This is a genomic window from Bradyrhizobium sp. 613_E4_N2_2 (assembly GCF_052075995.1).
GTDB lineage: Bacteria > Pseudomonadota > Alphaproteobacteria > Rhizobiales > Xanthobacteraceae > Bradyrhizobium > Bradyrhizobium barranii.
The window spans coordinates 2,720,680-2,775,865 of record NZ_CP197234.1 but is presented as its reverse complement, the minus strand read 5'-3'; the positions used below and the strand labels follow the sequence as shown (position 1 = coordinate 2,775,865).

57 protein-coding genes and 1 pseudogene (2 of these 58 running past the window's edge) are annotated in these 55,186 nt (G+C 62.8%); 33 read left to right on the top strand and 25 right to left on the bottom strand.

What is annotated here, in order from left to right; all coding sequences use genetic code 11:
• The 3 genes from AB7290_RS13125 to AB7290_RS13115 form a co-directional block, all read left to right on the top strand.
• A protein-coding gene (locus tag AB7290_RS13125; RefSeq protein WP_085405756.1) for a response regulator crosses the window boundary here: on the top strand, positions 1-100 show its end. The gene continues 245 nt to the left of window position 1, outside the view; the window shows 100 of its 345 coding nt (coding positions 246-345); its start codon lies beyond the left edge, outside the window; its stop codon occupies positions 98-100.
• Between the two features lie 238 nt (positions 101-338).
• Entirely contained in the window at positions 339-1,868 is a 1,530-nt protein-coding gene (locus AB7290_RS13120; RefSeq protein ID WP_441253471.1) for an FAD-dependent monooxygenase, read from the top strand.
• A 1,001-nt stretch (positions 1,869-2,869) separates the two neighbouring features.
• Positions 2,870-4,858, top strand: a complete 1,989-nt coding sequence (locus AB7290_RS13115; RefSeq protein WP_441253470.1) for an acyltransferase family protein — start codon at positions 2,870-2,872, stop codon at positions 4,856-4,858.
• 159 nt (positions 4,859-5,017) lie between these two features.
• Here the strand turns inward: AB7290_RS13115 and AB7290_RS13110 are convergent, their stop codons facing one another.
• The 3 genes from AB7290_RS13110 to AB7290_RS13100 all read right to left on the bottom strand — a co-directional run bounded on the left by AB7290_RS13110 (position 5,018) and on the right by AB7290_RS13100 (position 7,129).
• A complete protein-coding gene (locus AB7290_RS13110) occupies positions 5,018-5,377 on the bottom strand; it encodes a hypothetical protein (protein ID WP_094184592.1) in 360 nt (119 codons plus the stop codon).
• A gap of 327 nt (positions 5,378-5,704) precedes the next feature.
• Positions 5,705-6,232 (bottom strand): Cache 3/Cache 2 fusion domain-containing protein, encoded by a 528-nt coding sequence (locus AB7290_RS13105; RefSeq protein WP_085405752.1) that lies wholly within the window; start codon positions 6,230-6,232, stop codon positions 5,705-5,707.
• 489 nt (positions 6,233-6,721) lie between these two features.
• Complete coding sequence (locus tag AB7290_RS13100; RefSeq protein WP_085405751.1) at positions 6,722-7,129, bottom strand: hypothetical protein; 408 nt, start codon at positions 7,127-7,129, stop codon at positions 6,722-6,724.
• 389 nt (positions 7,130-7,518) lie between these two features.
• Here AB7290_RS13100 and AB7290_RS13095 point away from each other — a divergent pair, with 389 nt between their 5' ends.
• From AB7290_RS13095 to AB7290_RS13085, 3 genes are all read left to right on the top strand, one after another.
• Complete coding sequence (locus AB7290_RS13095) at positions 7,519-8,205, top strand: SOS response-associated peptidase (RefSeq protein WP_085405750.1); 687 nt, start codon at positions 7,519-7,521, stop codon at positions 8,203-8,205.
• Positions 8,206-8,417: 212 nt separating this feature from the next.
• Positions 8,418-8,618: a hypothetical protein gene (locus tag AB7290_RS13090; RefSeq protein WP_085405749.1), complete on the top strand. Its 201-nt coding sequence runs from the start codon at positions 8,418-8,420 to the stop codon at positions 8,616-8,618.
• Positions 8,615-8,812: a hypothetical protein gene (locus tag AB7290_RS13085; protein ID WP_085405748.1), complete on the top strand. Its 198-nt coding sequence runs from the start codon at positions 8,615-8,617 to the stop codon at positions 8,810-8,812. The genes AB7290_RS13090 and AB7290_RS13085 overlap by 4 nt, the downstream gene beginning before the upstream one ends.
• Before the next feature lie 33 nt (positions 8,813-8,845).
• On the opposite strand, the gene AB7290_RS13080 is transcribed toward AB7290_RS13085, so the two are convergent.
• The 4 genes from AB7290_RS13080 to AB7290_RS13065 all read right to left on the bottom strand — a co-directional run bounded on the left by AB7290_RS13080 (position 8,846) and on the right by AB7290_RS13065 (position 10,829).
• Positions 8,846-9,094 carry a hypothetical protein gene (locus AB7290_RS13080; RefSeq protein WP_014493719.1) on the bottom strand — a complete coding sequence of 83 codons (249 nt, stop codon included), beginning with the start codon at positions 9,092-9,094 and terminating at the stop codon, positions 8,846-8,848.
• Positions 9,095-9,533: 439 nt separating this feature from the next.
• Entirely contained in the window at positions 9,534-9,761 is a 228-nt protein-coding gene (locus AB7290_RS13075; protein WP_085405747.1) for a hypothetical protein, read from the bottom strand.
• A 6-nt stretch (positions 9,762-9,767) separates the two neighbouring features.
• Positions 9,768-10,082 (bottom strand): hypothetical protein, encoded by a 315-nt coding sequence (locus tag AB7290_RS13070; RefSeq protein ID WP_085405746.1) that lies wholly within the window; start codon positions 10,080-10,082, stop codon positions 9,768-9,770.
• A gap of 546 nt (positions 10,083-10,628) precedes the next feature.
• Positions 10,629-10,829 carry a hypothetical protein gene (locus AB7290_RS13065; RefSeq protein ID WP_085405745.1) on the bottom strand — a complete coding sequence of 67 codons (201 nt, stop codon included), beginning with the start codon at positions 10,827-10,829 and terminating at the stop codon, positions 10,629-10,631.
• Between the two features lie 366 nt (positions 10,830-11,195).
• Here AB7290_RS13065 and AB7290_RS13060 point away from each other — a divergent pair, with 366 nt between their 5' ends.
• Both AB7290_RS13060 and AB7290_RS13055 read left to right on the top strand, forming a co-directional pair.
• Positions 11,196-11,711 (top strand): hypothetical protein, encoded by a 516-nt coding sequence (locus AB7290_RS13060; protein ID WP_085405744.1) that lies wholly within the window; start codon positions 11,196-11,198, stop codon positions 11,709-11,711.
• A 402-nt stretch (positions 11,712-12,113) separates the two neighbouring features.
• Positions 12,114-12,299, top strand: a complete 186-nt coding sequence (locus tag AB7290_RS13055; RefSeq protein WP_014493715.1) for a hypothetical protein — start codon at positions 12,114-12,116, stop codon at positions 12,297-12,299.
• 34 nt (positions 12,300-12,333) lie between these two features.
• On the opposite strand, the gene AB7290_RS13050 is transcribed toward AB7290_RS13055, so the two are convergent.
• Positions 12,334-12,507: a DUF3606 domain-containing protein gene (locus tag AB7290_RS13050; RefSeq protein WP_085405743.1), complete on the bottom strand. Its 174-nt coding sequence runs from the start codon at positions 12,505-12,507 to the stop codon at positions 12,334-12,336.
• 693 nt (positions 12,508-13,200) lie between these two features.
• Here AB7290_RS13050 and AB7290_RS13045 point away from each other — a divergent pair.
• Positions 13,201-14,568 carry an NRAMP family divalent metal transporter gene (locus tag AB7290_RS13045; RefSeq protein WP_283808593.1) on the top strand — a complete coding sequence of 456 codons (1,368 nt, stop codon included), beginning with the start codon at positions 13,201-13,203 and terminating at the stop codon, positions 14,566-14,568.
• A gap of 113 nt (positions 14,569-14,681) precedes the next feature.
• Here AB7290_RS13045 and AB7290_RS13040 read toward each other — a convergent pair whose 3' ends face one another.
• The 4 genes from AB7290_RS13040 to rocF form a co-directional block, all read right to left on the bottom strand.
• Positions 14,682-14,966: a hypothetical protein gene (locus AB7290_RS13040; protein ID WP_028153026.1), complete on the bottom strand. Its 285-nt coding sequence runs from the start codon at positions 14,964-14,966 to the stop codon at positions 14,682-14,684.
• 113 nt (positions 14,967-15,079) lie between these two features.
• On the bottom strand, positions 15,080-15,622 hold the full coding sequence (locus AB7290_RS13035) for a c-type cytochrome (protein ID WP_085405742.1): 543 nt from the start codon (positions 15,620-15,622) through the stop codon (positions 15,080-15,082).
• On the bottom strand, positions 15,609-16,880 hold the full coding sequence (soxC, locus tag AB7290_RS13030; RefSeq protein ID WP_085405741.1) for a sulfite dehydrogenase: 1,272 nt from the start codon (positions 16,878-16,880) through the stop codon (positions 15,609-15,611). The genes AB7290_RS13035 and soxC overlap by 14 nt, the downstream gene beginning before the upstream one ends.
• 160 nt (positions 16,881-17,040) lie before the next feature.
• On the bottom strand, positions 17,041-18,018 hold the full coding sequence (gene rocF, locus AB7290_RS13025) for an arginase (RefSeq protein ID WP_085405740.1): 978 nt from the start codon (positions 18,016-18,018) through the stop codon (positions 17,041-17,043).
• A gap of 280 nt (positions 18,019-18,298) precedes the next feature.
• On the opposite strand from rocF, the pseudogene AB7290_RS13020 reads away from it, so the two are divergent.
• Positions 18,299-18,505 (top strand): annotated as a pseudogene (locus AB7290_RS13020) (hypothetical protein); the annotation flags it as partial.
• 19 nt (positions 18,506-18,524) lie between these two features.
• On the opposite strand, the gene AB7290_RS13015 reads toward AB7290_RS13020, so the two are convergent.
• Positions 18,525-21,269: an EAL domain-containing protein gene (locus AB7290_RS13015; protein WP_085405919.1), complete on the bottom strand. Its 2,745-nt coding sequence runs from the start codon at positions 21,267-21,269 to the stop codon at positions 18,525-18,527.
• Between the two features lie 61 nt (positions 21,270-21,330).
• Complete coding sequence (locus AB7290_RS13010; protein WP_085405738.1) at positions 21,331-22,578, bottom strand: FecR family protein; 1,248 nt, start codon at positions 22,576-22,578, stop codon at positions 21,331-21,333.
• Between the two features lie 131 nt (positions 22,579-22,709).
• On the opposite strand from AB7290_RS13010, the gene AB7290_RS13005 reads away from it, so the two are divergent.
• The 3 genes from AB7290_RS13005 to AB7290_RS12995 all read left to right on the top strand — a co-directional run bounded on the left by AB7290_RS13005 (position 22,710) and on the right by AB7290_RS12995 (position 25,740).
• Positions 22,710-24,506, top strand: a complete 1,797-nt coding sequence (locus AB7290_RS13005) for a ShlB/FhaC/HecB family hemolysin secretion/activation protein (protein ID WP_085405737.1) — start codon at positions 22,710-22,712, stop codon at positions 24,504-24,506.
• A 148-nt stretch (positions 24,507-24,654) separates the two neighbouring features.
• Complete coding sequence (locus tag AB7290_RS13000; RefSeq protein WP_063982042.1) at positions 24,655-25,485, top strand: alpha/beta hydrolase; 831 nt, start codon at positions 24,655-24,657, stop codon at positions 25,483-25,485.
• 78 nt (positions 25,486-25,563) lie between these two features.
• Complete coding sequence (locus AB7290_RS12995; RefSeq protein WP_161495944.1) at positions 25,564-25,740, top strand: hypothetical protein; 177 nt, start codon at positions 25,564-25,566, stop codon at positions 25,738-25,740.
• Between the two features lie 50 nt (positions 25,741-25,790).
• Here AB7290_RS12995 and AB7290_RS12990 read toward each other — a convergent pair whose 3' ends face one another.
• Both AB7290_RS12990 and AB7290_RS12985 read right to left on the bottom strand, forming a co-directional pair.
• Complete coding sequence (locus AB7290_RS12990; protein ID WP_014493705.1) at positions 25,791-26,132, bottom strand: phasin; 342 nt, start codon at positions 26,130-26,132, stop codon at positions 25,791-25,793.
• Between the two features lie 143 nt (positions 26,133-26,275).
• Entirely contained in the window at positions 26,276-26,461 is a 186-nt protein-coding gene (locus AB7290_RS12985) for a hypothetical protein (RefSeq protein WP_063982041.1), read from the bottom strand.
• Between the two features lie 679 nt (positions 26,462-27,140).
• Here AB7290_RS12985 and AB7290_RS12980 point away from each other — a divergent pair.
• Entirely contained in the window at positions 27,141-27,497 is a 357-nt protein-coding gene (locus AB7290_RS12980) for a hypothetical protein (RefSeq protein WP_441253469.1), read from the top strand.
• Positions 27,498-27,547: 50 nt separating this feature from the next.
• Here the strand turns inward: AB7290_RS12980 and AB7290_RS12975 are convergent, their stop codons facing one another.
• On the bottom strand, positions 27,548-28,120 hold the full coding sequence (locus tag AB7290_RS12975; RefSeq protein WP_063982039.1) for a hypothetical protein: 573 nt from the start codon (positions 28,118-28,120) through the stop codon (positions 27,548-27,550).
• 39 nt (positions 28,121-28,159) lie between these two features.
• Positions 28,160-28,690: a GcrA family cell cycle regulator gene (locus tag AB7290_RS12970; protein ID WP_441253468.1), complete on the bottom strand. Its 531-nt coding sequence runs from the start codon at positions 28,688-28,690 to the stop codon at positions 28,160-28,162.
• A gap of 166 nt (positions 28,691-28,856) precedes the next feature.
• Here AB7290_RS12970 and AB7290_RS12965 point away from each other — a divergent pair, with 166 nt between their 5' ends.
• Together AB7290_RS12965 and AB7290_RS12960 are read left to right on the top strand one after the other, a co-directional pair.
• The gene (locus AB7290_RS12965) at positions 28,857-29,465 is read left to right on the top strand and encodes a S24 family peptidase (RefSeq protein ID WP_028152904.1); all 609 of its coding nucleotides are present in this window, start codon (positions 28,857-28,859) and stop codon (positions 29,463-29,465) included.
• Positions 29,466-29,565: 100 nt separating this feature from the next.
• Positions 29,566-29,841: a hypothetical protein gene (locus AB7290_RS12960; RefSeq protein ID WP_071911765.1), complete on the top strand. Its 276-nt coding sequence runs from the start codon at positions 29,566-29,568 to the stop codon at positions 29,839-29,841.
• Positions 29,842-29,880: 39 nt separating this feature from the next.
• On the opposite strand, the gene AB7290_RS12955 is transcribed toward AB7290_RS12960, so the two are convergent.
• The gene (locus AB7290_RS12955; RefSeq protein ID WP_071911763.1) at positions 29,881-30,855 is read right to left on the bottom strand and encodes a quinone oxidoreductase family protein; all 975 of its coding nucleotides are present in this window, start codon (positions 30,853-30,855) and stop codon (positions 29,881-29,883) included.
• A gap of 227 nt (positions 30,856-31,082) precedes the next feature.
• Between AB7290_RS12955 and AB7290_RS12950 the strand changes: the two genes are divergently transcribed.
• From AB7290_RS12950 to AB7290_RS12940, 3 genes are all read left to right on the top strand, one after another.
• Positions 31,083-31,280, top strand: a complete 198-nt coding sequence (locus tag AB7290_RS12950) for a hypothetical protein (RefSeq protein ID WP_028152902.1) — start codon at positions 31,083-31,085, stop codon at positions 31,278-31,280.
• 146 nt (positions 31,281-31,426) lie between these two features.
• A complete protein-coding gene (locus AB7290_RS12945) occupies positions 31,427-32,374 on the top strand; it encodes an AAA family ATPase (protein WP_063982035.1) in 948 nt (315 codons plus the stop codon).
• A 5-nt stretch (positions 32,375-32,379) separates the two neighbouring features.
• Positions 32,380-33,759, top strand: coding sequence for a vWA domain-containing protein (locus tag AB7290_RS12940; RefSeq protein WP_441253467.1), 1,380 nt, complete (start codon positions 32,380-32,382; stop codon positions 33,757-33,759).
• Positions 33,760-33,784: 25 nt separating this feature from the next.
• On the opposite strand, the gene AB7290_RS12935 is transcribed toward AB7290_RS12940, so the two are convergent.
• Positions 33,785-33,967 (bottom strand): hypothetical protein, encoded by a 183-nt coding sequence (locus AB7290_RS12935; protein ID WP_028152900.1) that lies wholly within the window; start codon positions 33,965-33,967, stop codon positions 33,785-33,787.
• Positions 33,968-34,332: 365 nt separating this feature from the next.
• Between AB7290_RS12935 and AB7290_RS12930 the strand changes: the two genes are divergently transcribed.
• Positions 34,333-34,554, top strand: coding sequence for a hypothetical protein (locus AB7290_RS12930; protein WP_439037000.1), 222 nt, complete (start codon positions 34,333-34,335; stop codon positions 34,552-34,554).
• Between the two features lie 86 nt (positions 34,555-34,640).
• Here the strand turns inward: AB7290_RS12930 and map are convergent, their stop codons facing one another.
• Entirely contained in the window at positions 34,641-35,393 is a 753-nt protein-coding gene (gene map, locus AB7290_RS12925; protein WP_441253466.1) for a type I methionyl aminopeptidase, read from the bottom strand.
• Between the two features lie 182 nt (positions 35,394-35,575).
• Between map and AB7290_RS12920 the strand changes: the two genes are divergently transcribed.
• The gene (locus AB7290_RS12920) at positions 35,576-36,895 is read left to right on the top strand and encodes a dicarboxylate/amino acid:cation symporter (protein ID WP_085405730.1); all 1,320 of its coding nucleotides are present in this window, start codon (positions 35,576-35,578) and stop codon (positions 36,893-36,895) included.
• A gap of 8 nt (positions 36,896-36,903) precedes the next feature.
• Here AB7290_RS12920 and AB7290_RS12915 read toward each other — a convergent pair whose 3' ends face one another.
• Both AB7290_RS12915 and AB7290_RS12910 read right to left on the bottom strand, forming a co-directional pair.
• Positions 36,904-38,277, bottom strand: coding sequence for a hypothetical protein (locus tag AB7290_RS12915; RefSeq protein WP_439037363.1), 1,374 nt, complete (start codon positions 38,275-38,277; stop codon positions 36,904-36,906).
• A gap of 101 nt (positions 38,278-38,378) precedes the next feature.
• Entirely contained in the window at positions 38,379-39,653 is a 1,275-nt protein-coding gene (locus AB7290_RS12910) for an allantoate amidohydrolase (protein ID WP_439037001.1), read from the bottom strand.
• A gap of 395 nt (positions 39,654-40,048) precedes the next feature.
• Between AB7290_RS12910 and AB7290_RS12905 the strand changes: the two genes are divergently transcribed.
• From AB7290_RS12905 to AB7290_RS12880, 6 genes are read left to right on the top strand one after another with little or no spacing between them, the layout of a single operon-like run.
• Positions 40,049-41,161: a BMP family ABC transporter substrate-binding protein gene (locus tag AB7290_RS12905; protein ID WP_135215146.1), complete on the top strand. Its 1,113-nt coding sequence runs from the start codon at positions 40,049-40,051 to the stop codon at positions 41,159-41,161.
• Positions 41,158-42,270, top strand: a complete 1,113-nt coding sequence (locus tag AB7290_RS12900) for an ABC transporter permease (protein ID WP_441253465.1) — start codon at positions 41,158-41,160, stop codon at positions 42,268-42,270. The genes AB7290_RS12905 and AB7290_RS12900 overlap by 4 nt, the downstream gene beginning before the upstream one ends.
• Before the next feature lies 1 nt (position 42,271).
• Positions 42,272-43,198: an ABC transporter permease gene (locus AB7290_RS12895; RefSeq protein WP_439037003.1), complete on the top strand. Its 927-nt coding sequence runs from the start codon at positions 42,272-42,274 to the stop codon at positions 43,196-43,198.
• Between the two features lie 11 nt (positions 43,199-43,209).
• A complete protein-coding gene (gene biuH, locus AB7290_RS12890) occupies positions 43,210-43,893 on the top strand; it encodes a biuret amidohydrolase (RefSeq protein ID WP_439037004.1) in 684 nt (227 codons plus the stop codon).
• The gene (locus tag AB7290_RS12885; protein WP_439037005.1) at positions 43,890-45,422 is read left to right on the top strand and encodes an ABC transporter ATP-binding protein; all 1,533 of its coding nucleotides are present in this window, start codon (positions 43,890-43,892) and stop codon (positions 45,420-45,422) included. Before biuH ends, AB7290_RS12885 begins: the two co-directional genes overlap by 4 nt.
• Before the next feature lie 13 nt (positions 45,423-45,435).
• The gene (locus AB7290_RS12880) at positions 45,436-45,921 is read left to right on the top strand and encodes a nucleoside deaminase (RefSeq protein WP_439037006.1); all 486 of its coding nucleotides are present in this window, start codon (positions 45,436-45,438) and stop codon (positions 45,919-45,921) included.
• Positions 45,922-46,110: 189 nt separating this feature from the next.
• Here AB7290_RS12880 and AB7290_RS12875 read toward each other — a convergent pair whose 3' ends face one another.
• Positions 46,111-47,220 (bottom strand): hypothetical protein, encoded by a 1,110-nt coding sequence (locus AB7290_RS12875; RefSeq protein ID WP_439037007.1) that lies wholly within the window; start codon positions 47,218-47,220, stop codon positions 46,111-46,113.
• Positions 47,221-47,794: 574 nt separating this feature from the next.
• Between AB7290_RS12875 and AB7290_RS12870 the strand changes: the two genes are divergently transcribed.
• From AB7290_RS12870 to AB7290_RS12855, 4 genes are all read left to right on the top strand, one after another.
• Complete coding sequence (locus AB7290_RS12870; protein ID WP_441253464.1) at positions 47,795-49,366, top strand: ABC transporter ATP-binding protein; 1,572 nt, start codon at positions 47,795-47,797, stop codon at positions 49,364-49,366.
• The gene (locus AB7290_RS12865; RefSeq protein ID WP_441253463.1) at positions 49,350-50,441 is read left to right on the top strand and encodes an ABC transporter permease; all 1,092 of its coding nucleotides are present in this window, start codon (positions 49,350-49,352) and stop codon (positions 50,439-50,441) included. Before AB7290_RS12870 ends, AB7290_RS12865 begins: the two co-directional genes overlap by 17 nt.
• Positions 50,428-51,345 carry an ABC transporter permease gene (locus tag AB7290_RS12860; RefSeq protein ID WP_135215155.1) on the top strand — a complete coding sequence of 306 codons (918 nt, stop codon included), beginning with the start codon at positions 50,428-50,430 and terminating at the stop codon, positions 51,343-51,345. The genes AB7290_RS12865 and AB7290_RS12860 overlap by 14 nt, the downstream gene beginning before the upstream one ends.
• A 78-nt stretch (positions 51,346-51,423) precedes the next feature.
• Positions 51,424-52,500, top strand: coding sequence for a BMP family ABC transporter substrate-binding protein (locus tag AB7290_RS12855; RefSeq protein WP_063986211.1), 1,077 nt, complete (start codon positions 51,424-51,426; stop codon positions 52,498-52,500).
• 109 nt (positions 52,501-52,609) lie between these two features.
• On the opposite strand, the gene AB7290_RS12850 is transcribed toward AB7290_RS12855, so the two are convergent.
• Positions 52,610-53,959 (bottom strand): 8-oxoguanine deaminase, encoded by a 1,350-nt coding sequence (locus AB7290_RS12850; RefSeq protein ID WP_441253462.1) that lies wholly within the window; start codon positions 53,957-53,959, stop codon positions 52,610-52,612.
• 151 nt (positions 53,960-54,110) lie between these two features.
• Between AB7290_RS12850 and AB7290_RS12845 the strand changes: the two genes are divergently transcribed.
• Both AB7290_RS12845 and AB7290_RS12840 read left to right on the top strand, forming a co-directional pair.
• On the top strand, positions 54,111-54,938 hold the full coding sequence (locus tag AB7290_RS12845; protein WP_441253461.1) for an FAD binding domain-containing protein: 828 nt from the start codon (positions 54,111-54,113) through the stop codon (positions 54,936-54,938).
• A protein-coding gene (locus tag AB7290_RS12840; RefSeq protein WP_441253460.1) for a molybdopterin-dependent oxidoreductase crosses the window boundary here: on the top strand, positions 54,935-55,186 show its 5' portion. Its footprint extends 2,475 nt past the window's final position; 252 of the gene's 2,727 nt are visible here — the first part of the coding sequence; its start codon is at positions 54,935-54,937; its stop codon lies off the right edge, out of view. The genes AB7290_RS12845 and AB7290_RS12840 overlap by 4 nt, the downstream gene beginning before the upstream one ends.

Below are 55,186 nucleotides of genomic sequence, written 5' to 3'. Positions count from 1 at the left end.
GGGGCGCGAACCGCGGCGCGGGGGCCTGCCGATGATCAGGAAGCCGTTTTCGTTCGAGGAGCTCGCCGACACCATGCGGCGAACCACCGGCGTTTGCTGAACGCCGGAGCCCAAAAGAAAACCCGCGGCGGGGGTTCCCGCGCGGGTCGAACCAAACTCATGTCGATGATGCCATTCTGCCGGTGTTTTGCCCGACGTGTCAACGCGGCGAACGCGAAAGAAGGAGCCCGTCCTCCCACTTTGATATGTGGTGCGCAAGGGGCTTGCTTCAAGTCCCCCGCCCTGCCGTAGAACCCCCGACCCAATGAGCATCCAAAGCAGCAACGCGAGGGGTCCACATGCCTGTATTGCTTCCGTCGTCCCGGCCGCGCGACCGTTCCGAGCGGGCCGGGGCCGGCCGCGCGAGTCATCATGCCGTGCTGATCGCCGGCGGCGGCCCGACCGGTTTGATGCTGGCCGCCGAGCTGGCGCTCGCGGATGTCGACGTCGCCGTGGTCGAGCGGCGCCCGGATCAGGAGCTCGTCGGTACGCGGGCCGGCGGATTGCACGCGCGGACCATCGAGATCCTCGATCAGCGCGGCGTCGCGGAGCGCTTCCTGCGCGAGGGGCAAGTCACCCAGCTCGCAGGCTTCGCCTGGACCAGGCTCGACATCGGCGATCTCCCCACCCGGCACGCTTATGGCCTCGCGCTGCGGCAGAGCCACATCGAGCGCATCCTGGCCGACTGGGTCGAGGAGCTCGCGGTGCCGATCTATCGAAACTCCGAGGTGACGGGCCTCGTTCAGGACGCGACCGGCATCGACGTTGCGCTCTCCGGCGGCAAGATATTGCGCGCAAGCTATCTCGTCGGCTGCGACGGCGGTCGCAGCCTGGTGCGCAAGAAGACCGGCATCGATTTCGCCGGCTCCGATCCGACGCTCAGCAATCTCATGGCCGAAGTCGAGATGCGCGACGAGCCGGCATGGGGCCTCCGCCACGACGCCATCGGCTTTCATGGCCTCAGCAAGGCGGAGAGCGGTCGCGTGCTGGTCGTCGTGACGGAAGCGAAGCTCGACCGCACCGGCGAACCCGGCCTGCGCGATCTCAGCGATGCGCTCGTCGCCGTGTACGGCACCGACTTCGGGGTCCAAAATCCCGCCTGGATCTCCCGCTTCACCGATGCGGCGCGGCAGGCCGTGTCCTATCGCCGGGAGCGCGTGCTGCTCGCCGGCGATGCCGCGCATATCCATCACTCCGTCGGCGGGCAAGGCCTCAACACCGGCGTGCAGGACGCGGTCAATCTCGGCTGGAAGCTAGCGCAGGTGGTCAGGGGCATTTCGCCCGACGGCCTGCTCGATACCTACCACGCCGAACGTCATCCCGTTGCTGCGCGCGTCTTGCGCAACACCCTGGCGCAAATCGCCATGCTCCGCCGCGGCGAGGCTGGCCTCAAGGCCGCGCGCGACGTGGTGTCCGACCTGCTCGCCATGGACGAGCCGCGCCAACGTTTTGGCGCGATGATGAGCGGACTCGACATCCGCTATGATCTCGGCGAAGGACACGAACTGCTCGGGCGCCGGATGCCCGATCTCGACCTGATCGTCGAGGGCCATCCGCAGAGATTGTTCACGCTGCTGCACGGAGCGCAGGCCCTGCTGATCAATTTCGGCAAGTCCGGCGGGTTCGACATCGCCCCCTGGGCAGATCGCACCAGGGTCGTCAACGCCAGCCACGACGGCGCGTGGAAGTTCCCCGCCATCGGGCAGGTCGCCGCGCCCGAAGCCGTGCTGGTTCGGCCAGACGGGCACGTGGCGTGGGTCGGAGATGAAAGCCAACGAGGACTCGAGGACGCGCTGACCACCTGGTTTGGACCGGCTGCTGCGGTGTAGCGCGCGAACGTCAGAGGCGCCATACAAACAAAGCCCGCGGGATTACGCGGGCTTGATTGGCATCAGGTTTTCGAAACAAGGCTCAATATCCGAACGTTACGCCGCTCGCTGCTCTCCGAAGGCAAAGGTCACACGTTCGAATCGTGTCGGGTGCGCCAGTGTTTCTCTCGATCTACCAACCTCTTAGAGCGTTGGTGGTAGCTCCTCAAAAGCTCCTCAGACCGGCCGGTCACAAGCTGGTCACACGAGAGGAGCTTTTTGAATGGCAAGCCTACGGTTCAGGAGCGGGAAGTGGCAGGTCCAAGTCAGACGCCACGGACACACACAACAAGCCAAGTCGTTTCAATCAAAATCTGATGCACAACGTTGGGCACGGCAGATCGAAGCCGAGTTAGATCGGACTTTGATCCCCAACGACGTACGATCTCTCAATACAATCACTGTTGCGCAGCTTCTCACGCGCTATCGCGACAACGTCACCAATGAGAAGGCACGCCAGCGAGAGGCGCTGAGAGGCTTCAGAGACCCGTCGTTCAGGATGTACCGCAATACGCTGAGACGGACTGGCATGGCTCTGAGGGGCCGCGTCAGCCCCGCTTATGCGGTCGGCTGCGACCATACCGAATTGCGCGATCATATCGCTGGTCAGTTTCGTACGGGAATGCGTTGGGAGAGGTATCGGCAATGGGAAGTCGATCATATCAGGCCGCTTTCGTCGGCGCGAACACTAAGCGAATTGATCGCGCCATGCCACTTCAGCAACCTCCAACCGCTGTGGCGAAGCGAGAACCTAAGAAAGGGCGGGGCCTAGCGCCCCGTCCACTCCCTCGCGCATCTGTCTTTTGCTTTTTTCCCCTAGAGTTAGACGCCAATAGCGGGATTGGCCCTAACTGTTCGTCTAGATCGCTGTTCGGTAGGACGGCTACCTTTATTAGAAACCAAAATTGAGGTTTACACCCTGAAATCCTCTCAGGTAATAGACTGCAATCCAGTAGAAATATTTGGAAACGTTGCAGCTTCTGGTGGCCTCATTGGAAATGATAGGTTCGGAGGGGACGAGCTTTCGCGGGGAAATCGTTCAACTTCGAGCGATTGCTGTCCTGACCGTTCTGCTGTTTCACTTGAAAGTACCGGGCTTTCAGGGCGGCTTCGTCGGAGTCGACGTCTTTTTCGTCATCTCCGGCTACTTGATCACTCGCAATATCCTCATGGACGACGCTGGCGGTCGCTTTTCCTTTAGCGCGTTCTACTTGCGACGAACGAGGCGCATCTATCCAGCCCTGATCTTCACGGTGCTTATGACGTACCTGTCGGGCGCGTTGTGGACGGCGCCTCTACTGTTTCTCGATATTGCGAAGGAGTGCACGCATGCGCTGCTGTCGATCGCAAACATCCAATATTGGAGAGAAGCAAGCCATTACTTCGCAGCGAAGTCGGACGAACTCGCTCTGCTTCACTGTTGGTCGCTTTCGCTTGAAGAGCAGTTCTATCTTATTTGGCCCGCACTCCTGATCGCCGCGACGCGCGTTGGATGCATAAGATCGGCAATCGTCCTGTTGTCGCTTGCATCCTTCTTGGCCACGATATGGGTTGGCCCCATCGACCGCTCTGCCGTTTTCTTCTTGATGCCGTTTCGCATGTTCGAGTTCGGTTGTGGCGCCTTGGTGCTTTTCGCCGGTCAAACGCCACGCCGCCAATCGGTCCGTGAATTGCTTTCGGCGGCTGGCTTCGCTGTGATCTTGTCCAGTGCCCTTTTGTTGCAGCCAGACACGTCAAGGCAAGAATTGCTCGTTATGATCCCATGCCTTGGCGCTGCTGCTGTGATTTGGGCCGGAGATACAACCTTCGTTTCTCGCGCTCTACGCTCTCAGGCGCTAACCGCCATCGGAACAATCTCGTATTCACTCTATCTTTGCCACTGGCCGATCATTTTCTACTCGCGCTTCATCTTTGGTGAGGCGGCTGACACTGCTGGAGGCAATATAGTCATGCTTGTGACGATGCTTTTCGTCGCTACCAGCATGTACTATTTCGTGGAACGTCGCTTCATCGTTGCTGGAGGCGCAGCATCTGGAGCGCCGTTGAAGACATTGATGAAATTCAGCGCGGCTATTCTGGCATTTGCGTTTCTGACTCACGCAACATTCATTCTGAAGGGTTTTGCATGGCGGGTGCCTGAGTCGGTTTTGGCGGATGGAAGGCTCGACAGTTCTCCCACTACTGATCAAGTCGTTTGGCCGCCGGGCCTACCGATTGTTGACTTGGCTGGAGACTCCCATGCTGAAATGTACGTGGCGGCAATGTTGCCGTTAGTCGAGAGCCTTGGTGGAAACCTTCAGTACGTTGGCACTGCCGGATGCCCGATTGTCAAAGGAGCAGCCATCAGATCGCGACGACGCGTGGATTGTCTTCGGGGGCGCGATGAGCAAATCGCTCAACTTGAGACCCAAACGCGCCCGCTGATATTCATCCAGCGGTGGGAAACCTATGACGATGCGGGCATCGATTACAACCAACCAGGCATGTGGCCGAACGATGCAGGATCGTTCGCCAAGCTCGAAGCGGCCCTTTCTGAGACGCTACGCGTGTTAACGCCTGTTCGGCGTGTAATGCTTGTGGGCGCCCAAGTTCCTGCCGGCTGCGAGATCAATCGGCCGCGGTTACTTCAAGGGCCGCTGCCTCATGTGCCACCTCCTCCATGTGCGCCCATGTCAAAGGTGAATGCGGTAGCGGCGGGCGCAGCCATCAATGCAATGCTCGCCCGTGTGCAGTCTAAGTATCCCGGAAGGGTCGACTTGCTCAAACCGGTCGATTATCTCTGCGACCAAACGTGCCCAACGTATCACGCAGGCCATTGGCTTTATTGGGACGCTACGCATTTTACCTTGGCCGGATCGACTTTCATGACCGATAGGGCTGCCTCAACATTTCGCACGTTCATCTTGGGTGGATCGAACGCGATGTCTTCAGGCGCACCAACTGAGAACTGATCTATTTCGCCTTCGCGCTCGACGAGGTCCGTCCTCTCGCATACTTCGTCGTGCGCTGGGTGCACGTTGTCGATCACGTGTGAAGTAACAGGAGTAAGATTCGGGTTCATGCACGAGCTCTCCTGTGTCCGACAAGTACACGCTGGGATGTGTGCCAACTTAAACTTGCGAAAAATGACGGACGGATTCCTCAACATGGGCGTCGAACGTTTGACCGTCGCCGGGATGCGCGATTATCCGCTCGATGCGATGAATAAACTCAAGGGGCTTACCGTCTTCATTCGCGATGGGCTGCAGCGGCTTGCCCCATCCGCGATCGAGAATGGCATTGGCGGCCGAGACACGTGCATGCGCTGGAGCATTCTTGTCGAGCATGATCTTCACGAGAGTATTCACGGCGTGTACCGTGTGCGTCCGCGCCAAGGATTTGATCGCAGTCATCGTTCGCTGCTTCAAAGTTCTGCGAGCCGCCTCCCTCGCCAACGCCACTTCAGAGCGCTTGTTCACCAATTCGGTCATCTGAAAAACCCTTTGCAATCATATCCGGTCCTGGATCGAGAATAAAAAAACCCGCGGCGGATGAATCTCCGGCGCGGGTACGAACGAAATCGTCTCAATGATAGTATTATGCCAGTGTGTTGCCCGACGTGTCAAAGACGCCAAAGCGGCTCCGGGTGCGGGTCGCGCCGGCGCCGTCATTCCAACCGGCAAATCGGCGACGTCGGTTTTTGGGATTTGAGCAGAAATTCTCTGCTCAACCAGAGTATTGCCGGTTTTGATCCAACTCGGACTCGACAGCTACGGCCGCGCGACCAGTGTTGCCAGACGATTTCTTATGGCTCTCAACTACTTCTTGTAGCCGACGTAATAGGCGCCGATTTCGGCGCCCGTACTGTCCTTGATCGGTTCATATCCGGTTATGTAGGGCGTACCCAGTATAGGCACCTCGCCGTAATAGCTCTTCCCCGCCTTGATCGATTCAAGCGCTGGCCCGGCCAGGACGGTGCCAACTGCTCGGCCGCTTCCATCGGGTTTTGGCACACTTGTGGATACTCGGACGTATTCGCCTCCGTCTTTTGCAAACAGCGTGGCCGTCATCCCTTTGCCGTCTTCGCTTCCAACCGCGTCGACGATGTCAAAGTTGTTATTGATCTTAGTCGTGCCGAAATACAGAGCTGGTGCGTCTTTACCCCCAACAGCTTCCCTTCCTTCGAGCTTGGGGGCTCCTAATTTCGCCGTCATGGCTTTTAAGGTTTCCATCGATTTCGTTACTCTCGGATCCGCTTGGGCGTGCCCGGTGCCCGATATTAGTGTAGAGGTTGCAACAAGGCATGCGGCGGCCATGATGCCGACCAGAAAGGTTTTCCGATCCATTGTAAGCTCCTGATGTGAAATACGGCATTTTCCTTCACGCGCACCTCACGCGGTGTGCACGTCATTCGCCTTGGTTTTGACTGCGATTGAACAGACCAGAGATTACAGGTCTAGGAATTTGCCCGCCGACGGCATCAGCGCTGCCGCTGAGATAATTGGCGAATACGGGACTGTCGGCACGTCCTCATGGCAGCTCGCAAGAGAAGTTACATCACTTCTGCCTTGCCGCAAAGCGCGGTCGTGGCCCGCGCGCTGGCACACGGTTCACTCTGCTTCAAGGTCCTGCGTTAGATTTGTAGTCGGGGTACCCGAAACTGACGAGGCCGTCGGCACTCGAGCAATCACAGAAGTGCGCTGTGTTGGGCAGACCGGACATAGGCGACACGGTCGCTGATCGATGCGATTGACCAAGGCGGTCCTGCACGCGGATGGCGCGTTGTCGCATGCACCATCCGCACCCACAATCGATCTCTTGCGAAGAAACGAGCGTTAAGCCTTCAAGTCGGTGATCCGCATAATCGCGACCACATTCCCATCGTTGAACGCCTGTTCTTTTGTTTCCTTGTTGCAGGTCCAGACAAAATTCTTCTTGCCCGTAAAGGTCTTTCCCTCCTGCTCAAGCCGAAGCTCACCTTCGGTGATATGGCAGATCATGGCATTCATCATCGGGGGCCCCATGGTCTTTGACCCCGGCTGCATAATGATATCGCGCATTGAGACGGTCTTAAAACCTGGGATCAATGATGGTGTTTCGCCTTCATATTCACGCACCACGACACCTGGCCAAGGCGTCGTATCCTTGTAGCTTGTGGCTTGAGCGGCGGCTGGCTTGACCATGGCAGCCGAAACTGCAGCCAACGCGATTCCCAGTGCGGACCTTCGATCGATCTTGCTCATCGCTTTCTCCCGACGTTACCGAACGAGCCGCCGCATAAGCAGCGCGCAAAGTTCGTGGTGAACGGTGGTACGAAACCGAAAAAAGAACGGCTTCTAAGAGAGCGTGCTTGCCGACGGCACAAGTGCTGCTCGTTTGCCCGGACGGTGATTTCGGCACGTCCCGCTTCAAGGGGCAGTGGCATTCTACGTCACCTGACGCATCCGGGAAACAGGTGGCGCCACACGAAGACACTGTGGCCCCTGAGCAATGTCCAGAATTGGCCCTTAATGCACAGGCCAACCTGACGTCTGTTTGCCCATTGATGCGAATACAGACATCATTACGACTAGCGACCCCCCTCACTCGAAACTACCTTTGGCCGGGCGAGCGGTAAGGAATAATCGTCTCCATGTGCAATCTGTATTCGATCACCACCAATCAGGCCGCCATCGCCGGGCTCTTCCGCGTGGTCCGTCGCTACGAGGGTAACTTGCCACCAATGCCGGGCGTATTTCCGGATTACCCGGCACCGGTCATTCGCGACGCAGGCGGGGGCGAACGGGAGATTGTGATGATGCGTTGGGGCATGCCGCCACCACCGAGCAAGCCCGGCCCGCCCGTCACCAACATCCGCAACACCTCGTCGCCGCACTGGCGCGCATGGCTCAAGCCGGAGCATCGCTGTCTCGTGCCCGTCAACAGTTTTGCTGAGTATGCGCCTGAGCCGAATCCGGAAACAAAGAAGAAAGACGTCGTGTGGTTTGCGATGGACGAGACGCGGCCGCTGTTCGCGTTCGCCGGTATCTGGACAACGTTCAAGGGCGATCGCGGTACGAAGTCAAAGCCCGTGCCTGGACCTCATCAGGTCTATGGCTTTCTCACGACGGCGCCGAATGCCGTTGTCGAGCCCATTCATCCAAAGGCAATGCCGGCGATCCTGACGACGGCCGAAGAACGAGATGTTTGGCTGCGGGCACCATGGGACGAGGCCAAGGCGCTGCAACGGCTTTTGTCAGATCAAGCGCTTAAAATCGTGGCGCGGGGCGCAGACAAGGAGGATAGACCTTCAATCGCCGACACCACTTCCGTTCAATAGTGAACTTAGGAACTACCTGCACGCGATAGGAATAAACTGCTCAAACCGAGCTGCGATGACGCCCAAGAGATTCTTCGAACCACTTAACAAATGATACTGACTCTCCTCGGCCCGAGGCGTAGAGTTGAAATATCACCGCGCGGCACTTGGCATCGGCCGGTGATGAGAACGCCAGTTGCGCTCCCGCCCCACTCTGACGAGGGAGCAATGTCATGCTGAAGCGGCGTCGGGTTAAACAGGTCAAAACTCTCCACGAGCGGCTCGCAGACGAGGCCGCACGCCTGCGCGAGGAGGCCCAGGTGCTTGCGCCGGGACGCCGCCGTGAGATCCTGCTGCGCCGGGCGCGGCAGGACGAGACGGCCATCCAGATCGAGTCCTGGCTGCATTCGCCGGGCCTGAGGCCGCCGACATGACCCGGCAATACCGCGCCTATCTGGTCGGCGAGAACGGCGTGTTTCGCTCCGCCGAAGCGTTCGAGGCTGATTCCGATGCATCCGCGCTTCGCGTTGCACAGCAGTTCACGCGCCGGGGCAACGTCGAGGTCTGGCAGCTCGACCGGAAGATCGGGCTGTTGTTGGCGCAAGCCACGCCGCCCGTCGCAGCCTGACCGGCAGCCACGCTGCCCAACCGCCGCAAGGCGTCACTCCTCCGCAAGCTTGCGCTCGATATAGGCGTCCACCGTCTCCGCGAAAGAGCGCTGCACCCCGACCGCGGCACCGTGCTGGTCGAGCGCGTCGCGCTGGAGCACGCGCAAGCCGCGCCCCCGGAGGCTGGCTGGCGCGGTGTTCAAATATTGATCGATGGCGCCTTTGGCGAGCGGAATGGCCCTCGGATCGCCCCTTGCGATCAAGAGACGCAAGAGGCTCTGGCAATCGGCCAAACCGGGCATGGCTCAGCCTTCAGCGTTGCTGCGATTTCGGCTTCGGCCGCTTGACCGGCTGGGTGTGCGTGCCGAACAGCGCCAGCAGAAATGCGACTTCTTCCTTCGAACCGACCTGGATCATGACTTGTCTCCTTTTCGCTCTGTTGGTCGGGACGAACGAGCGCGGCGTTCAGGACAATCCGGTTTCAGCAACGTTTCAGGCGTGTTTCGTCGCGACCGAAAACGATCTCCGGAAAACGATCTCCTGGTGCCCGGCGATGCAAAGGGCCTGCCCCGGTGTTTTTGTCGGACCAGCCCTAACTCCTGAAAACGGCCCCGGCGCGGGACGGGGGGCTGGGGGCGCCGGAGCCGCCATTCCAGGCCGGCCATCGGCGGTGGGCCGACCACAAAACTAATTCCAGTTTGGAGCAAGAAGTTCCAAAGGGGACCTGGCAAAGCGAACAGCTCAATACTGAGGACGCTTCAACAGCTCCGGCAATCGCGAGATTGCCGCTGCGATCCGTCGCGCCTCGTCGCGCGATAGATATTGGTGGGCATATTGGTAGCCCCACGAGTGCAGCTCATCGCGATGAAGAACGCAGCAGATCGTGAAGCCGTTCGCGTCCTTGACTCGGAAGCACCCCTCTTCCGCGATCATGACCCACGGCGCCGGAAACCGCCTGAGATTGTCCATCCATGATCACGGGCGTGCGTGGCCCCGTTGCTGCTCAATTCCGTGCGGTACGAGGCGGCGCTTGGCAAGACCCGTCCGCGGCGCTGCCGGCGGCCGGCGCGGGACGAACAGGCTGTGCACGAGAATTGGCTCGCTGTCGCCGAGCCGTGTCCGCTCCTGAACCAGGCCGCTCATCACGACGCGCATCATTATGATCTCTTCCGCCACGAAGGTGCAGTCCTCGTCGCGATTGATCTGCTCGTGCATGATGGCCTCGGCCTCTCGCATGCTGACGCGTAACGCTCTGACGATGTTGCGGATTTCATTGATGCGATTGTCCACGGCCGATCTCCACCTGACGATGGCACGATAAGAACAAATCATGAACAAATAGTCAATGCGAGAGATCTTGAGTTCATGCGGATTGCTGGCAGATCAGGACACTGGGAAATTTACCGATCTGGTTCACATTTGTTATGGCAAGGATTTGTTAACCGGGAAAAAATGGCAACCCGGGGAGCTGGTTAGAGCATTTTCATTTCGGAATTATTGAAACCCGGAAGCATGAGGGGCCGCTGCCAAAACAGCGGCCCTTTGCTTTGACACCCGCGAAGGCGGATCAGGACACTTGAACGGGGGGCGGATAACTCCAGAGCTAACCGCCCTCTCGCGTGCACCGCAAAGGAGATGGAAGTCGCCGCAAAAGGCCGCCAACTGAGGCGGCCTTACTATTTCGTGGCTTCTTGCCTCGCTTTCATTGTTGCGAGACGGCCGATTACGGCTGCCTCAGTCCTACCAATCTTTCTGCCACTGCGGCCAACCGTAGGCCTGAAGCGCGAAGCTCCAATAACTGCCGCTCCTCCTCGGGAGTCCACCTGCGCAGGCCTGTCACTTCGGCGGCTGCAAGCCGGGTGAATTTAGCCACTCGCTCATGTGCGAGCCAGTCTCGCACTGGCGTATCCTCTGCAGTAGATGCTCTCGCTCGATACCTGGGAGAGTAGTCTTAGCCTGCTCGCGCAGGCGACCGGCTTCCGCAGCAAGACGTTCTTCGAGGGATTCGATCTGCTTGAAACGACGCCGCTCAGCCATGGCGCGCTCCTTTCCATGAGAGGAAGGCGGGAGCGCAAGTGGCGTTCTCATCACAGACAAAAGCCACGGTCCGTTCTGTGATGAATGGACAATAGCACTGCGGTGTTGGAGTTCCTTGCCGAATGTTAACTTTCAGTCGGCGCCCGAGTGTTCATTTGGCGGAACGCTTTCCGGAAATCCAAAATAGGACACTAGCGAAATCAGCTTAGGACACTGGGGCTCAAATACAGACAGTACCCAAGGCAAAATAGAAACAAATCATGAACATAAAGTCAATACGGAAGCGCGTCCCTTGCGCTAGTCAGGTTTCCGGTTCAACCTAAGCGGTTCTCCAATCGTTGTTAACGGCGAGTGTGGGGGCAGAAAATGGCTAACGCTGATTCAATCTCAGGCGAAGAGGCTCGTAGACTTCTTGCAGAGTTTTTACGTCAGGTAGAGAACGTGCTCCAGGACGTAGTCGAATACCCTCATTCCATAATTCCGGGCCGGCACCATGAGAGTATGCGCGCCGCTTGGGGCGACGTTAAGGGCAATTTCGATCGCGCAATCAACGCGCTGAGCGATCCCAACACAATACCGACCCTAGAAGACGAGCTCAAGAACCGGGGTCTAACCGGACCACAATTGATTTTCAAACTGAACGTCTTCCGCCATGCGCGTGAAAATCTATTGGATCATGGCACCGCGAGGTATGGGCAGGAGCAGCGAAAGAAACCGCGGTGGTTTGCTCGCTTTTTTCGTTTCTTCAGTGGCGTGCTGAAAGCAGGAGATGTCATTCTTGATAGCCTTGCGGCGGTACCCGGCGTGGCCTTGGCCGTGGAGCCAATCAAGGAGTTTAAAGAGGCGGTCGACTCCGGGGCCGACCTCGGTGAAGCCGGGTAACGGCGATGCTCTTGCGCTCTCGAACGCGTGTTGAACAGCACGATGTCAAGAAGCTGGAGACGAATGAGCCTAGCGCCTCTGCAACTGCGTCGACGGAGTTTGGCCGCTCGCCAACGGAGGCGGCCGATCTGGATTAGATCGGAGGACTAACTTCCGGAATTCGCCCTTCCCGGACCGCATGGAACATCCGCTTCTGCGCCGCTCTTGGGGGCTAAGCGGACATCGCGGATTTATGAGCACACGCTCGAGCCGCGTTCATTTTTTTGCGTCACCGCATCGTTTACCTGACGCTTCGAACTTTATCCAAATGCAGCGAAGCGGATTCGGCGGAATGAAATCTCCCCGCGTCATGCTGGGACATGTCCCTTGCGAGGGCGCATGGGCAAGCTGGAGATTCCGTCGATGTATTACGTCGCCGCCGCATTGCTGGTGCTGTCGGGACTGTTCTACTCCGCGAGCCATCACGAGCTCGGCCAGTTCGGTGCGAACGTGTGCAGCTATGGCAGCACGTTCTGCGACAACCCGGTGGTCGTCTTCACCGGCGGCGCGCTGGCCGCCGCCTGGGGCATGTTCGTCAGCATCAAGTAGCGGCACGCGCGTCGGCGCGCATGCATTGGGCGCGTTACCTCGCCAATTCCTTGCGGACGGCGGCGGCGGAATTGCCGACCTTGTCGACGGCCTTTTGCAACTCCTCCTTCGATATGCCGAGCGCGTGCGTCCAGTACTTGACCTCGAAGGCCTCGTGCATGTTGATCTTGCTGCGGTCCGGTTGCCCGCGCTTCGTCAGATTGTCCATCGCGTGTCCTCCCTCATGGAAGAGCAAAACGCCACCATGGACCGGCCGTTCCAAACGGCAGGACGAGACCATACGTCGGAGCTCACGCGTCGAGGCTCACACGTTCAGCCACAGCATGGAAGCGAGCACCGCTGAAAACAGAAACAGCCCGACAATTGCAATTCTGAAAACCAGATCGGCGGCCAAATGTGCCCCCTCTTGTCGTTGCAAATTCTTTGCTCGTACGGCGCGCGGCCCGGCCTTGGGCAAGGCAGGACCGCACCGTGACTTTGCTGCCGGGGCGGGTTGGAACGGCCCGTCAAGCGGCACCGCAACGCGCTCATCCAGCTTTGGTTCCAGGTTTTCGGAAGGCGCGAATCACAGCAACGATAACCCCACCGGTCGGCGGACGCCACTGGCATGAGAATCAAACCGTGCCGCGCGACAGCGGACAGCCGAGCAGGTGCTGCCTGATCGCCGACGGCTTCCGTGTCCAGGGATCGGCCGACTGTCGGCGACATCTTCTCGCGCGAGAGGCTGGCGACCGTTTTGAACGGAGGGAAAAGGAAGAGCCCGCAACCGGTGACGGTGCGGGCTCGACGATCTCTGTGATGGTATCACTCTACAAGTGTTTTGCCCGACGTGTCAAAGGATGACGGGGCGTTGGCGTCAGCGGACGGCGCGGGCGCTGGCCGACGCAGGAACTTTGCGGCCATGACGCGCTTGAAGCACACTTCGCAATTCCGGAAGCCGGAAGGTCAGCCCCTGTCAAACCGATCGAAGCAGCACGCCGCCAAGCACGACAGCGCCAAAGGATCGGCGAAGTCCGGACCGGGGCTGCTGCAACGGCTGGGGCCCGGGCTCATCACCGGCGCAGCCGACGACGATCCGTCGGGCATCGCCACCTATTCGCAGGCGGGTGCGCAATTCGGCTACGGGCTGCTCTGGACGGTGTTTCTGACCCTGCCGTTCATGATCGCGATTCAGCTCGTCAGCGCTCGCATCGGCCGGGTCACCGGCAAAGGGCTCGCCGCCAACGTCCTGCAGCTCGCGCCGCGCTGGATCGTGCTGGGGCTCGTCTCGCTGCTCGTCATCGCCAACACCTTCAACATCGCCGCCGACATCGCCGCGATGGCGGAGGCGCTCTCGCTGGTCATCGGCGGGCTCAATCACGAGCACGCGCTGATCTTCGCGGCGGGCTCGACCCTGCTCCAGGTGTTCGTGCCCTATCGCCGCTATTCGCCGGTGCTGAAATTCCTGACGCTGACGCTGTTCGCCTATGTCGCCACCGCCTTCACCGTGGAGATCCCGTGGAGCACCGCGTTGCTCGCCGCGGTATGGCCGAAGGCGACGATCAGCGCCGACTATTTCCTGATGGTCGTCGCCGTGCTCGGCACCACCATCAGCCCCTATCTCTTCTTCTGGCAGGCCTCGCAAGAGGTCGAGGAGATGAACCAGGGCAAGCGCGACAAGCCGCTGCGCGACCTTCCAACCGGGGGCGCCCCTGAAATCGCGCGCATCAAGGCCGACACCATCGTCGGCATGCTGCTCTCCAACAGCATCGCCTTCTTCATCATCCTGACCACGGCGGCCGTGCTGAACGGCAATGGCATCACCAGGATCAACTCGGCGACGGAAGCGGCCGAAGCGCTGCGTCCGCTCGCCGGCGATTTCACCTTCGCGCTGTTCGCGCTCGGCATCATCGGCACCGGCCTTCTGGCGATCCCGGTACTCGCGGGCTCGGCGGCTTACGCCGTTGCTGAGACTTTCGGCTGGCACGCCACGCTGGAGGCGAAGCCGGAAAAGGCGGTCGGCTTCTACGCCATCATCGCGGCCGCAACCATCATCGGCTTCGGTCTCGGCTTCACCGGCATCGACTCGATTCACATGCTGGTATGGAGCGCGGTGCTCAACGGCATCGTTGCCGTGCCGGTCATGGCCATGATGATGCTGATCGTCTCGAGCCGTGCGATCATGGGCCGCTTCAAGGCCCGCTCACGGCTGGTCGCGCTGGGCTGGCTCGGCACCGCGATCATGGCGCTGGCCGTCCTCGCTCTGCTCGGCTCGTCCGCGATCGGCTGACCAGACCGGCGACAGCGACGCCGAGACCTGCGACGCCAAGATCTGCGGCGCCAAGATCTGCGACGCGACGACGACGAAGGCGGCGAGCACGGCCGGCACGCTGATGAACCGTATTACGGCGTCACGGGGTTGACGGTCGGAGATGTCTTCGGCCCCGGCCGCTCCGGCTCGACCGGCGACTTCGGTGCGGTGGGAAGCACCTTGGCGCCGGCGGCATGTGCGGCCTCGCCCGTCGTCGCATACATCGCAACATGAGCCGGCTGAGTCTTGGCGCGGTTCCACGGCCCGTGATCGACGATCACCATCGCAGCAATCGTCAAGCCGGCCACGATCAGCGCGATCACGCCGGGATGGCGAAGCGCCGAGGACATGGAGTTTGCGAAGCGATGTGTTGTCATCGAAGGACCCGTGCTGTTTCCTCTCGCGGGTTAACTCAAACGCATCCTGCGAGTTCCGCCCTTCGCTTAAGCAAGTTCTGAGCCACTGCGCGGAACCGATCGTCCCGATGCGATCACTTTTTCACGTCCGGGCGCGCGTCGCCGACGAAGCTGTCGCGGTTCGGCATTTTGACAGCCGAAAGCGATTTGGCATCGAGTGTCGCATCGGCTCCCACCAGCCCGTTCAGGTTCAGGATATAGGCGGACACCGCATAGACGTCATCGTCGCTCAGCGACTGCGGCGCGTTCTGCGGCATGGCGCGGCGGATATAATCGAACAGCGTCGGCGCATAAGGCCAATAGCTGCCGACGGTGCGGATCGGCTTGGCCGTTGCGATCGTGCCCTGCCCACCGGCGAGCCGGTCACCCAGGCCACCCTCGCCTTTATCGCCATGGCACGAAGCACATTGCTGGGCGAACACCTCGCGCCCATGGCTGACCGAACCGCCTCCCTTCGGCAGATTGCGGCCGTCACGTCCGACATCGATATTCCAGCCCGCGATCTCCGCAGCCGTCGCAGGGCGACCGATGCCGTAAGGGCTTTGCGCCTGCGCTTCGCTCGCGAAGGCACCCAGCGCGATTGCGACGGCAACGCCGCAGGTCTCACGCCAGCGCATTGGTCACCTCGCCGTCGGCCGCGATGCGCCAGGGCCAGATCGCGTTGTTGTGGTAGAAATAGTTCTCGCCGCGCACCGCGAGCAGCTCCGCCAGCGTCGGCTGCACATAGCCGGTCTCGTCGACGGCACGGCTCTGGATCACGGCTGGCTTGCCGTCCCATTGCCAAGGCAGGCGGAAGCGCGTGAGGGCGCGCGTCAACACCGGCTCCTGCAATCGCGCGTCCTGCCAGCTCCTGCCGTCATCGACCGAAACCTCGACGCGCTTGATCTTGCCATGTCCGCTCCAGGCGATGCCGGTGATCTCGTGGAAGCCGGGCGCGCTCAGGCGATGACCGCCCGAGGGGCGCGTAATGATCGACTTCGCTTCCATGTAGAAGGAAAACTCGCGCGCCGTGCCGTCGGGCAAGAGATCGGTGTATTTCGAGGTCTCTTCGCGCGAATAAATGGGCTCCGCGGTCACGTGCAGGCGGCGCAGCCACTTCACGCTCATATTGCCTTCGAAGCCCGGCAGAAACAGCCGCAAGGGATAGCCCTGCTGCGGACGCAACCGCTCGCCGTTCTGGCTGTAGACCAGAAGGGCGTCCTCGAGGCATTTCTCGATCGGAATGCTGCGCGTCAGCGCGGCGGCGTCAGCGCCTTCGGCGACGACCCATTTGGCGTCCGGTTTCAATCCGGCCTCCTGGAGCACCAGCTTCAGGCTCACGCCGGTCCATTCGGCGCAACTCACCAGACCCACGAGGTCCGATGCCGTCTTGCCATAGGGCTTGGTGTAACCGGGATTGCCGGAGCATTCGAGGAAGTGGATGCGCGACTCCGACGGGAAGCGCCTGAGATCGTCCATCGTGAAGATCAGAGGCCGCTCGACGAGGCCGTGCATCATCAACCGATGCTGCGCCGGGTCGATGGTCGGAACACCGCCATGATGCCGCTCGTAGAACAGTCCATTCGGCGTGATGATGCCGTCGAGCTCCTGCAATGGCGTCCGGCTGGAGGCCGATATGTACTGCTTGAGAGTCTTCGAGATGTTCTTGACGACGCCCTTCTCGAACGGTGACGGCGCGCCATAGGGCTGGGCTCCCATCGGCTCGCCCGGCGCCTTCATCCATTCGGGAATGTTGGGCGGAAGGTTGTCCGTCTCCGCCGCGGCCGACGCACCAGCGCCCAGAACGGCGCCGCCCGCCACCGCGGTGCCGCCTTGCAGGAAGCGACGGCGTGTTGTTCTCGCGGATTTTCCCGCGGCGTCGATCGTGCTGCTCATTGCGGATCCTCGGCTGAAGCGCGACCCGCATCAAACCCTCCGCAAAGGGCGTTTGCAATCCGCACCTATTTCAAAAACAGGCGATTTCGACCAGGACTGGTCTAGATCAGCCAGCCGCAACAGTCATTCCGTTCTTCGCGATGCAAGACAGCTCTCAGTTTCACTCGCCCGGAGCGATCGCGTTACTCGGCGTCGGGCGGTCGGTGATCTGCTGTCCGAACAGGCTGCCGATCAGCTCGACCGCAGTGCGCGCGGTGCGACCGCGCTCGTCCAGGAACGGATTGAGCTCGACGATGTCGACCGATCCGACCAGGCCGGAATCATGAAGCAGCTCCATGATCAGATGCGCCTCGCGATAGGTCGCTCCGCCCGGCACCGTGGTGCCGACCCCCGGCGCCACACACGGATCGAGGAAATCGACATCGAAGCTGACATGGAGCACGCCATCGCACGCCTTGACGCGCTCGATGACGCGCCGGATCAGCACGGCGACGCCGAACTCGTCGATCTGGCGCATGTCGACAACCCTGATCCGGCGTGTGCGCATCAATTCCTTTTCGAGCTTATCGATCGAACGCGCGCCGAACAGGTCCAGCCTGTCGGGATCAATCGAGGCGCGCGGATCATCGCCGAGCAATCCGTCGAGGCCGGGCTCGCCACACAAGAACGCCGCCGACATGCCGTGCATGTTTGCGGTGATCGTCGTCTCGGGCGTGTTGTAATCGGCATGGGCGTCGAGCCAGAGCACGAACAGCTCGCGTCCGCGCTCCTGCCAGTGGCGCGCCATGGCATTCACCGAGCCCATCGACAATGTGTGATCGCCGCCGAGGAAGATCGGCAACGCGCCGGTCTGTGCGATCTCATGGCCTCTGCGGCTCAGCAGGCGCGTCCAGCGCTGGATTTCGCGATAGTGATTGGCCTTTTCGGGCGGCCTGTCAGCGAGGTCCCTGACCTCCGCCACCGAGAGATCGCCGTAGTCGACAACTTCGAAATCAAGGCTTTCGAGCAGTGGCGCAAGGCCGGCGGTGCGCAGCGCTGCGGGGCCCATCAAGGTGCCGCGCTGCGAAGCGCCCATGTCGATGGGCGCGCCGAGCAAGGCGATGCGCCGGCCTTGATCCGTCATGATCCGATCGGTCACGGCAATCTCCTGAGATCAGCAAGCCTCCGCCAGCCTAACAGAGATTCGCATCCGTCGTTTCCCGGGATTACGGGACGAAAGAGCTCGCGCGCCCGGAACAAATTCCCGAACGCCGCATTTTGTTTACAGGGCCGGCATCCGCCGTTCAAAACGGCGCCTGTCGCGGATAGCCAAAGGTCTCTCGACCCGCTGTTCAAAACGAGCGCACGCGCGGATAGCCAAAGGTGCCGGCCTCCAGCTCTTCGCCAATTCGGGAGGTCGCGATCTTGAGCACGGACATGTCGACGCAGCGACCGACGTGTCCCGCACCATCGGCGAGGTGGCAGGCGGCCTGCACGCCGCGGTGGATCGCCTCACTGCCGCAATCGACGAAGCACGAAAACCCGGCCGGCCGCTCGCGACGGTCGCGGCAATCACGCGCGAAGCGCCCTTGGCCAGTCTGTTCGTCGCCTTCCTCTTTGGCGTGGCAATTGCACGCCGGCGCTAGCGATCGGAGTTGAAGCGGTTCAGGCCGCGCTGACGGCTTCGAGTTCAGCCGGCAGGAATTGCCTCTCGAACGCCTCGGCAGGCATCGGCCGGCCGAAGAAATATCCCTGCCCTTCCTCGCATCCCATGCTGACCAGAAAGTCGGCCGTGGCACGGTTCTCGATGCCCTCCGCCACGACAGTGAGCCCGAGCTGCTTGCTGAGACCGATGGTCGAGCCGACGATCGCGGCGTCGTCGGAATCGGCGAGCAGGTCAAGCACGAACGACCGGTCGATCTTGAGCCCGTCGAGCGGAAACTTCTTCAGATAGCTCAGGCTTGCATAGCCCGTGCCGAAGTCGTCGAACAGAACGCGGACGCCAAGCTGCTGGATCCGCTCGAACATGTCGAGCACGCGGCTTTCGTCATGCAGCAGGATATCCTCGGTGACTTCGAGCTCGAGCAGCGACGGCGTGAGCCCCGTCTCCGCGAGCAACCCCGCAACGGAATGCGCGAGGTCGCCGGACTCGAGCTGCGATGGCGAGAGGTTGATCGCGACGCGCACGCTGTTTCGGGACAATTCCCAGGCTCGCGCCTGCCGGCAGGCGGTCTCCATCACCCAGTTCGCGATCCGCTCGGACAGGGACGAGGTGTTGACCACCGGCATGAATTCCCCGGGCGAGACATAGCCGCGCACGGGATGCCGCCAACGGATGAGCGCTTCGGCCCCGAGCAGGCTGCCGTCGACCAGCCGAACCTGTGGCTGATAGAACAGTTCGAACTCGCCGCGATCCGCGGCAAGCGCCAGTTCGCTCTCCAATGTCAGCCGGTTCTCCAGCTCCTGCCTGATCGCACTCTCGAAGATCACGTGGCTGCCGCGCCGCGTCATCTTTGCCTTGCTCAGCGCCAGATGACCATTGCCGAGAAGATCGTCGGCGTTGTGCCCGCCTTCCGGATAGACGGCGACGCCGATGCTGATCCTGACGCGATGTTGGCGCGCGCCCGTTGCGAGCGGCGTTTCGAACGCGCGCGCGATCCGCTCGGCAAACTCCACAATCGGCTCGCCAGCCTCCGTACAATCACGCGCGATGGCGAACTCGTCGCCGCTGAGCCGGGCGACGACCGCCTTGCCATCGACTTTGGTCCGGAGGCGCTCCGCGACGGCCCGCAGCACGAGGTCGCCGGCCGAATGTCCAAGCATGTCGTTGATCTGCTGGAAGCCATCGAGGCCGAGCACGAGCAGCGCGACGTCGGACGATCGCCGCTCCGCCGCGGCGATCAGATTGGCGAGGCTTGCATGCAGCAAGTTGCGGTTGGCAAGACCGGTCAACGCGTCATGTTCGGCGAGATACCTGACGCGTTCGGCTTCGCGCTTGCGGACCGAGATGTCGCGCAGGATCGCTCCGTACTGGAAGCCGTCCGTGCCCTGCCAGCCCGAAAAGCTCGCTTCGACCGCGAACGTCTCGCCGTTCCTCCGCCGCCCCTGGAACTCGACGACGACGGCACCGCCGGGCACCAACAGCGCCTGGCGCGCAGCATCGCGCATGGCAAATGCCTTTGCGCCACCGCCGGCGGGCTCCGCACAGAGCGTTTCGAACGGCCGCCCGATCATTTCGGTCGGCATGTAACCGAAGATCGCGCTGGCGCCCGGATTCCACACCGTGATCCGGTGATCCTCGTCGGTGCAGATCAGACCGTCGCCGAGCGACATCGCGATACGATGAAAGCGGCTCTCGGCGATACGTCCCAGGAGACTACGGAAATCGATCTCGTCGAGTGCAATCGCGGTCAGATAGGCAATGATCGCAATGTGAAACAGCGACGTGTCGATGATGAGCGGCCAGCTTGCCTGCACGAGCGCAGCGGCAAGTTCCACGCCGGCTCCTGCGGCGACGAGGATGGTGACGCGTACGCCCGGCGCGGAACGGCGCCACGAATACATCATCGCCAGGCAGATCAGGCCCAAGCCAATGATCATGCCGGCATCGGACGTCCAGCGCAGCATCCGGTTCTGGAGGATCGATTCTGCCGCGAGCGCCTGGAGGACGGGCCCAGAGACGCTCTTACCGTTTGGAACGCTGAACCGGTCGCCCAGTTCGAGCGCGGTAGCACCGACGATGATCTTCTTGTCTCTCAGCTTGTCCAAGGTCGCGGCATCGCCGCGCAGCACGTCAAAATAGGAGACACTTGGGATGGAGGCCGCACGAATGCCGAAATCGATCAGGAAGGGTGGCCGCCGATTGGCATCCTGCCCGGCCAGCACGACGGCCATCGACGGCATCACTGCATCGCCAAGCTTCTCTCCGACCGGATAGCGGCGCACGAGCCCGTCGGACTCGATCGCAACATTGACGACGGCCGGCCACGACTGGTTGCTGAACGGCTTCAGTGGACGATTGATGTGAACCGTGCCACCATTCGGCGTCGGCTGCTTGAAGGAGGGCAGGATCGTCGAACCGCCGACCTCCCGAAGCGCGGTGACGAGGGCTTCGTCAGAGGCCGGATCCGATGGTGTGCTGAAATCGACGTCGAAGGCGACGTCCTGTGCCCCCGCCGCCTCGAGCCTGTGCAACAGCTCCGCGTGGAGCCGGCGCGGCCAGGGCCATATTCCGATCTGGTCGATCGAGGGTGCGTCGATGGCCACCACGACGACATTGCCGCTGGCCGTACGCGATTGCCAGGCGAAGCGCAGATCGGTGAGCGCGTTGCGAAGCGCGCCGTGCCACCCCGTGGACAGCACGACCGCAAGCGCGATCATGACGAGAATATGCGGCCGATGACGTTTCACTTTGCTCCCCTGCACCGGCGGTCCCTGCCGCCTGGCGCTCCCCTATACCGACGACACGCTCCTAGCGATGGCCTTTGCCCCAATACCAACCGTAGTGGTGGCCATGATTGCCGTTACCGTTGCTACCGTTATTCCCGTTTCCGCTGTTCCCGTTGCCGTTGTTGCCATTATTGCCGGTGCCGCCGCTTCCGTTGCTGGTCGTACCAGTCCCGTTGCTTCCGCTCCCAGAGCTTCCGCCGGATACATCGCTGGTCGAACCAGCGGTGGTCGCAACGGTCGTCGTCGTATTTGACGACGTCGACGTTGCACTGGCCGTGGGTGCACTACTGCTCACCGTAATCGCCGTGACGTTGGAGCTGTTGGCGGCCGTGGTCGTCGTGCTCGCCTTCGTATCGCTCCACACCGTCTCGGTCCCGGTGCTGGCGTTCGCATTGCGCACGTGCCCCGTTGTCACGGCGCCGTGGGCGAGCCCGTTCGTGACCTTGTGGACGTTCAGCTTGACCTCGCCGAGCGAACTGGAGATGCGCACGACGCCGCCTTTGGGCGTCTGACTGCCGGCCGCTTGATGCGATTGCGCCGGCGCGCCGGCCGCCTTGGTCCCCTTGTCGATCGGACCGAGCGCATGGATCGCGTGGCCGCTCGCCGCATTGCGCGGTGCCGACAGGCCCGATTTCGGCACCGGGACTCGCTCGATCGTCGAGGCGCGCGGCTTGCCGTGCTCGATCGGATTGAAGGTGCCGGCACCACTCAGGCTGAGGCCGGGCTTGCCGTGCTCAAAGGAGGTGGCGGCCTGTCCCGGCATGACCTGTGCGATCTGTCCGGACTTGAAGTCGGAGACTTCAACCTGGCCGCGGAGCACGCCGACCTTGGTGCTGCCAGCATTCACGGTGACGCTGAATTGCGTTCCCTTGACCACGGCGGCGAGATACGGCGTCTCGACCTCGAAATGCTTGACGTTGCGCTTCTCGACCTCGAGCAGGATCGAACCCGCTTGCTGGATGATGGTGGTCGAGAGCCCTTCCTTCTTCTCGGCCGGCAAACCGACCACCGAGTTCGGGGAGATCAAAATCGATTCCTCGCCGCGGACGAGCAGCACGCGTCCGTTGCGTCCGGTGCGAATGGTATCACCGGCCCTCAGCGTCCCTTCCTGGGTCAATGACACAGGCTGCGCGCCGTTGGCGGCAAGCCAGACCTCACCGGAGGACTTGCTGACTGACCAGATGCCATCGTCCGCGGCAGATGCGAACGAGGCCGTACCCAGGATCAGCGCGGCCACGAAGGCGCACCGCATTCCAACTCTGCCCAGCATCACGATCCTCAGTCCCGCATTACAGCCAGTCCTGAGGCGTATCCGAAATCACTCAAGAGAGAATTAGCGGGAACCGGCAAGTCCAATGGCTGCATTAACTAATCATTGACCATAAAAAACTAAGAAAAATCATGCAGCTAACGAACTCTTACCGGCTCTTGTGCACTGCTCCGTTAAACTACGGGGAGCGGCTCGTTGCGCGCATTGAGAAGCGGCATCTCCTTATGGCACTGGCGCTGGCGGCACCGATTTTCACGGGAATTTCGCAGGCGTTCGCTCAACAGGCGAACCAGCCCGGCTTCGATCCGCGGCAGCCCGAGAAATACTTTGAAAACCAAACCGAGCAGGAATCGCTGAGCCGTCCTCCGGTCCCGCTGCCGGCGGTCGGCCGGCCCAACACAGGCGGGGATACGAAACCGCAATTCGTGTTGCGCGGGATCGATGTCAGCGGCGCCCAAGCCATTCCCCGCGATCGCATCGCCGCAGCCTATCAGCCCTATCTCGGAAAGAAGGTCTCGCAAGCCGACCTCGCCGCGATCGCCGGCGCGATCAGCGATCTCTACCGCGCAGACAGCTTTCATCTGAGCCGGGCGATCGTGCCGCCGCAGGACATCGCCGACGGTCGCGTCCGGATCCAGGTGATTGAAGGCGCCATCGTGCAGGCCGAGCTGAAAGGCGACGGCGCCGAGCAGTTTGGCGTGAGGCCGATGCTGGGCCCGGTTCTCGCCGAGCAGCCGTCGCGCCTGGCAACGCTCGAACGTCAGCTCTTCCTCATCAATAGCGGGCCGGGCATCCGGATCACCGACACCGCGCTCGAGGAGATAGGCGGTGCCACCGGCCGCTTTCGCCTCATCGTCCATTTGAAAACCTGGCACGTCTTCTCGTCGTTCGGCGTGGATAATCTGGGCTCATCGTCGGTCGGCCCGTGGCAGACCTACGCGACCGGCGCTTTCAACTCCTACCTCACGCCCGGCGATACCCTGGCGGTCAACCTGTCGACCATTGCCAACGACCCGCGTCAGCTTGGCTTTGCGCGATTATCCTATGACGCGCCCGTCGGCGTCGACGGCGTGCGCCTCGGCGCTTCCGTCCTGTACAGCGCGGTCCGGCCGGGTGACGCCCGCCGCCTCGACAGCGACATCACCACGACAGAGGCGTTCGAGCTACGGGCAAGCACCGTGCCCTTCATGTCGCAATCATCGGCGTTGACGCTGACCTTGGCCGGCACCTTCAGCAACGTGTCCGAGCACGATCTTTACGGCCCCTGGTACAACGACCACATCAGGACCGCGAGCCTGACCGCCGATTACCGGCTCCAGGATCGCTTCGGCGGCACCAATTTCGCGACGCTCACCTACCGCCAGGGTCTCGACATCTTCGGTGCCTCGCATTTCGACGACGATCTGTTGTCGCGCGATGGCGCCGCGTCGAACTTCTCGGTGCTGAACCTCTGGTTCACGCGCTACCAGACCCTCAACGACGCCTGGTCGCTCAAGCTGTCGGCCGCCAGCCAGACGGCATCGCGGCCGCTGTTCATTTCGCAGCAATTCTATCTCGGCGGAGCCGCTTTCGGCCGGGGCTATGGCGCAGCCGAGATCAGCGGCGACAACGGTCTTGCCGGCTCGCTCGAGCTGCGCTTCGACCAGAAGCTCAATTTCCGCTACTGGACCGGCTATCAGCTCTACGCCTTTGGCGACGCCGGCGCAGTCTGGAACGACGGTTACCGCCTGAGTGACGGCCTGTCGCTGACATCGGCCGGAGCCGGCGTGCGGTTCTTTCTGCCGGATGATCTTCAAGCCGATCTCGGCGTAGCCGTCCCCTTGAGCTACCGGGCGCCAGACAACGAGCGCCGCAGCCCACGCTTCCTGTTCACCCTCTCGAGCGCATTCCGGCTCTGCCCCGAACGCGGCAGGGGCGGCTGCCTCTAGCTCTCGCGCTTTGAGCACACCCGGCATGCGGCCCTTTTGCGGCCTTGCTCACAGACTTGCCTAAATTTAATCCCGTAACCTGCTCACGATCGCTCGATCCGGGGGCTTGCAATGACCATTTTCAGTCGAAAGTGATTGGGACGGAACCATGAAGAGGGTGTTTGCAATCCTGGCCTTTCTCTGCGTGCTCGGCGTCGGCCAGTATTTCGTGGTCAGCCGGTTCGCGATCCGACATGAGATTTTGACCCTGTTCGATGCCTCGCGCCAACGGCCGATCTCGGTCGAGATCGCGGTGCGGCGCGACTACGAGACCAAGGCCAATCTCGGGCTCTGGAAGCTCCCGCTCGCCATCATCAGCAACGGCAACACCGTCAAGGCGACCGAGTATTCCTTCCTCGCCAACGTGCTCGCGGCGCGCGGTTATCTCGTTGCCAGCATCCAGCAGGACCTGCCGAGCGATCCGCCGTTGATGACCCATGTCGGTCAGCAATATGTCGGGCGGCGCGAGGTCTATATCCGCTGCGAGGCCAACATCCTTTTCGCCCTGGCCGAACTGAAGCGACGGCAGGAAAACACCGACTACGACCACATCACCCTCGTCGGCCATTCCAACGGTGGCGACGTCTCGATGTATGTCGCCCATCAGCACCCGGAGATCGTGTCGAAGGTGATCACGCTCGACAATCTGCGGGTGCCCTTCGTGCTCAGCGACAACCTGAAGATCCTGTCGTTCCGCTCCAAGGATCCGCATTTCCAGACCGACCCGGGCGTGCTGCCGACGCCTGAAGAGGCCAAAGCGCGCGGCATCGACATCGTCCATACCGGTGCTCAGCACACCGAGATGAGCGATCGCGGTCCCGATGCGGTCAAGGAGAAGATCCAGGCGACACTCGACCGCTTCTTGCGTGACAGTGCCAGCAGCTCGCTCGCGCCGGCTGACACCAGAAGCCCGATGATCATGAACCCCGGCGACTACTAGCCGGGCCCCCTTTGCGGCAGATCAAGGCAGCTCCAGACTGGCGACGATAGGAAGGGCCTCACCATCCCGGAGAGGCACGTGTCGCACTCCATCGAAAGCCTCGATACGAAACGTCTCGAGACGGCAGGCCTTGGCCTGCCGGCTGCGAGGACACCGGCATTCGCGCGATATCTCTATCGTGCGACCCGCAAGCTGCTGCGGTCGATCATCGCCCGCATCGATCTCTCGCAATTTCCGGGATCGTGCTGCGGCTGAGCGCGGCGTCACGCAGGATCAATTTGCGGGCACGCGGCGCACACCGGAACTCAGGACTTTCCCTTGCCGGGCTGCATGAAACTCCCGGTCATCTGGCGCATGTGGTCGCCGGCGCTGGTGAACTGGCTGCGCAGGAAGTCGGACTGGATTCGCATCGCTTCCTGAAGGTCGGTGGCATGCACGAGCTTGCGCGCGTGCTCGAACGCCGACTTCATGTTCTGCTCAGTGAACGCGAGCGCCTGCTTGGACACTTCGGTACCCGCTCCGGGAACCGACGTCATCGACTTGGTGGCAGCTTCGAAAAACATGCCGAACGCCTGTTCCGCCTGGTCGATCGTCTTTTCGGCCAGGTCGCGCAGTTCGGCCGGGACTTCGAGCTTCGGTTCGATCATGGTCATACTCCTCCCCTTTTTCCCAACTGAATACCACACTTGCCGGACCGCATTCCAGCGGCAGCCTGGGGGCAAACGTCGCCCGGCGGTCCGCTCCGGCAGGAAAACGAGGGACGAGGCGTACGGCCGGCGCGCGGCTGGGGTCAGGACAGGGGGTGCTCGGGAAGGGTTTCTTCGGTGCCGAGGTCTTCGACCAGCTTGATGACCTCGAAACGCTGTCGAGGCCCGAGCTTCAGGAACGCGCGAAGCAGGCGCAGACTTTCAACGGTGCTGCTTGCAGGCGCGCCGAGCTTAAGGTGCAGTTCAGCCGCGAAATTGAGGTTTTTCATCTCGCACCTATGACAAGCATCGGCCCTCGTGATCAGACGTCGAGGTCTCGCTCGAGAACCGAACACCATGACCGGACGCCATGGTGACCCTGAGATCTCGGCCGGGGCACCCGGTGGGTTAACACGCTGAACCATATACTGGCTCAACCGAACAGGTTGCAATTATGTCAAGAAACAACCCTTCCGGCAAGCCCAACCGTCGCCGTAGCGATGCTTCGTCCGCATCGCAGCACGGCAATTCCGGATAACAGGAATATGGACCGTCGTCACCCACCTGCGTCAAGAAGCGGCATCACTCACGCACACGGCCTCGGTCGCTGTCAATCGGTGCGGCGTTTCGCCGTGTTTCCGGTGTGAACGAGGCCAGATTAAAGTTTCCTCGGCGTATACACGTAATTGTTGAGTCCGACCTCGGCGGTTGTATCGTCGGCGAAATGAACGTCGAGCCGCGCAGCCGGCCTGCAGCGTCTTGATCCGTCCGCCAGTGAAGCCCCCCTTGAGCTGCTCGGCTTGGACGCGGTTCCCCGTACCGGGTTCATCGGTCCGAAGATATCTCCGCCAATGAACCGTCGTTCAAGGTGGAACGACCAAGCGGTTGCGAAGCGGCCACGCAGACCACGGGCGCCATGGCTGACGGACTTCTCGATTCGGGCGCGCCTCAGCACCAAAGGACGACAGCATGCTTTCCCGCTGCGATCTCATCAAGGGCGGCGCGATCGCGCTTCTCACTTTCTCGATACAAGGCGCATGGGCGCAGGAGACCAGGATGAATCTGTTCAAGATCGTCACCATCAAGGACGAAATCGTCGTCGGATTGTCGACGGAGGAGCTCCAGGCGCTCGGCGGCAATGATGCGAGCGCGGTTGCGCATGCGCTGGCGCAGAAGGGCGATCTCACGGTCTGGCAGTACAACGTGCATCGCGGCTCGAACGGCGAATTGCAACAGGCGCCGACCGCGAAGATCGGGCTCTTGGCCAACGCGTCTCTCCGTGTCGAGCCCTACACGACGCCTTACCAGATCGTGCCGCATCCGTAACAAGAGGCCCGGGCGCGCCTGCGGCGAGACCCGCAGGCGCACCACTACTCTCAACGCTGCTTGGCGCGCCGAGCCCGGCCTTCCGTCGCAAAGCCGTAGATCAGCGCCAGCCGGTCCAGGCATTCGCGAAAGCGCCGCGCGAAATAGTCGTTCCAGCGCTGGGTACGGACAGCGCGCCGCTCCCCGATCTGATCCATGGTCAGCCCCAGCACCAGGACGTCGTGCACCAGCGCGGCGCCGTCGGTACCGAGTTCGCGCTCGACCCGGTTGAGGCGCAGCACAGCCTGGCGCTGGTCCTCGGTGACGGGCTCGCGCGAGCGCGTGCCATCGACATATTCGCGCGTCGGGTCCACCGCCTGGGGCCCGCGCTCCGCCCTCTCCCAGTCGTTCTGGAAGGCGCGCCCGCCGCGATACTGCGCCTCGTCGATCTGGTGATGCGCGTGCAACCGGCCGAGCGGATCGCCGCGGATCGAGCGGACGGCGACGATCTTCTCGCCGGCATCGAGCGCCAGCGGATTGTCGACCTCGACCTCCGCCACCTCTGCATTGAACGGCACCTCCCGCGATCGCCGATCGTAGATTCCAGTCAATCTGTAGGACTTGTTGCGTCGTGCACCTGCCACTCGGATACTCCTCGCAAAATTGAACGGATAGCGGTCTCGTCAGGCAGCAGAGATCAGCCTCAGGACGACGGGACCGGCGGCGCGAGCAGACGCGGCCTCAGACCTTCGCGTCAGGCGAGCATGCGGCGTGCAATAGCTGGAGCCCGGCTGGCGCGGATAGCCGCAGAAGGCGATCCCCTCCCCGTCCTTGTCGCCACCATAGGGATAGCGGCAGTCGTCGCGCCCGAGTTCGCCTAGCGCGACCAAGCGGGGCTGGACGCCGACACAGCGCAACTTGACCCGCGCGGGTTTCATTGCGGATTTTGGTGGCAAGTTCAGGTTCGGCACCGCCGCACGGGGCGGCCCGATGAGACAGGCTCCTGACGGCAAGGACGGCACGATCGATGGACTCGTCATCCGCGCCGGTGCCGCGAGTCCCAGCCGCTTGGCGCGGCCGGCCACCGCGTTGCGTGTGTAAGCCGTTCCAAACCTTCCGTTTATCTGTCTTCCGATCTCCGCATAAGACATTCCCTTGAGAAAATAGTCGCGAAGCGCGTCGGAGTGCTCCGACGGCCAATGACCCGGTTCCATGCTGCTGTCCTGTGATGCGCCTCCTCCGATCGTTCGATCGCGAGGCGGCGCCTACATTCCGTTATTCCGAAGCAGCTGTCAAGCGATAATTCTGATATTCATAATTGCATCAATTCCGAATTTCGGATTACAAGAGGCGGGACGATGGGCAATCGAGGGAATCACCATGTTGGACGTTGCAATGATCGAGCGGGGCCTGGAGAAGACGGGCAAAAGCAAGGGCGGCCTGGCGGCGGCCATGGGCGTGCGGCCCGGCGCGGTGTCGGAGATCCTGGGCGGCGAGCGCCTGGTGAAGGCGTCTGAAATCATTCCGATCATGGAATATCTTGAGCTCAATCTCGCGCCGATCATGGGCCGCGTCGGGGCCGGCGCTGTGATCGAGCCCGATTATGAACAGGTTCCCCCGGAAGGCCTCGGCGATATCGCGCTGCCGTTCCCGATCATGGAAGAGACCGTCGCCTTCGAGATCGTTGGCGATTCGATGCTGCCCAAATACGAGAGCGGCGACGTGATCGTCGTCTACAAGGACCAGCGTCATCCGCTGTCGAGCTTCTACGGTGAAGAGGCCGTGGTCCGGCTCAAGACTGGTGAACGCTATTTGAAGACCATCGAACGCGGGAAAACTCCCTCCGTCGTCAATCTCAACAGCTTCAACGCCAAGCCGATCGTCGGCGTCAAGCTCGAGTGGGTCGGCGAGATCTGCCTGTCCATGCCCAAGGGTCAACTTGAGCGGCTGCGCGCCAAGTCGGCACGCCCTCGCAAGAAGAGCAAATAAAGGTCGATTTCCGATTTTTGGAAATCACCCTTGACTTAATTCTGTTTTTCGGAAATACTCTGCCGCGCTCCCGGCTACGGGGGCGCGGCAGGATCGTTTCATGCAGTATTTCGTCGTGATGATCGACTATGGGCGGCGCGGACGCGAGGCAGTCGTCGATCCCGAAATCACGAGGCGCGAGGTCATCTCCCGCGTCGCTTCGGGTGAATATCGAAACATCTCGTTCATCCACGAAATCGCGGAGAATGCGGTGGAGGACGTGACCGAGGCGATCCTGACCGAGGCCGCCCTCCCCCAGGTTCCGCCTGAAGAAGTCGACCTCCAGGCGATCCGTCTCGATCACAACCGCGATCTGCGCAAGCACGAGAAGACGTGACGCAGGCCCTAACGGCCTGCGTCAGTGCCCGGCTGGCGATCACACCGTGAGGACGGTCGAGCCCGTGGTCTTGCGCGCGGCGAGATCGGCATGCGCCTTGGCGGCGTCCTTCAACGGATAGGTCTGGTGCACCTCGATCTTGACCGCGCCGGACTTCACGACGTCGAACAGCTCGTTCGCCATCGCGACCAGGGCCTCGCGCTTGGCAGCGTAGGTGAACAGCGTCGGACGGGTGACGTAGAGCGAGCCCTTCTGCGCGAGCAGGCCGAGATTGAGCGGCTCGACAGCGCCGGAGGACGCACCGAACAGCGCGGCAACACCGAGCGGCGCAAGACAATCCAGCGACTTCAGGAACGTGTCCTTGCCGACGGAATCATAGACCACCGGCACCTTCTTGCCGCCCGTGATCTCGTCCACACGCTTCACGAAATCCTCGCGCGTATAGATGATCACATGATCGCAGCCATGTGCCTTGGCGAGCTTTGCCTTCTCGTCGCTGCTGACGGTGCCGATCACTGTCGCGCCGAGATGTTTTGCCCACTGGCTCAGGATGAGACCAACGCCGCCGGCTGCGGCGTGCAGCAGGATGGTGTCGCCGGCCTTCACGCGATAGGTCTGCCGGATCAGGTATTGGGTGGTGAGCCCCTTCAGCATCATGGCCGCCGCGGTCTTGTCGTCGACGCCGTCGGGCAGCTTCAACAGCCGGTCGGCCGGGATCAGCCGCGCCTCGGAATAGGCACCGAGCGGCGAGGCGCCGTAGGCAACGCGATCACCGGGCTTCAAATCGGTGACACCGGCCCCGACTTCCTCGACGACGCCGGCACCCTCACTGCCAAGGCCGCTCGGCAATTGCACCGGATACACACCGGAGCGGTTGTAGATGTCGACGAAGTTGAGGCCGACCGCCGTGTGGCGAATGCGCGCCTCGCCCGGCCCGGGCTTGCCGACACTGACCTCCTCCCAGACCAGGACTTCAGGACCGCCGGTCTTGTGAAAGCGAATGGCATGCGTCATGGGCGTTGCTCCCTTATTGTTGCAGTGAAGGTCCGTGGAAAACGGATCGGCCTGTGAAATAGGAATTCGGTCGGCCCGTTACAGTACAGAGACGTAACAAGAATGTCACAGCGAACGACAAACGCCTGCCGTTCCGCCTCTGTTCGAAAGAGTTGATGACGGCACCGGCGCGTTCCGGCAGTAGCCTTTTCGCGGGGTTTGGTGGTCGCCTGCGAAGGAGAGCCGAGATGCCAGCTTATGTACAGCATCATCAGGACATCGAAATCGCGCCTGTAATTTGTCCCGCCTGCATGGGGTTCCTGCCGATGTACGTCCGCGAGGTCGAACCGCATTGGGGCCTTGCCAGGATCGACTTCGTCTATGAATGCGCGGACTGCGGCGCGGAAGTCCGGCAGACCATCCGCAAGCCGGAGCTGCGGCACTGACCGCACGATCAGCCATCGCTTAAGTATTTGCGCTGAACGGAAAAAGCGACGTTCAGCGCGGGTCAGGCCGTCCCAAACGAGGCTTGTTCTTTGCCGGGAACGCAGGCAGAACAAGCCTCAAGCAAGACCTTTGGGAGCGCCCTTTCGTGGCTGAACAGAAGGCCTCGACCTCGATCGAGGCAGTGGAGAGCGGCCTCGCCGCACAGGGCTATATCGCGAGCCGGCAGATCGCGACCGCCGTCTATTTGTCGCAGCAGATCGAGAAACCGATCCTGGTCGAAGGCCCCGCGGGCGTCGGCAAGACCGAGCTTGCCAAGGCCATTGCTGCCTGGCGCGGCATGAAGATGATCCGCCTGCAATGCTACGAGGGCCTCGACGAGGCCAAGGCGCTCTACGAGTGGAAATACGCCAAGCAGCTTCTCTATACCCAGATCCTCAAGGACAAGCTCGGCGAAGTCCTCGGCGGCGCGCAGACGCTGCATGCCGCGCTCGAGCAGCTCCACGATTTTGGCGACGTGTTCTTCTCCAAGGAGTTCGTCGAGCCACGGCCACTGCTCCAGGCGCTGGAGCAGCCGGGCGGCTGCGTGCTGCTGATCGACGAGATCGACAAGTCGGATGCCGAGTTCGAATCGCTGCTGCTGGAAATCCTCTCCGATTTCCAGGTCACGATCCCGGAGCTCGGCACGGTCGCGGCGATCACGCCGCCGACGGTGATCCTCACCTCGAACAGCGAGCGGGACCTCGGCGACGCCCTGAAGCGGCGCTGCCTGCATCTGCATATCGGCTTCCCCGAGCAACGGCTCGAAGAACGCATCGTCGAGAGCCGCGTCTCCGGCATCTCGCAGGCGCTGCGCCGGCAGATGGTCGGCTTCATCCACGAGATCCGCTCGCTCGACCTGAAGAAGCTGCCTTCGGTCAGTGAGACCATCGACTGGGCGCGCGTCCTGGTTCTACTTCAGGCCACGGAGCTCGATACGGACATCGTCAAGGACACGCTCAATGTGCTCCTGAAGTACGAGGCCGACATCGAGGCAGCAACGCCGCAAGTTACGACCTTCATTGCCAAGGCGGCACGGTCCAACGTCTTCGGTTGACGCCGATGCGCGAGAATCTCCATCGTTTCTTTCGAGCGGCGCGCGGTGCCGGCGTGCATGTCTCGCCCGCCGAAAGCATCGATGCGATGCGCGCGGTCAAGGAGGTCGGCTTTTCCGACCGGGCTATCCTGCGCGATGCGCTGCTCCTGACGCTCGCCAAGTCGCAGGACGAGAAGCTCGCCCTCGGCGACTGCTTTGATCTCTTCTTCAGCCAACCAGAGCCGCGGCAGGATCAACCCGAGGCCGACGACAACGACGACGCATCGCAGGACGCGGATCAGACCCCCTCACCCAGCTCGGCCAGTGAAGCAGGCGAAGGCCAGGCTTCCGAAGCATTGGGCCCGCTTGCGCAGATGCTGCTGTCGCAGGATCGCAACGCGATCGCAGCCGCGATCGCCAGCGCTTCCGGTGTGGCTGCGCTGTCCGACATCCGCTATTCGACTCAGCGCGGGATCTTTTCCAGCCGCATCCTCGACGCCATGGGCCTTCAGCGCCTGCGCGACGATCTCGACGCGCTCACCGCGACCAATCCGTCGCTGGCCGAGCGTCTGCGCGGCGCGCTGGACGCGTTGCGCGAAGCAGTCCGCGACACGGTCTCGCAAGGCCTTGCGCTTTATGCCCGCGAAGAGGCCGAAAACCTCCGCAACGAGATCCTGCGCAACGCGCCGCTCGCCCGCATCGAGCGGCGCCAGGTCGCGGAGATGCGCGCTCTCATCCGCCAGATCGCGCGGCGCCTGCGCGAGCGCTACTCGAAGCCGCGCAAGCGTCAGCGCCGCGGCCATCTCGACGTCCGTCGCACACTGCGCCGCAACGCCGCCTGGGGCGGCGTGCCCTTCCTCACCGCGTGGAAGCGCAAGCACCGCGACCGGCCGAAGATCGTCGCAATCTGCGACGTCTCAGGCTCGGTCGCGCAGGTCTCCGATTTCTTCCTGCTCCTGATCCACTCGCTGCACGAGGTGGTCGACGACGTCCACTCCTTCGCCTTCTCCTCGCATCTGATCGAGGTCAGCGAGATCCTGGAGAAGAAGTCGCCGGAAGAGGCGATGGCCGAGATCATGTCCAAGGTCGGCTTCGGCTCATCCGACTACGGCTCCTCTCTCGTCGATTTCGAGAAGGAGTTTATGAGCACGCTGACGCCGCAGACCACGGTGATCGTGCTCGGTGACGCCCGCAGCAACAATCTCGACCCGCGCGCCGACATCTTGCGCCGCATCTCCGAACGCTCGAAGCGCGTGGTCTGGCTCAATCCCGAAGGACGGCTCGCCTGGGGCTTCGGTGATTCCGAGATGCCGCGCTACGCGACCTTCTGCACTGTCGTGCGCCAATGCGCCACCGCACAGCAGCTCGAACGCGCCGTGTCCGACATCGTGGCGACTTATCAGTAGACGGCAATCACGTCCGCCGCTGGCGTCAGGCGGCAGTCAGCTCGGCCTGGACGAGGTTGCACTCCCGAAAGTGATGCGCAATTTCGTCGAGCGCGCGCTGCTCCCATTCCTGGGCCTGCGCGAGCCAGAACGCCCGTCGCTCCGAATCCAGCGCGGCGCGCTCTCGGCAGAGGAATTCCTGACTGCGAATTGCCATCAGCCTGTTCATGCACTCACACTCCTGTCGTGTGAAGCCAATCCCCTGCGAATCAACGTAGCAGAGTCCAGTCAGAGTCCAATCGTCCTCGCTTCACGATTTCTGTGCATATCGCGACGCGCAATGGGACAGTGATGCTTCCCGTGCACTGCGGTAGCTCTCGCCGCACGATCAAGCTCACATCATCAATTAGTGATCGGAGACCGGGACGATTTTCGTGCGCGAACGATCTTAACTGTTGTGGCGCAATGAAGTGCGGCAATTCGTGAAGAGAGGTTCTAAACAGCTTACCGAATTCCCGACTCATTGTCGTCGCATGGTGTTCATGCGGCGCCGCTAACAGGGGCTCGCGAACTTGGACTATCGCTTGAGGCAACATGAGCAACGACATCGACTTCGATCTTTCGCCGGACCAATGGGAAGCGCTGAAAGCGCTTCGCAACCCCGTGTCGAATGTTCGCCTCTCGAAGGCCTATCTCGTCGAAGGTCTCGTCAAGCTCGGTCTCGTTGTTGTCAGTGACGGCGTACCTTCGATGACGCCGACGGGACGCAAGGTGCTGGTGCGCGGATCGTGCCGGCTACTGGATCTCGTGGCGTGACGAGACTGTCCGCGCGCAACAGCTCTGCATGATCGCCTGAAAATTGTCTTTTGCGTTCCCGCTGACGGCGTGTCGCGGGGATGACCTCAACCCGCCAACGTAACGATCAAAGGTCCATTTCGGGTTGCGATAACCGTGTGCTCGTACTGAACGGTTGGCGCCTCGGGGTTGCTGTAGAGCGTCCAAGGATCATCATCACCGTTCTCGGCCCACTCCGCGCCGAGCGACAGGAATGGCTCGACGGTGAACACCAAACCATCGCTCATGATGCGGCGCTCGGAGCGATCGGGCCATGTCGCGATCTCCGTCGGCTCCTCGTGGAGCGACAAGCCGACACCGTGACTGGCTAGGTTCTTGACGAGCATGTAGCCGTTTTTCCGCGCAAACGTCCCGATGGCCTGACCGATGCCGGCAATCGGTTTGCCGGCTCCGACCTGCCGCAGGCCCGTCCACATCGCCCGCCGACCATCCCTGCAAAGACGCTCGATCGAACGGGTCACGGGCGGAACGGCGAACGAGGCTCCCGTATCGGCAAAGAAGCCGCTCTTCTCGGCCGAGACGTCGATGTTGACGAGGTCGCCACGCTCGATCCGCCGGGCACCCGGGATGCCATGAGCGATCTCTTCGTTCACGCTGATGCAGGTTGCGCCAGGAAAGGTATAGGCCAGTTCCGGCGCCGAACGCGCTCCGGCGGCCTCAAGGAGCTCTCGTCCGATCCGGTCGAGTTCCGCGGTGGTCATGCCGGGCTCGAGGGCCTTCCCCATCGCCTCAAGGGCATTGGCGACGATACGCCCGACCTCTTTCAGGCAGATCAGATCGTTCTCATTCGAGATTGTCATATCAAGCTCTTGCGAAAGCCGGGACATAGCTGTTGCGATGCCGACTTGCAAACGGAAGAGCGCGCACAAGAATCCCGGATTATGCGGCGCCCTGGATCACTTCCAAGACCAGGCCGCGACAATCTGGCACGGTTGTTGCTCCTTTTTGACGTCCAAGACGCGTCAAACCGGGGGAGTCCACCATGTCGACCATCACCGCGGCACCTACCGCCGAGCCGAAGCCGCTCTACACCTCGCTGTTCGTCCAGGTCCTCGCCGCGCTGGTGCTTGGCGTCATCCTGGGGATGGCCGTTCCGGACTTCGCCATCGGGCTCAAGATCCTCAGCGACGCCTTCCTGAAGCTGATCTCGATGATCGTAGCCCCGATCGTGTTCTGCGTCGTCGTGCACGGCATTGCCGGTGCCGGCGACCTCAAGAAGGTCGGCCGGGTCGGCGTCAAGGCGCTGGTCTATTTCGAGGTGATGACGACGGTCGCCCTCGTGGTCGGTCTGCTGCTCGCCTATCTCTTCGGTCCCGGCCACGGCATGAACATCGATCCCTCGACGCTCGACGCCAAGGCGCTCAACTCCTATGCCGATAACGCGCACAAGCTGTCCGGCGGCGGCATCGGCGCCTTCCTGATGAACGTGATCCCCAGCACCTCCTTCGATGCGCTGTCGCGCAACGACGTGCTCCAGGTGCTGTTCTTCGCGGTCCTGTTCGGTGTCGGCCTTGCGCTCGTCGGTGGCGAGAAGGGCGCGCTGGTCACATCGATCATCGACGCGGCCTCCACCGTGCTGTTTCGGGTCATGGGGCTGATCGTGCGGGTCGCGCCGCTCGGCGTGCTCGGCGCGGTCGCCTATACCGTCGGCAAATACGGTGTCGGCTCGCTGAAGCAGCTCGTTTCGCTGGTGATGCTGTTCTACGTCTCGGTCGGCATCTTCGTGCTGGGCGTGCTCGGCGGCGTGATGGCGCTCGCCGGAATCAACATCCTCAAATTCCTCGCTTACCTGCGCGAAGAGTTGACCATTGTGCTCGCGACCGCGTCCTCCGATGCCGTGCTGCCGCAGATCATGAAGAAACTGGAGCGGATGGGCGTGAAGGATTCCGTCGTCGGCCTCGTCATCCCGACCGGCTATTCCTTCAACCTCGACGCTTTCTCGATCTACCTGACGCTCGCCGTCGTCTTCATCGCGCAGGCGACCAACACGCCGCTGTCCTTCGGCGATCTCCTGCTGGTGCTCGGCGTCTCGCTGATCACGTCGAAGGGCGCGCACGGCGTGCCGGGCTCGGCGATCGTGATCCTGGCCGCGACGCTCAACGCGGTGCCGAGCATTCCCGCCATCGGCCTCGTGCTGGTGCTGTCGGTCGATTGGTTCATCGGCATGGCCCGCGCACTCGGCAACCTCGTCGGCAATTGCGTAGCGACGGTGGTGGTAGCCGCCTGGGAAGGCGACCTCGACCGCGCCAAGGCGGCCAAGGTGCTGGAGGGCGGCGAACTGGTGGACGTGACGGCGGGGTAGGCCGCCGATCAATCATTCCACTGGAGGAGTGGCGTTCCATACGCCCTCCTCCAGACCGACAGGAAGCGTGGAAACCAGGAGTGCGCCACGGCGCCCTTATACGCCCAGGTGCGATACTTCAGCCCCTGTTCCGAGATCAGCTCCTGGTACCCGCCATGGACCTCGGTCGCGGTCCGAATGTCCTTCAATATCCCCTGCGCGCAAGCCCGATAGGTATCGCTCCCTGAGGCTTCATCAAAATCCAGCATCCGATCCGCGAATTCGACATTGAATGTCGGCCACGACGAACGCCCCTGATAGGCCGGCGCCGCGATCTTGTGGATCATCTTGTTCCGTGGATTGTCCGCGGACACCAGGAAGTGGAACGTGCTGGGGATGCGAAATCGCGGCTCGGCGATGATCAGATCCGTCGTAGCCGCAAACAGCGCCCGCTCGCTAGCATCGTTCATGTCCCAGAAGCCGCGATGCACGCTGACGAAATCCAGGGCCACCAAGGACACCGGTGCGCCCGCCGGGCCGTCAAGCGAATGCCTGATATAGCCGTCCTTGCCGAACAAACGGAGCAGATCTCGCTTGTACTGCGCAAGGTCGCGACCGAGCAGCCGCTTCAGTTCGTTCTCGTCGACGATCCCGAGCTGCACGCCCCACACGAACGTCGTGTAGACGCAGGCGTTGGTGACGAAGCGCCTGCGCTCGGCCCGCGTATCCGTTGCCGCAGAGCGAGGCCCCCCGGCATCGCATAGCAAATACCTGGTGCCATCAGTGTCAAATGGCTCCAGTTCGCTCGCAAGCCGGAGGATCGCTCGCTTCAGGTCTGCGCCATACTCGGCCAGCAACAGGCGGCCGGCATGTGCGCATTGCGACATCGCCAGATAGGAAGACGCTCTCTCGTCGGCACCTATCATCTGCTGGAGACCGGCGAGAATGCCGAGCAGCGTGTCCGAGGGCCGCGAGAAATAATTCACGCCGAGGTACCGTCCACGTCCCGCAGGGACGATGGTCGTCGTGACCACGTCGGCGCGAACCGCCTCCAGCAGGAGGCGAACGCTCTTTTCGAGCAGGCGCGCCCGGCGCACTGCGTCCTGCGAATCCATGATGGTTTCGGGATCGAGAACGTCGGGATAAAACCAGGCGAAGTCGCGCGGGTAATAGGCGGAGGCGTGCGGCGCTCCCGTGACGAGGAAAGCCTCGGTCACCGAAAAGGCGCTGTCCATCGAGTGCCGGTAGAGGTCCTCTATGTTCGACAACGCATGATGCGATTGTCTCAGGAAGCGATCACCGAGAAAATTGACCGCCTGAAGCGCGTTGGCGACAAAGGTCGCAGCCATCCCCTGGTAGAACCGGTTCTCACGATGTGATGGAAAAGAGATGTCGCTGTTCATATGCGTCAATCGGCTGATGTCTCGTGACCCCGTGATGGCGGCCACCATTTTAAACATGACTGATTCGTATCTCTACCCGGTGACTTGCGGGCTTCATGCTATCAGTTCGCGCCGGCACGGCCCTCCTGCGGCCTGAAATTCTCGATCACCCGCAGCAGCACGCGCGCGCCGGCGTCGGCATCGGCGAGCTCGACGTGCTCGTCAGGGTGGTGGCTGATGCCGCCGCGGCAGCGGACGAAGATCATGCCGACATCGGCGATATCGATCATCGCCATGCCGTCGTGCCCTGCCCCGCTCGGCAGCTCGAACACCGACGCGCCTTCGGCGGCGATCGCCTGCGCGATCTGGTCCTTCAGCCAGGGTGCGCAAGGCGCGGTGCGGTTCTCGTGAGTGACGTCGAGCTGGAGCACCAATTGCCGGCGCTTGGCGATGGCCTCGATCTGGCGGACGACGTCGGCGACCGCGCGCTTGCGATGCATGTCGGTCGGTGCCCGCATGTCGATGGTGAACGACACTTCGCCCGGGATGACATTGGTCGCGCCGGGCCTCGCCTGGATATAGCCGACGGTGCCGACCAGCCCGCCCGCGTCGGTGCGGCAAAACTGCTCGATCGCGCCGATGCATTCGGCCGCGCCGGCGAGCGCATCACGGCGCAACGCCATCGGCACGGTGCCGGCATGACCGGCCATGCCGGTCAGCCGCGCAGCGAGCCGTGTCGCGCCCGCAATCGCAGTGACGACCCCGACGGGCAGGTTCCGGGCTTCCAGCACCGGGCCCTGCTCGATGTGCAATTCGAGATAGGCGAGCAGTTCGCGCCGGGCCCGCGCGGCCGCGCCGATGTGATCGGGATCGAGGCCGAACGCGACGAGCGCATCGCGCATCGACACGCCGTCGCGGTCGCGCGTGTTCAGGACGCTCTCGTCGAAGGTGCCCGCCACCGCCCGGCTTCCGAGCAGCGTCGAGGCGAAACGTACCCCCTCTTCATCGGCAAAGCCGATCACCTCGATCGCGAACGGCAGGCGCTTGCCGCGACGGTTGAGATCGGCGACGCAGGCGATCGCCGTGATCACCCCCAGCGGCCCGTCCCATTTGCCGGCATCGCGCACCGTGTCGTAGTGCGAGCCGAGCATCAGGCAGGGCGCCCCCGCCTGCTCGCCTTCGTAGCGTCCGCAGACATTCCCGATCGCATCGAGATGCGCGCTCATGCCGGCTTCGCGCATCCAGCCCAGGATGAGGTCAGCGGCCTTGCGCAGCTCGTTGGTGAGATAGATGCGGGTGAGCTTGTCGCCGTCTTCCGAGATCGCGGCGAGCTCGTCGATCCGTCGCACGATCTCCTCGCCGAGCGATGCATTCTGAACGGCGTTACCAGCAACCATCTCGGCGAGCTTCCCATCTCTTGGGACCGCGGCGGCGGTCCTGGCGGCGATCGATACAAGTTCGGTGCCAGCAAAAAATCACGACCGCGGTCCCGATCCGCGCGTGGGTAGCATGAATGCGGCCGGCAGACCGTAGCTCCCGTCATGCACGCACGCGACCTAGCCTGGCTGTTCAACTCCATTGCATACAACTTCTATATTTTGCTCAAAAATTAATCTGACGGTTTACTCGGCAGAATTCTGAAAATTTATAAACACGATACTTTTCAACGACTTCAGATCAATTGATCACTCCGTGGCCTCTGGCACGAAGCTTGCGACATCTTATCCCCAGGCTCCGCCAGACCGGCGCGGCCGCGAGATTAAGGCGGGACATCCGCCAAGGGGAGCGAGCAATGGATTTCGGCAAGATTTCACGACGTCATTTGTTGCAGGGCGGCGCGGCGCTGACCCTCGGTGCGGCAGCGGGCGTCCGTCCCGCCTTCGCGGCCGATACCACCATCGGCTTCATCTATGTCGGCTCGCGCGACGACTACGGCTACAACCAGGCGCATGCGCAGGGCGCGGCGGCACTGAAGAAAATTCCGGGGCTGAAGGTCGTCGAGGAAGAGAAGGTGCCGGAGACCGACGCGGTCGAGAAGACGATCGAGTCGATGATCAACCTCGACGGCGCCACCCTGCTCTTCCCGACCTCGTTCGGCTACTACAACCCTCACATGATCAAGATGGCCACCAAGTTCCCGAAGCTGCGCTTCGAGCACTGCGGCGGCCTGTGGAGCGACAAGGATCCAAAGAACGCCGGCAGCTATTTTGGCTATATCGACGAGGCCCAGTACATTTCGGGCATCGTCGCCGGCTACACCTCCAAGAGCGGCAAGCTCGGCTTCGTTGCCGCCAAGCCGATCCCGCAGGTGCTGCGCAACATCAACGCCTTCGCGCTCGGCGCCAGGCTCGCCAATCCCAAGGCCACCACGCAGGTCATTTTCACTGGCGATTGGTCGATGCCGGTCAAGGAGGCCGAAGCCACCAACAGCCTGATCGATCAGGGCGTCGACGTGCTCACCTGCCACGTCGACGGTCCGAAGACCATGGTCGAGAACGCGGCGCGCCGCGGCGCCTTCGTCTGCGGCTATCACACCAACCAGTCGCCGCTGGCGCCGAAGGCGTATCTCACCGGCGCCGAGTGGAATTGGGAAGCGCTCTATCCGAAGTTCGTCAAGATGATCGCCGCCGGCGAAAACATCCCGAACTTCTATCGCGGCGGACTCAAGGAAGAGATCGTCAAGACCTCGCCCTACGGTGAGGCAGTCTCCGCCGAAGCGCGCAAGCACGCCGACGAGGTCAAGGCCAAATTCCTGTCGGCGGAGGGCTACGCCATCTTCAAGGGCGGGCTGGTCGACAACAAGGGCAAGACGGTGATCGCAGCCGGCACAGATCGCGGCCAGAAGGATCCTGAGCTGGAGAAGATGGACTACCTGGTCGACGGCGTGATCGGAGCGACTTCGTGACAACGGAAGCCGCGGATTCCACTGAAGCGGCCGGGACAATTGCCTCGGCCGCCGGTCCCGGCTTTCTTCAGCGCCATGGCGCGACAATCGAATATATCCTGATCCCGGGCGCGGCGCTGGCCGGCGCGCTCGTGATCTTCGGCATCTTCGTCGCGATGTTCGGCAAGAACCCGCTCGACCTCTATTTCTACATGTACTACGGCGCTTTCGGCACCTGGTTCTCCTGGCAGAATACGTTGACGCGTGCTGCGCCGCTGATCCTCACCGCGCTCTGCACCGCACTGCCGGCACAGCTCGGCATGGTCATCATCGGCGGCGAAGGCGCGCTCCTGATCGGCGCGTTGTCGGCGACCAGCGCCGCGCTGGCGCTTCAGGGCATGCCGCCGCTCGTCGTGCAAATTTCCATGGTCATCGGCGGCGTAGTCGGCGGCGGCCTGTGGATCATGCTGTCGGGCGCGCTGCGCCAGTATCGCGGCGTCAACGAGACCATCTCGAGCCTGCTGCTCGTCTACATCGCGCTCGCGATCCTCAATCATCTTGTTGAGGGGCTGATGCGCGATCCCGCCAGCCTCAACAAGCCGTCGACGCGCGAGATCGGCGCCGCCAACATGATCGGCAGCATTCCCGGCACCGACGTGCATTGGGGCCTCGTCTTCGGCCTGATCGCCGCGATCGCCGCCTACGTCCTGATCTATCACACCGTGTTCGGCTTCGCCGCGCGCGTCGCCGGCGGCAACATCCGCGCCGCAAAGATCGTCGGTCTCGGCGCCAGCAAGCTGATCCTGACCATCTGCTTCCTCGCCGGCGGCGCCGCGGGCCTCGCCGGCATGGTCGAGGTCGCCGCGGTGCAGGGACGCACCAACGCCAACCTTGCGGCGGGCTACGGCTTCACCGGCATTCTCGTCGCCTTCCTCGCCCGGCAGAATCCGCTCGCGATCATTCCCGTCGCGATCCTGCTCGGCGGCATCAGCGCCAGCGGCGGCCTTTTGCAGCGCCGCCTCGGATTGCCCGACGCATCCGTTCTGGTGCTTCAGGGCATCATCTTCGTCTTCGTGCTGGCCAGCGATGCACTTTACGGCCGCATTGGATTGTTGAAGGGAAAATCCTGAGATGGCAGACGGATCGATCGGCCTCTGGACTGTCCCCCTCGCCGTGCTCGGCGGCGCCATCCGCGTCTCGACGCCGTTCCTGTTCGTGAGCCTAGGCGAATGCATCACCGAGCGCTCCGGCCGCATCAATCTCGGCCTCGAGGGCACGCTGGTGATGGGCGCGATGAGTGCCTACGGCATCTCGTATCTCACGGGATCGCCCTGGCTTGGCGTGCTCGCCGCCGGCATTACAGGTGCACTGCTGGGGGCATTGCACGCCGGTATCTGCTCGCTGCCGCGCGTCAACGATATCGCGGTCGGCATCGCGCTGATGCTGTTCGGCACCGGCCTTGCCTTCTATCTCGGCAAGCCGCTGATCGAGCCCACCGCGCCGCGGCTGCCCGCGATCGATTTTGGCTGGTGGAGCGACACCCCGCAGGTCCGCGCCGCGCTGCGCGTCAACGTCCTGTTCCTGATCGGCGTCGCGCTCGCGCCAATCCTCTATTGGGCCTTCCGCACCACGCGCTGGGGCCTTTTGATCCGCACCGCCGGCGAGAGCTCCGATGCCGCGCGCGCGATGGGCCATTCCGTGTTGCTGATCCGCCTGCGCGCGACCATGGTCGGGGGCTTCCTCGCCGGCATCGGCGGCTCGTTCCTGTCGCTGTTCTATCCCGGAAGCTGGAACGAAGGCCTGTCCTCGGGACAAGGCATCACCGCCGTGGCGCTCGTGATCTTCGCGCGCTGGGATCCCCTGCTCTGCCTGTGGGCCTCGCTCGCCTTCGGCGGCGCCGCGGCCCTGGGCCCCGCACTGCAATCGGTCGGCGTCACCTCCGGCTATCACCTCTTCAACGCCGCCCCCTACATCCTGACGCTGGCGATCATGATCATCACCTGCTCGCCGAAACGCACGCTGACCGGAGCCCCGGCCGAATTGTCGATCACCCGCTAGAGAGCGAAATCATGCCCGAGCGCTATATCAAGTCCGAGCCCTACGCCTGGCCCTACAATGGCGATCTCCGCTCCCAAAACACCGCGCTCGTCATCATCGACATGCAGACCGATTTCTGCGGCATCGGCGGCTATGTCGACAAGATGGGCTACGACCTCTCGCTGACGCGGGCGCCGATCGAGCCGATCAAGAAGCTGCTCGCGGCCATGCGCGCCCAAGGCTTTCACATCATCCATACCCGCGAGGGTCATCGCCCCGATCTCTCCGACCTTCCCGCCAACAAGCGCTGGCGCTCGCGCCAGATCGGCGCCGGCATCGGCGATCCTGGTCCCTGCGGCCGTATCCTGGTGCGCGGCGAGCCGGGCTGGGACATCATCGAAGAGCTTGCACCACTGCCGGGCGAGCCGATCATCGACAAGCCCGGCAAGGGCTCGTTCTGCGCCACCGACCTGGAGCTGATCCTGCGCGTGCGTGGCATCGAGAATATCGTGCTGACGGGCATCACGACCGACGTCTGCGTTCACACCACCATGCGCGAGGCCAACGACCGCGGCTTCGAATGCGTCCTGCTGCACGATTGCTGCGGCGCCACCGACAAGAGCAATCACGACCATGCCCTGAAGATGATCAAGATGCAGGGCGGCGTGTTCGGCGCGGTCTCGACGTCGGACGCCTTCATCGGAGCTATTTCGTGATCATCGGCGAAACGCCGCCGCCAGCAGGCGCCTTCGGCGTCGACGCCATCGCCATGACCATGCGCTTCGGCGACTTCCTCGCGCTCGACAATGTCGAGCTGAAGGTGCGGCCGGGCTCGTTCCACGCGCTGCTCGGCGAGAACGGCGCCGGCAAGTCGACGCTCGTCAAATGCATCATGGGCTATTACCACGCGACCGAAGGCGACATCCTCGTCGGCGGCCGCGAGCAGGCGATCGCAAATCCAAAGGACGCTCACGCGCTCGGCCTCGGCATGGTCTACCAGCATTTTACCCTGGTGCCGGCCATGACGGTCGCCGAAAACCTCGTGCTGGCCCGCGACGATGTGCCGGCCGTGGTGAACTGGTCGAAGGAGATGAAGGAGCTCGAGGCTTTTCTGGCGCGGATGCCGTTCAAGGTGCCGCTCGGCGCCAAGGTCTCCGACATCTCCGCCGGGGAGCGGCAGAAATGCGAGATCCTCAAGCAGCTCTATCTGAAGCGCCGCTTCCTGATCCTGGACGAGCCGACCTCGGTGCTGACGCCGGCGGAGGCCGACGAAGTTCTTGGCATGCTCCGCGACATGGTCGTCAAGGGCGAACTGACCATCCTGATGATCACGCACAAATTCCGCGAGGTCATGGCCTTCGCCGACGACGTCACGATCCTGCGCCGCGGCAAGCTCGCAGGTGCCGGCAAGGTTTCCGAACTCACACCGGATGCGATGGCGCGAACCATGATCGGCGCCGAGGAGCTGACCGTGCAGCCGCCGCGCACCGGCGAAGCCGGCCAGGCCCGGCTGGAATTGGCAAAAGTCCGCGCACTCGATGACGCAGGCGCCATTGCCGTGCACGACGTCTCGCTCACCGTACGCGCCGGCGAGATCGTCGGCATCGCTGGCGTCTCCGGCAACGGCCAGCGTCAGCTTGTCGAGGTGCTGGCCGGCCAGCGCGAAGCCGAGAGCGGCGAGATCCGCGTCGCAGGCGATCCCTATCACGCCAGCCGCGAGGAGATGCGCCGCCACAAGATGTCGCTCCTGCCCGAGGAGCCGCTCAAGAACGCCTGCGTCGGCGGCATGAGCGTCGCCGACAACATCGCCTTCCGCGAATTCGACCGCGCGCCCTTCGCCAGCCTCGGCTGGTGGCTCAACCGCGGCGCCTTCCGGGACGATGCAAAGAAGAAAATCGTGCAGTACAAGATCAAGACCCGCACGCCCGATACGCCGATCGCGGCGCTGTCGGGCGGCAACGTCCAGCGCGCCGTGCTGGCGCGCGAGCTTGGCGGCAACGTCGAGGTGCTGATCGCGGCCAATCCCTGCTTCGGCCTCGACTTCGCGGCGGTGGCGCAGATCCACGCCGAGATCATGGCCGCTCGCAACCGTGGCGCCGCCGTGCTGCTCGTCAGCGAGGACCTCGACGAATTGCTCGAACTCTCCGATCGGCTGGTGGTGATGTTCCACGGCGAATTCGTGTATGAAGCACGAACCAGCGAAGCCGATCTGACCGTGGTCGGCCGGCATATGGCGGGGCATTGACCAGGGACGAGCGATGAGCGGCGGATCCGAGCGCGACGAACACTTCCTCCGCCTGTCCTTCACGGTCGCCCGCCGCTCGCTCACCCATGGCAACCATCCGTTCGGCTGCGTCGTCGTCGATGCCGAGGGCAACGCGCTGATCGAGACCGAGAACGGCTACATGCCCGACCACGACGGCACTGCGCATGCCGAGCGCCTCGCGGCCACGCAGGCCTGCCGTACGCTCAGCCGCGAGGTGCTGGCGACATCCACGCTCTATTCCTCCGCAGAACCCTGCGCGATGTGCGCCGGTGCGATCTACTGGGCCGGCATCGGCCGCGTGGTTTACGGCCTCAGCGAGCACCGCCTGCGCGGCGTCACCGGCAACCATCCGGAGAACCCGACGCTCGATTTGCCGTGCCGCGAGGTCTTTGCCAGCGGCCAGAGGCCGACGGAAGTTGTGGGGCCGTTGCTCGAGGACGAAGCCGAAGCGCTGCACGACGGCGTGTGGACGAGGTAGGCGGCGCCACATACTCGGCTTCGTAGGCTTCGTAGGGTGGGCAAAGCGAAGCGTGCCCACCAATCCCAACCGCTCGGAGAGATGGTGGGCACGGCGCGTTGCGCCTTTGCCCACCCTACGCTCTCACAAACGCCGATGGAGCCGCGCGGACATGCGCGGCGCCATCCTAACCTGAAGACCTTCGGCCGATCAGAACTTCACAGTGACGCCACCGTACACCGTGGACTCGGTGCAGCTGTTGGTGCTCTGGCCGGTCGCGGCGACCGTGCAGACGCCGGGCATGGCGTTGTGGTCGAGGCCGAACTTGTTCTGCCAGTAGCGGTAGGCGACCCAGAGGTCGACGAAGTGCGAGTACTTGTCACCCCAGGCGGCCTTCGAAGCGTCGAAGGTCAGACGGATCGGTTCGCTGTTCAACTCGACCTTGGAAGCAGTAGAGAACCGGCCAGGGCCGGAGAGCGCGGGAAGGCCGTTCGAGTCGCCCTTCGCTCCATACCAGCCCGCGCGGCCGCTGATGGACCAGAACTGCATGCCCGGCGGCAGGAAGCCGAGGTCCATGTAGTAGTTGATTTCGACGGCCCAGGTCGGGTTGTAGCTGACATTGCCATCGGAGTTACAGCTCACACCCGGGAGGGGGCCAGCAAAACCGCTGCCGCACTGAGTGAAGGCGTTGTGGTTGGAGAACTCCCAGTACATCAAGGGCGCGACGTTGATGTAGCCCTTGTAAGGAAGATCGAAGGCGAACTGGAGACCGGCAACGACGTCCCGCTTCGCGGGCGCCAAGAAAGTGTTCTCGGAATTGCCATCCATACCGACTTCAAACGAAATGTTCTGCAGCGGCCCCGTGGTGAAGGCCTTGGTGTTGAAGAGCTGGTTCCAGCCGAAGGTCGAGCGGAACAGGCCGTAGATCTCGGTCGCGCCGGCGCAGTCGGCTGCACCGAAGGAGGAGGACAGACCAGGTGCGATACAGGGCGAAGCAGGGTCGTTATGACCCGACTTGAACATCGAGATGGTGAAGAAGTTGGTGCCGTAGGCCCAGAGGTCGAAGTGCGTGAACGAATAGACCTGCTTGGCGGTCGTACCGTTGATGCTGCCGTTCGGATTGACGCTCCACATGCCGGGGTCAGTGCCCTTGGGCATCCAGGAGAACGTGACGCGGTTGTCGATCACCAGGAAGAACGGGACGTCCGACGCTTTCTTGGCAGCCTTGACCGGCAGGTCCGCTGCCTGAGCCACGCCACTGGTAGCGAGTGTAGCAATCGACAGCGCCGCGGCTGCGATTGCCTTGAAACCAAACGACATCCTGAATACCCCCAAGTTTGGACACGTAAAAATGAACGCCCCTTGGGTGCGACACTTGCGCCGATCTCCCGGAGTGAGAAGCCTCAACTTTTTTCAAGGCATGCCGCTTGTTTCGGCAGGAGGCGGCCTTTCAACCCAGGAATTCGAGGATTTTTTCCGTTTCGCTGCTGCGTGCGTGCGGTGACGCGATGCCGAAGATTCCCGTTTGATTTCATTTGTCTTTTGTGGCGGCGCAAGAATGCAGACACAATTGACGACAGCGGCCGTTGGCCCGGTCGGGAATTGCATACGCGCGCAGGTGCGACTTTGCTCAACTTCACGTCAGGCCTGCACAGCGGGTTCCGATTTGGTTTGAGCCGTCACAAATTTGCAACAGGCGTCTCTCGCAGGAGGCCGCCGCAATGGCTCTCCCGAATGTCGGTTGGAGACGATCATCGACTGACAAGGGCCGCGACTCGCGACATAGACCGCCTGCCGAAGCGTTGAGCAAGGGATGACGCTTTTTCACATCTTACGCGACGGTTCAAACTAGCCCACAATTGAGGCACTTCACCCCGTGCCAGCGCATCAGCGAATGTTAGATCAGACGTCCAACGACCTGCATTCCGGCGAGCCCCCTCTGCTTCAGACGATCGGGCTCACCAAGCGCTATGGTGATTTCCTCGCCAACGACTCCATCAGCATCGAGATCCAGCCGAAACAGATCCATGCCCTGCTCGGCGAGAACGGCGCCGGCAAGTCGACGCTGGTCAAAGCGATCTACGGGCTGATCCAGCCCAGCGCCGGCGAGATCCGCTGGCAGGGCCACCCCATCGTGCTGTCGGGTCCGTCAGAGGCGCGCAGCCGCGGCATCGGCATGGTGTTCCAGCATTTCTCGCTGTTCGACAATCTCACCGTTGCCGAGAACGTCGCGCTCGGCCTCGACGGCAGGGAATCCTTCAAGGACATGTCAGCCCGGCTGGAGCAGGTGTCGAAGACCTATGGACTGCCGCTCGATCCCAGGCGCGAGGTCTGGCAATTGTCGGTCGGAGAGCGCCAGCGCATCGAGATCGTCCGCGCGCTGATGCAGGATCCGAAATTCCTGATCCTGGACGAGCCGACCGCCGTGCTGACACCGCAGGAAGCCGACCGGCTCTTCATCGTGCTGGAACGCCTCAAGGCCGAAGGCCGCGCCATCCTCTACATCAGCCACAAGCTCGACGAAGTGAAGCGGCTCTGCGACACCGCCACGATCCTGCGCGGCGGCAAGAAGGTCGAGACCTGCAATCCCCGACTCGAGACCGCGGCCTCGCTCGCGCGGATGATGGTCGGCGGCGAGATCAGGGAAGTGAGAGCACCGGCAGGCCGCAAGACCACCGTGCCGCGGCTCGTCGTCAACGACCTTTCACTCGCGCCGAGCGAGGCGCATGGCGTGCGGCTCGAGCACATCTCGTTCGAGCTGAAGGGCGGCGAGATCCTCGGCATCGCCGGCGTCGCCGGCAACGGCCAGGACGAGTTGTTCGCCGCGCTCTCCGGCGAGCGCCTGTCGAACGACCCCGGCACCGTCGTGATCGAAGGCATCGCCGCCGGCCACCTCTCGATCACGCAGCGCCGCAAGCTGGGCGCGGCGTTCGTCCCGGAGGAACGGCTCGGCCACGGCACCGCGCCGCGCATGAAGCTCTCGGAGAACGCGCTACTGACCGGGCACGCCGCCAGCGGCATGGTCCATCACGGCTTCATCGACACCGCGGCCACGCTGAAGACCGTGGACCGCGCGACCGAAACGTTCGACGTGCGCAAGGCCAAGCGGGATCCGGAAGCTGCGAGCCTGTCCGGCGGCAATTTGCAAAAGTTCATCGTCGGCCGCGAAATCCTGCGCAACCCCGCGGTGCTGGTGGTGAGCCAGCCGACCTGGGGCGTCGATGCCGGCGCCGCCGCCGTGATCCGTCAGGCGCTGCTTGATCTCGCAACCGCAGGCGCCGCCGTGCTCGTCACCAGCCAGGATCTCGACGAGCTCGCCGAAATCGCCGACCGCATCGCCGTGATGTTCCATGGCCGGCTGTCGGCGCCGCTTGCAACAAGCGAAGCCACGCGCGAAAAACTCGGCCTGTTGATGGGGGGCAGCAGCCTGGAGCCGAAGGAGGCCGCGCATGCAGTTGGTGCTTGAGAAGCGCGTCGAGCGCTCCAACACGATCGCGCTGGTCTCGCCGCTGATCGCGATCGGGCTGACGATCGCGACGATGATCATCCTGTTCGCAATCCTCGGCAAGAATCCGCTTCTCGCTCTGCATGCCTATTTCATCGCGCCGTTGACCGACGGCTATTCACTGCAGGAGATCGCGGTGAAGGCGACGCCGCTGGTGATGATCGCGATCGGACTGTCGCTTTGCTATCTCGCCAATGCCTGGAACATCGGCGCCGAAGGGCAATTCCTGATCGGCGCGGTGGCCGGAAGCTGGATCGCGGTGAAGACGCAGGGCACCGATGCCGGCGCCTGGGTGCTTCCGGTCATGCTCGTGCTCGCCGCCGCAGCAGGCGCGCTCTATGCGCTGATCCCGGCGATCTGCAAGGTGAAGTTCGGCGCCAGCGAAATCCTGACTAGCCTGATGCTGGTCTATGTCGCCGACCTCTTCCTCGACTATCTCGTACGTGGACCCTGGCGCGATCCGCATGGATTCAACTTCCCGACCACGGCGGAGTTCGATCCGGTAGCGACGGTGCCCCTGTTGATTGAAGGCGGCCGGCTGCATCTCGGCTCGATCATCGCCCTGCTCGTCGTCGCGGCAGCCGCGATCCTGCTCGGCCGAACCATCAAGGGCTTTGAGATTCGCGTGGTCGGCGCGGCGCCGCGCGCCGCGCGGTTCGGCGGCTTCAACGCCAACCAGTTGGTCATCCTGACTTTCGCTGTGTCAGGCGCGCTCGCAGGCCTTGCCGGCATCATCGAGGTCGCGGGTCCGGTCGGGCATCTTCAGCCCGGCATCTCGCCCGGCTACGGCTTTACCGCGATCATCGTCGCCTTCCTCGGCCGGCTGAACCCGCTTGGAATATTAATTGCAGGCCTTTTCCTCGCATTGACCTTTATCGGCGGCGAGCAGGCGCAGATCGCGATGAAGATCCCGTTGGACGTCACCAAGGTCTTCCAGGGCATTCTGCTGTTCTACGTGCTCGCCTGCGATTCGCTCATTCTCTATCGCTTCAAGCTGGTTTTCCCGAACCGACAGGTGGCCCGTGGAACTGGTTGAAGCCATCATCCTCGCGGTGCTCGCCGCATCCACGCCGCTCCTGATCGCGGCGACCGGCGAGCTCGTGACCGAGCGCTCCGGCGTGCTCAATCTCGGCGTCGAGGGCATGATGATCGTCGGTGCAGCCTGCGGTTTTGCAGGTGCGTGGCTCACCGGCTCGATCTTCATCGGCGCGCTGTTCGGCATCGTCGCGGGCACGCTGATGTCGCTGGTGTTCGCGCTGATGACGCTCGGGCTCGCCGTCAACCAGGTTGCAACGGGTCTCGCGCTGACCATCCTCGGTGTCGGCCTGTCCGGCCTGATCGGCGCCGGCTTCGTCGGCGAGCGCATCACGCCCGCGATGCACCTCTATATTCCCGGCCTCACGGACATGCCGCTGATTGGCCGGGTGCTGTTCGGCGAGGACGCCTTCGTCTATTTCTCCATCGCGCTCGTCGTCGGCGTCTGGTGGTTCCTGTACCGCACGCGGGCGGGTTTGATCCTCCGCGCCTGCGGCGACAATCATGTCTCCGCGCATGCGCTCGGCTATCCCGTGCTGCGCATCCGCACCTTCGCTGTGATGTTCGGCGGCGCCTGCGCAGGCCTCGCCGGCGCCTATCTGCCGCTCGCCTACACGCCGTTCTTCATTCCAGGCATGACCGCGGGGCGCGGCTGGATCGCGCTGGCGCTGGTCGTGTTTTCGTCCTGGCGGCCGGGCCGGCTCGTGGTCGGCGCTTATCTGTTCGGCGCGGTGACGATCCTGCAACTCCACGCTCAGGGCTGGGGCGTCGGCATTCCCTCGCAATTCATGTCGGCGCTGCCTTACCTCGCAACCGTCATCGTCCTGGTCCTGCTCTCACGCGCGCGCACCGGCGGCTCGACCGCGCCGGCCGCGCTCGGCACTGTGTTCGTGCCGGACCGCTAGCGTTTCATTTCCGCGGCGGGCGCGATGGGGCGCGCACGTTGCGGATCGTGGCTGTCCCCTGATGTTTGGAGATTGATGATGAGGAAATCACTTCTTGCGCTGGCTGCCGGGCTTTTGCTTGCCGGAAGCGTCAGTGCAGCCTCCGCCGCCGACAAGCTGAAAGTCGGTTTCATCTATCTGGGTCCGATCGGAGACTTGGGCTGGACCTACCAGCACGACCTCGCGCGCCAGGCCCTGGTGAAGGAGCTGGGCGACAAGATCGAGACCACCTATCTCGAGAACGTGCCCGAAGGTCCCGACGCCGAGCGCTCCATCGAGCAGCTCGTCCGCGCCGGCAACAAGCTGATCTTCACGACCTCGTTCGGCTACATGGACCCGACACTGAAGGTCGCCAAGAAATATCCGAACGTGCATTTCGAGCACGCCACCGGCTACAAGCGCAACCCGAACATGTCGACCTACTCGGCCAAATGGTGGCAGGGCCGCTACATCCAGGGCCTGATCGCGGCCAAGATGTCGAAGTCCGGCGTGCTCGGCTATATCGGCTCGTTCCCGATTCCGGAGGTCGTCTCCGGCATCAACGCGACGATCCTCGCGGCGCAGACCATCAACCCGAATATCAAGGTCAAGATCATCTGGGCCAATACCTGGTTCGACCCGGGCAAGGAGGCCGACGCCGCCAAGGCGCTGATCGACCAGGGCGCCGACGTGATCATGCAGCACACGGATTCGCCGGCGGCGATGCAAATTGCCAGCGAACGCGGCAAGCTCGCTTTCGGCCAGGATTCCGAGATGATCAAGTTCGGGCCGAAGACCCAGCTCACCTCGATCCTGGACACCTGGGGCCCTTACTACATCGAGCGCGTCAAGGCCGAGCTCGCCGGCACCTGGAAGTCCGAGGACAGCTGGGGTGGCCTCGACAGCCATATGTTTGCGATGGCGCCCTACACCAACATGCCTGACGACGTGAAGAAGCTCGCCGAGGATGCCCAGGCCGCGATCACAGCGGGCAAGCTGCATCCATTCAAGTGCCCGGTCGTTGGGCAGGACGGCAAGCCGGTCGAGTGCAAAGGTGGCGATCACCTCGATGACGGCCAGATTCTCGGCATGAATTTCTATGTCAAAGGCATCGACGACAAGCTTCCGGGCAAGTAGCACGCTTCTTGCATTGCCTAGATCACCTGCTCCTCCCGGAGGAGGTTCGGAGGGGGTGGCCAGAAGCACCCGGCACTTGTGGTCGCCCCCTCTTTCTTTTTTGCCCGGATTATCCCGCCTGCATCGCCCGCGCCGCGGAACTGTGGCGGCGAATGAGATCGGGAACATCCAGTCCCGGGATCGCGCCGTCGATCACGGCCCATTGTCCCGCCACCATCACCCTGTCGGCCCGATGCGCCCCGCACAGCACCAGCGCGGCCAGCGGATCGCCGTGACCGGAGAAGCGTAGCTCGTCGAGCCTAAAAAGGGCGAGATCGGCGGCCTTGCCGACGGCGATCTCGCCCAGTTCCGGCCGGCCGACGCACGCCGCCGAGCCCTTGGTCGCCCAGCGCAGCGCATCCTTGTGGCTGACTTTGGCCACTCCGTAGCGGGCCCGCTGCAGCAGGAACGCGGCCCGCACCTCCTGCATCAAATTCGATCCGTCGTTCGAGGCCGAACCGTCGACGCCGATGCCGATGCCGACACCGGCCTCCTCCATCTCGCACACCGGGCAGCAGCCCGACGCCAGAATCTGGTTGCTGCATGCGCAATGGCTGATGGTCGTCTTCGCCTTGCCGAGCCGCTTCATCTCCTCCGCATTGAAGAAGATGCCGTGGGCGAGCCAGGTCCGCGCATTGAGCCAGCCGCATTGCTGGAGATAGTCGAGCGGACGGCAGCCATACATCTGCTGGCAGAATTTGTTCTCGTCCTCGGTCTCGGCGAGATGGGTGTGCAGACGAACGTCGAGCTTGTCGGCGAGATCGGCGGTGGCGCGCATCAGCGACGTCGTCACCGAGAACGGCGAGCAAGGCGCCAGCGCGATCTGCACCATCGCATCCGCGCCGCGCTGGTGATGCTTTGCGACCACGCGCGCGCTGTCGGCGAGGATCGTGTCCTCGTCCTGTACGACGCTGTCAGGCGGCAGGCCGCCGTCGCGCTGCGACAGGTTCATCGAGCCGCGCGTGAGCAGCACCCGGACACCGAGCCGTTTTGCGACTGCAACCTCGATATCGACGGACTCCTCGAGTCCCGCCGGGAACACATAGTGGTGATCCGTTGTGGTGGTGCAGCCCGAGAGCAGGAGCTCGGACATCGCCACGGTGACGCCGAGCTCGAGCGATTCCGGCGTCATCCTCGCCCACACCGGATAGAGTGCCTGGAGCCAGGGAAACAGCTCGCGGTCCATCGCCGCCGGCAGCGCCCGCGTCAGCGTCTGGTAGAAATGATGATGCGTGTTGATCAGGCCCGGCAGTGCGACATGCTCGCTTGCGTCGAACACCGCGACGTCCGCCGTTGCAGGCCTGCCGCCTGCCGGCACGAGCTCGACAATCCGGCCATCCCTCACCACGATCCCGCGCTCGGCACCGTCGGCGAGGATGGCGAGGGGATCCCTGATCCAGATCGGCTTTGCGTCGCTCATGATCGTGGTCTCCTCACATCCGCTGATGACAAGGCCGGCAAGGCGGCCGCCGGCCCGATCACCTTCGTGCTACGACTTGCTTGTTGCGACTTGGCTCCGGTCTTGCAAGACTCATCTGTACGATTCACGGGCGAAAAGCTTTGGCGCAGCCATGGATTTGAATACCATCACGACGGTGGCCCATCCGCAAACGCGCGCACAACTGCCCGCCTGGTCGGCGGGTGATGCTTGGCTCGCGGGCGGCACCTGGCTGTTCTCGGAGCCCCAGGTCCACCTGAAGCGGCTGATCGACCTCACTGACCTGAAATGGCCGGCGCTGACGATCACCGACACCCATCTCACCATCTCCGCCACCTGCACCATCACGCAGCTCGAAGGTTTCGCCTGCCCGCCCGACTGGCTCGCAGCCCCGCTGATCGGCCAGTGCTGCCGGGCTTTCCTTGCTTCATTCAAGATCTGGAAGACCGCGACGGTCGGCGGCAATCTCTGCATGTCGCTGCCGGCGGGACCGATGATCTCGCTCACATCAGCGCTGGACGGCGTCTGCACCATCTGGAAGGCCGGCGGCGGTGAAGAGAAGATACCCGTCGTCGACTTCGTCATTGGCAACCAGCGCAACCGCCTGACGCCGGGCGACCTGATCCGGCAGATCGATATCCCGATTGCCGCGCTGAAGCGCCGCACGGCCTTTCGCCAGATCTCGCTGGCCCCGGTCGGCCGCTCTGCGGCGCTTCTGATCGGCAGCCTGGACAGCGATGGCACGCTAACGCTGTCGGTGACCGCATCGACGGTGCGACCGATCCAGCTGTCCTTTCGCAAGGCCCCGGACGCGGGCGCGCTTCGCGACGCGATCGCGCAGCAGATCCCGGATGATCTGTACCACACCGACATCCACGGCAAGCCGATCTGGCGCAAGCATATGACGCTAAGGCTCGCCGAGGAGATTCGCGGCGAGCTCCTGGGAGCGACGCCGTCATGAGTTTCGAGGTCAACGGCAAGACGTTCCCGCAAGAGCCGCGCGCCGGCCAGTGCCTGCGCACGTTCCTGCGCGAGCTCGGCCATTTCGGCGTGAAGAAGGGTTGCGATGCCGGCGATTGCGGCGCCTGCACCGTGCTGCTCGACGGCGAGCCAGTGCACAGCTGCCTGATCCCGGCGTTCCGCGCCGAGGGGCGCGCCGTCACCACGATCGAGGGCCTCGGTGGCGACCACGGCGCGCATCCGATGCAG

What these genes read in the sequence shown, in the direction of transcription:
- AB7290_RS12980 (WP_441253469.1), top strand. Translation starts at nt 27,141, where the DNA reads ATGCTTTCCCGCTGCGATCTCATCAAGGGCGGCGCGATCGCGCTTCTC.
- AB7290_RS13005 (WP_085405737.1), top strand. Translation starts at nt 22,710, where the DNA reads ATGCAGCTAACGAACTCTTACCGGCTCTTGTGCACTGCTCCGTTAAAC.
- AB7290_RS13045 (WP_283808593.1), top strand. Translation starts at nt 13,201, where the DNA reads ATGACGCGCTTGAAGCACACTTCGCAATTCCGGAAGCCGGAAGGTCAG.
- soxC (WP_085405741.1), bottom strand. Translation starts at nt 16,880, where the DNA reads ATGAGCAGCACGATCGACGCCGCGGGAAAATCCGCGAGAACAACACGC.
- AB7290_RS13100 (WP_085405751.1), bottom strand. Translation starts at nt 7,129, where the DNA reads ATGAGCAAGATCGATCGAAGGTCCGCACTGGGAATCGCGTTGGCTGCA.
- AB7290_RS12935 (WP_028152900.1), bottom strand. Translation starts at nt 33,967, where the DNA reads ATGAACAGGCTGATGGCAATTCGCAGTCAGGAATTCCTCTGCCGAGAG.
- AB7290_RS12930 (WP_439037000.1), top strand. Translation starts at nt 34,333, where the DNA reads ATGAGCAACGACATCGACTTCGATCTTTCGCCGGACCAATGGGAAGCG.
- AB7290_RS12940 (WP_441253467.1), top strand. Translation starts at nt 32,380, where the DNA reads ATGCGCGAGAATCTCCATCGTTTCTTTCGAGCGGCGCGCGGTGCCGGC.
- AB7290_RS13000 (WP_063982042.1), top strand. Translation starts at nt 24,655, where the DNA reads ATGAAGAGGGTGTTTGCAATCCTGGCCTTTCTCTGCGTGCTCGGCGTC.
- AB7290_RS13080 (WP_014493719.1), bottom strand. Translation starts at nt 9,094, where the DNA reads ATGCCCGGTTTGGCCGATTGCCAGAGCCTCTTGCGTCTCTTGATCGCA.
- AB7290_RS13035 (WP_085405742.1), bottom strand. Translation starts at nt 15,622, where the DNA reads ATGCGCTGGCGTGAGACCTGCGGCGTTGCCGTCGCAATCGCGCTGGGT.
- AB7290_RS13075 (WP_085405747.1), bottom strand. Translation starts at nt 9,761, where the DNA reads ATGGACAATCTCAGGCGGTTTCCGGCGCCGTGGGTCATGATCGCGGAA.
- biuH (WP_439037004.1), top strand. Translation starts at nt 43,210, where the DNA reads ATGCCCGAGCGCTATATCAAGTCCGAGCCCTACGCCTGGCCCTACAAT.
- AB7290_RS13085 (WP_085405748.1), top strand. Translation starts at nt 8,615, where the DNA reads ATGACCCGGCAATACCGCGCCTATCTGGTCGGCGAGAACGGCGTGTTT.
- AB7290_RS12865 (WP_441253463.1), top strand. Translation starts at nt 49,350, where the DNA reads ATGCAGTTGGTGCTTGAGAAGCGCGTCGAGCGCTCCAACACGATCGCG.
- AB7290_RS12855 (WP_063986211.1), top strand. Translation starts at nt 51,424, where the DNA reads ATGAGGAAATCACTTCTTGCGCTGGCTGCCGGGCTTTTGCTTGCCGGA.
- AB7290_RS12845 (WP_441253461.1), top strand. Translation starts at nt 54,111, where the DNA reads ATGGATTTGAATACCATCACGACGGTGGCCCATCCGCAAACGCGCGCA.
- AB7290_RS12990 (WP_014493705.1), bottom strand. Translation starts at nt 26,132, where the DNA reads ATGATCGAACCGAAGCTCGAAGTCCCGGCCGAACTGCGCGACCTGGCC.
- AB7290_RS13060 (WP_085405744.1), top strand. Translation starts at nt 11,196, where the DNA reads ATGGCTAACGCTGATTCAATCTCAGGCGAAGAGGCTCGTAGACTTCTT.
- AB7290_RS12850 (WP_441253462.1), bottom strand. Translation starts at nt 53,959, where the DNA reads ATGAGCGACGCAAAGCCGATCTGGATCAGGGATCCCCTCGCCATCCTC.
- AB7290_RS13095 (WP_085405750.1), top strand. Translation starts at nt 7,519, where the DNA reads ATGTGCAATCTGTATTCGATCACCACCAATCAGGCCGCCATCGCCGGG.
- AB7290_RS13090 (WP_085405749.1), top strand. Translation starts at nt 8,418, where the DNA reads ATGCTGAAGCGGCGTCGGGTTAAACAGGTCAAAACTCTCCACGAGCGG.
- AB7290_RS13105 (WP_085405752.1), bottom strand. Translation starts at nt 6,232, where the DNA reads ATGGATCGGAAAACCTTTCTGGTCGGCATCATGGCCGCCGCATGCCTT.
- AB7290_RS12905 (WP_135215146.1), top strand. Translation starts at nt 40,049, where the DNA reads ATGGATTTCGGCAAGATTTCACGACGTCATTTGTTGCAGGGCGGCGCG.
- AB7290_RS12910 (WP_439037001.1), bottom strand. Translation starts at nt 39,653, where the DNA reads ATGGTTGCTGGTAACGCCGTTCAGAATGCATCGCTCGGCGAGGAGATC.
- AB7290_RS12915 (WP_439037363.1), bottom strand. Translation starts at nt 38,277, where the DNA reads ATGAACAGCGACATCTCTTTTCCATCACATCGTGAGAACCGGTTCTAC.
- AB7290_RS12875 (WP_439037007.1), bottom strand. Translation starts at nt 47,220, where the DNA reads ATGTCGTTTGGTTTCAAGGCAATCGCAGCCGCGGCGCTGTCGATTGCT.
- AB7290_RS12985 (WP_063982041.1), bottom strand. Translation starts at nt 26,461, where the DNA reads ATGAAAAACCTCAATTTCGCGGCTGAACTGCACCTTAAGCTCGGCGCG.
- AB7290_RS13065 (WP_085405745.1), bottom strand. Translation starts at nt 10,829, where the DNA reads ATGGCTGAGCGGCGTCGTTTCAAGCAGATCGAATCCCTCGAAGAACGT.
- AB7290_RS12960 (WP_071911765.1), top strand. Translation starts at nt 29,566, where the DNA reads ATGCAGTATTTCGTCGTGATGATCGACTATGGGCGGCGCGGACGCGAG.
- AB7290_RS12965 (WP_028152904.1), top strand. Translation starts at nt 28,857, where the DNA reads ATGTTGGACGTTGCAATGATCGAGCGGGGCCTGGAGAAGACGGGCAAA.
- AB7290_RS12880 (WP_439037006.1), top strand. Translation starts at nt 45,436, where the DNA reads ATGAGCGGCGGATCCGAGCGCGACGAACACTTCCTCCGCCTGTCCTTC.
- map (WP_441253466.1), bottom strand. Translation starts at nt 35,393, where the DNA reads ATGACAATCTCGAATGAGAACGATCTGATCTGCCTGAAAGAGGTCGGG.
- AB7290_RS13040 (WP_028153026.1), bottom strand. Translation starts at nt 14,966, where the DNA reads ATGACAACACATCGCTTCGCAAACTCCATGTCCTCGGCGCTTCGCCAT.
- AB7290_RS13010 (WP_085405738.1), bottom strand. Translation starts at nt 22,578, where the DNA reads ATGCTGGGCAGAGTTGGAATGCGGTGCGCCTTCGTGGCCGCGCTGATC.
- AB7290_RS12870 (WP_441253464.1), top strand. Translation starts at nt 47,795, where the DNA reads ATGTTAGATCAGACGTCCAACGACCTGCATTCCGGCGAGCCCCCTCTG.
- AB7290_RS13110 (WP_094184592.1), bottom strand. Translation starts at nt 5,377, where the DNA reads ATGACCGAATTGGTGAACAAGCGCTCTGAAGTGGCGTTGGCGAGGGAG.
- AB7290_RS13055 (WP_014493715.1), top strand. Translation starts at nt 12,114, where the DNA reads ATGTATTACGTCGCCGCCGCATTGCTGGTGCTGTCGGGACTGTTCTAC.
- AB7290_RS12970 (WP_441253468.1), bottom strand. Translation starts at nt 28,690, where the DNA reads ATGGAACCGGGTCATTGGCCGTCGGAGCACTCCGACGCGCTTCGCGAC.
- AB7290_RS12955 (WP_071911763.1), bottom strand. Translation starts at nt 30,855, where the DNA reads ATGACGCATGCCATTCGCTTTCACAAGACCGGCGGTCCTGAAGTCCTG.
- AB7290_RS13120 (WP_441253471.1), top strand. Translation starts at nt 339, where the DNA reads ATGCCTGTATTGCTTCCGTCGTCCCGGCCGCGCGACCGTTCCGAGCGG.
- AB7290_RS13050 (WP_085405743.1), bottom strand. Translation starts at nt 12,507, where the DNA reads ATGGACAATCTGACGAAGCGCGGGCAACCGGACCGCAGCAAGATCAAC.
- AB7290_RS12895 (WP_439037003.1), top strand. Translation starts at nt 42,272, where the DNA reads ATGGCAGACGGATCGATCGGCCTCTGGACTGTCCCCCTCGCCGTGCTC.
- AB7290_RS12920 (WP_085405730.1), top strand. Translation starts at nt 35,576, where the DNA reads ATGTCGACCATCACCGCGGCACCTACCGCCGAGCCGAAGCCGCTCTAC.
- AB7290_RS12950 (WP_028152902.1), top strand. Translation starts at nt 31,083, where the DNA reads ATGCCAGCTTATGTACAGCATCATCAGGACATCGAAATCGCGCCTGTA.